General features: G+C 36.6%; 64 protein-coding genes and 1 pseudogene (1 of these 65 only partly in view). 39 read left to right on the top strand and 26 right to left on the bottom strand.

All coding sequences use genetic code 11. The annotated features are described in order from the left end of the window. The first annotated feature begins 432 nt into the window (after positions 1–432). Positions 433–981, top strand: a complete 549-nt coding sequence (locus tag ABDJ41_RS19465) for a fasciclin domain-containing protein (RefSeq protein ID WP_349787777.1) — start codon at positions 433–435, stop codon at positions 979–981. Between the two features lie 53 nt (positions 982–1,034). Here the strand turns inward: ABDJ41_RS19465 and ABDJ41_RS19460 are convergent, their stop codons facing one another. From ABDJ41_RS19460 to ABDJ41_RS19435, 6 genes and pseudogenes are all read right to left on the bottom strand, one after another. Next, entirely contained in the window at positions 1,035–2,366 is a 1,332-nt protein-coding gene (locus ABDJ41_RS19460) for a polysaccharide lyase 6 family protein (protein ID WP_349787775.1), read from the bottom strand. Between the two features lie 2 nt (positions 2,367–2,368). Further along, the gene (locus ABDJ41_RS19455; RefSeq protein WP_349787774.1) at positions 2,369–4,564 is read right to left on the bottom strand and encodes a hypothetical protein; all 2,196 of its coding nucleotides are present in this window, start codon (positions 4,562–4,564) and stop codon (positions 2,369–2,371) included. A 148-nt stretch (positions 4,565–4,712) separates the two neighbouring features. Then, positions 4,713–6,008: a cryptochrome/photolyase family protein gene (locus ABDJ41_RS19450; protein WP_349787772.1), complete on the bottom strand. Its 1,296-nt coding sequence runs from the start codon at positions 6,006–6,008 to the stop codon at positions 4,713–4,715. Next, on the bottom strand, positions 5,998–8,490 hold the full coding sequence (locus ABDJ41_RS19445; protein ID WP_349787771.1) for a mechanosensitive ion channel family protein: 2,493 nt from the start codon (positions 8,488–8,490) through the stop codon (positions 5,998–6,000). Before ABDJ41_RS19445 ends, ABDJ41_RS19450 begins: the two co-directional genes overlap by 11 nt. A gap of 1 nt (position 8,491) precedes the next feature. Continuing rightward, positions 8,492–9,010 carry a ClbS/DfsB family four-helix bundle protein gene (locus ABDJ41_RS19440; RefSeq protein WP_349787770.1) on the bottom strand — a complete coding sequence of 173 codons (519 nt, stop codon included), beginning with the start codon at positions 9,008–9,010 and terminating at the stop codon, positions 8,492–8,494. Positions 9,011–9,259: 249 nt separating this feature from the next. Then, a pseudogene (locus ABDJ41_RS19435) lies at positions 9,260–9,582 on the bottom strand (glycerophosphodiester phosphodiesterase family protein). A 76-nt stretch (positions 9,583–9,658) separates the two neighbouring features. Here ABDJ41_RS19435 and ABDJ41_RS19430 point away from each other — a divergent pair. The 8 genes from ABDJ41_RS19430 to ABDJ41_RS19405 all read left to right on the top strand — a co-directional run bounded on the left by ABDJ41_RS19430 (position 9,659) and on the right by ABDJ41_RS19405 (position 13,677). After that, positions 9,659–10,180 (top strand): Crp/Fnr family transcriptional regulator, encoded by a 522-nt coding sequence (locus ABDJ41_RS19430; RefSeq protein ID WP_349787769.1) that lies wholly within the window; start codon positions 9,659–9,661, stop codon positions 10,178–10,180. 73 nt (positions 10,181–10,253) lie between these two features. Next, positions 10,254–10,844 carry an NAD(P)H-dependent oxidoreductase gene (locus tag ABDJ41_RS19425; RefSeq protein ID WP_349787768.1) on the top strand — a complete coding sequence of 197 codons (591 nt, stop codon included), beginning with the start codon at positions 10,254–10,256 and terminating at the stop codon, positions 10,842–10,844. A 19-nt stretch (positions 10,845–10,863) separates the two neighbouring features. After that, positions 10,864–11,340 (top strand): DUF4405 domain-containing protein, encoded by a 477-nt coding sequence (locus tag ABDJ41_RS19420; RefSeq protein ID WP_349787767.1) that lies wholly within the window; start codon positions 10,864–10,866, stop codon positions 11,338–11,340. A gap of 6 nt (positions 11,341–11,346) precedes the next feature. Then, a complete protein-coding gene (locus ABDJ41_RS23040; RefSeq protein ID WP_502930352.1) occupies positions 11,347–11,562 on the top strand; it encodes an FAD-binding oxidoreductase in 216 nt (71 codons plus the stop codon). Next, a complete protein-coding gene (locus ABDJ41_RS23035) occupies positions 11,562–11,702 on the top strand; it encodes a hypothetical protein (RefSeq protein ID WP_502930351.1) in 141 nt (46 codons plus the stop codon). Before ABDJ41_RS23040 ends, ABDJ41_RS23035 begins: the two co-directional genes overlap by 1 nt. A 238-nt stretch (positions 11,703–11,940) precedes the next feature. Beyond that, positions 11,941–12,630 carry a helix-turn-helix transcriptional regulator gene (locus ABDJ41_RS19415; RefSeq protein ID WP_349787766.1) on the top strand — a complete coding sequence of 230 codons (690 nt, stop codon included), beginning with the start codon at positions 11,941–11,943 and terminating at the stop codon, positions 12,628–12,630. A 79-nt stretch (positions 12,631–12,709) separates the two neighbouring features. Continuing rightward, positions 12,710–13,102 (top strand): RidA family protein, encoded by a 393-nt coding sequence (locus ABDJ41_RS19410; RefSeq protein ID WP_349787765.1) that lies wholly within the window; start codon positions 12,710–12,712, stop codon positions 13,100–13,102. 2 nt (positions 13,103–13,104) lie between these two features. After that, a complete protein-coding gene (locus tag ABDJ41_RS19405; protein WP_349787764.1) occupies positions 13,105–13,677 on the top strand; it encodes a YdeI/OmpD-associated family protein in 573 nt (190 codons plus the stop codon). Positions 13,678–13,990: 313 nt separating this feature from the next. On the opposite strand, the gene ABDJ41_RS23030 is transcribed toward ABDJ41_RS19405, so the two are convergent. From ABDJ41_RS23030 to ABDJ41_RS19390, 4 genes are read right to left on the bottom strand one after another with little or no spacing between them, the layout of a single operon-like run. Next, on the bottom strand, positions 13,991–14,155 hold the full coding sequence (locus tag ABDJ41_RS23030) for a relaxase/mobilization nuclease domain-containing protein (RefSeq protein ID WP_502930350.1): 165 nt from the start codon (positions 14,153–14,155) through the stop codon (positions 13,991–13,993). Positions 14,156–14,158: 3 nt separating this feature from the next. Continuing rightward, on the bottom strand, positions 14,159–14,410 hold the full coding sequence (locus tag ABDJ41_RS19400; protein WP_349787763.1) for a hypothetical protein: 252 nt from the start codon (positions 14,408–14,410) through the stop codon (positions 14,159–14,161). Next, complete coding sequence (gene mobC / locus ABDJ41_RS19395) at positions 14,395–14,604, bottom strand: plasmid mobilization relaxosome protein MobC (RefSeq protein WP_349787762.1); 210 nt, start codon at positions 14,602–14,604, stop codon at positions 14,395–14,397. The genes ABDJ41_RS19400 and mobC overlap by 16 nt, the downstream gene beginning before the upstream one ends. A gap of 8 nt (positions 14,605–14,612) precedes the next feature. Further along, positions 14,613–14,801 (bottom strand): hypothetical protein, encoded by a 189-nt coding sequence (locus ABDJ41_RS19390; protein ID WP_349787761.1) that lies wholly within the window; start codon positions 14,799–14,801, stop codon positions 14,613–14,615. Between the two features lie 922 nt (positions 14,802–15,723). On the opposite strand from ABDJ41_RS19390, the gene ABDJ41_RS19385 reads away from it, so the two are divergent. The 6 genes from ABDJ41_RS19385 to ABDJ41_RS19360 all read left to right on the top strand — a co-directional run bounded on the left by ABDJ41_RS19385 (position 15,724) and on the right by ABDJ41_RS19360 (position 18,896). Continuing rightward, the gene (locus ABDJ41_RS19385) at positions 15,724–15,921 is read left to right on the top strand and encodes a hypothetical protein (protein ID WP_349787760.1); all 198 of its coding nucleotides are present in this window, start codon (positions 15,724–15,726) and stop codon (positions 15,919–15,921) included. 116 nt (positions 15,922–16,037) lie between these two features. After that, the gene (locus ABDJ41_RS19380) at positions 16,038–16,388 is read left to right on the top strand and encodes a hypothetical protein (RefSeq protein WP_349787759.1); all 351 of its coding nucleotides are present in this window, start codon (positions 16,038–16,040) and stop codon (positions 16,386–16,388) included. Between the two features lie 36 nt (positions 16,389–16,424). Further along, positions 16,425–16,778 carry an immunity 51 family protein gene (locus ABDJ41_RS19375; RefSeq protein WP_349787758.1) on the top strand — a complete coding sequence of 118 codons (354 nt, stop codon included), beginning with the start codon at positions 16,425–16,427 and terminating at the stop codon, positions 16,776–16,778. A gap of 67 nt (positions 16,779–16,845) precedes the next feature. Then, positions 16,846–17,871: a hypothetical protein gene (locus tag ABDJ41_RS19370; protein WP_349787757.1), complete on the top strand. Its 1,026-nt coding sequence runs from the start codon at positions 16,846–16,848 to the stop codon at positions 17,869–17,871. Positions 17,872–17,899: 28 nt separating this feature from the next. Further along, on the top strand, positions 17,900–18,310 hold the full coding sequence (locus tag ABDJ41_RS19365) for a hypothetical protein (protein WP_349787756.1): 411 nt from the start codon (positions 17,900–17,902) through the stop codon (positions 18,308–18,310). A gap of 10 nt (positions 18,311–18,320) precedes the next feature. Next, positions 18,321–18,896: a hypothetical protein gene (locus ABDJ41_RS19360; RefSeq protein ID WP_349787755.1), complete on the top strand. Its 576-nt coding sequence runs from the start codon at positions 18,321–18,323 to the stop codon at positions 18,894–18,896. Between the two features lie 227 nt (positions 18,897–19,123). Here the strand turns inward: ABDJ41_RS19360 and ABDJ41_RS19355 are convergent, their stop codons facing one another. The 8 genes from ABDJ41_RS19355 to ABDJ41_RS19320 all read right to left on the bottom strand — a co-directional run bounded on the left by ABDJ41_RS19355 (position 19,124) and on the right by ABDJ41_RS19320 (position 23,727). Further along, positions 19,124–19,465, bottom strand: a complete 342-nt coding sequence (locus ABDJ41_RS19355) for a phosphoribosyltransferase family protein (protein ID WP_349787847.1) — start codon at positions 19,463–19,465, stop codon at positions 19,124–19,126. Between the two features lie 20 nt (positions 19,466–19,485). Further along, entirely contained in the window at positions 19,486–19,614 is a 129-nt protein-coding gene (locus ABDJ41_RS19350; RefSeq protein ID WP_349787754.1) for a hypothetical protein, read from the bottom strand. A 10-nt stretch (positions 19,615–19,624) separates the two neighbouring features. Next, positions 19,625–19,900 carry a hypothetical protein gene (locus tag ABDJ41_RS19345; protein WP_349787752.1) on the bottom strand — a complete coding sequence of 92 codons (276 nt, stop codon included), beginning with the start codon at positions 19,898–19,900 and terminating at the stop codon, positions 19,625–19,627. A gap of 51 nt (positions 19,901–19,951) precedes the next feature. Next, complete coding sequence (locus ABDJ41_RS19340; RefSeq protein WP_349787751.1) at positions 19,952–20,470, bottom strand: YciE/YciF ferroxidase family protein; 519 nt, start codon at positions 20,468–20,470, stop codon at positions 19,952–19,954. A gap of 88 nt (positions 20,471–20,558) precedes the next feature. Beyond that, a complete protein-coding gene (locus ABDJ41_RS19335; RefSeq protein ID WP_349787750.1) occupies positions 20,559–20,987 on the bottom strand; it encodes an Hsp20/alpha crystallin family protein in 429 nt (142 codons plus the stop codon). Positions 20,988–21,086: 99 nt separating this feature from the next. After that, on the bottom strand, positions 21,087–22,397 hold the full coding sequence (locus ABDJ41_RS19330; RefSeq protein ID WP_349787749.1) for an erythromycin esterase family protein: 1,311 nt from the start codon (positions 22,395–22,397) through the stop codon (positions 21,087–21,089). 138 nt (positions 22,398–22,535) lie between these two features. Then, the gene (locus ABDJ41_RS19325) at positions 22,536–22,982 is read right to left on the bottom strand and encodes a pyridoxamine 5'-phosphate oxidase family protein (protein WP_349787748.1); all 447 of its coding nucleotides are present in this window, start codon (positions 22,980–22,982) and stop codon (positions 22,536–22,538) included. A gap of 70 nt (positions 22,983–23,052) precedes the next feature. After that, complete coding sequence (locus ABDJ41_RS19320; RefSeq protein WP_349787747.1) at positions 23,053–23,727, bottom strand: BON domain-containing protein; 675 nt, start codon at positions 23,725–23,727, stop codon at positions 23,053–23,055. A 264-nt stretch (positions 23,728–23,991) separates the two neighbouring features. Between ABDJ41_RS19320 and ABDJ41_RS19315 the strand changes: the two genes are divergently transcribed. Further along, the gene (locus ABDJ41_RS19315; protein ID WP_349787746.1) at positions 23,992–25,041 is read left to right on the top strand and encodes a response regulator; all 1,050 of its coding nucleotides are present in this window, start codon (positions 23,992–23,994) and stop codon (positions 25,039–25,041) included. A gap of 5 nt (positions 25,042–25,046) precedes the next feature. Here ABDJ41_RS19315 and ABDJ41_RS19310 read toward each other — a convergent pair whose 3' ends face one another. The 4 genes from ABDJ41_RS19310 to ABDJ41_RS19295 all read right to left on the bottom strand — a co-directional run bounded on the left by ABDJ41_RS19310 (position 25,047) and on the right by ABDJ41_RS19295 (position 30,191). Beyond that, positions 25,047–25,958 carry a universal stress protein gene (locus ABDJ41_RS19310; protein WP_349787745.1) on the bottom strand — a complete coding sequence of 304 codons (912 nt, stop codon included), beginning with the start codon at positions 25,956–25,958 and terminating at the stop codon, positions 25,047–25,049. 54 nt (positions 25,959–26,012) lie between these two features. Further along, complete coding sequence (gene mgtA / locus ABDJ41_RS19305; RefSeq protein ID WP_349787744.1) at positions 26,013–28,556, bottom strand: magnesium-translocating P-type ATPase; 2,544 nt, start codon at positions 28,554–28,556, stop codon at positions 26,013–26,015. A gap of 36 nt (positions 28,557–28,592) precedes the next feature. Next, positions 28,593–29,021, bottom strand: a complete 429-nt coding sequence (locus ABDJ41_RS19300; protein WP_349787743.1) for an Hsp20/alpha crystallin family protein — start codon at positions 29,019–29,021, stop codon at positions 28,593–28,595. A 75-nt stretch (positions 29,022–29,096) separates the two neighbouring features. Next, complete coding sequence (locus tag ABDJ41_RS19295) at positions 29,097–30,191, bottom strand: baeRF3 domain-containing protein (RefSeq protein WP_349787742.1); 1,095 nt, start codon at positions 30,189–30,191, stop codon at positions 29,097–29,099. Between the two features lie 263 nt (positions 30,192–30,454). Between ABDJ41_RS19295 and ABDJ41_RS19290 the strand changes: the two genes are divergently transcribed. After that, positions 30,455–30,781, top strand: coding sequence for a DUF6799 domain-containing protein (locus tag ABDJ41_RS19290; RefSeq protein WP_349787741.1), 327 nt, complete (start codon positions 30,455–30,457; stop codon positions 30,779–30,781). Between the two features lie 61 nt (positions 30,782–30,842). Continuing rightward, positions 30,843–31,517, top strand: a complete 675-nt coding sequence (locus tag ABDJ41_RS19285; protein ID WP_349787740.1) for a BON domain-containing protein — start codon at positions 30,843–30,845, stop codon at positions 31,515–31,517. A gap of 474 nt (positions 31,518–31,991) precedes the next feature. Here ABDJ41_RS19285 and ABDJ41_RS19280 read toward each other — a convergent pair whose 3' ends face one another. From ABDJ41_RS19280 to ABDJ41_RS19270, 3 genes are read right to left on the bottom strand one after another with little or no spacing between them, the layout of a single operon-like run. Further along, a complete protein-coding gene (locus ABDJ41_RS19280; RefSeq protein ID WP_349787739.1) occupies positions 31,992–32,681 on the bottom strand; it encodes a hypothetical protein in 690 nt (229 codons plus the stop codon). A 22-nt stretch (positions 32,682–32,703) separates the two neighbouring features. Further along, positions 32,704–33,237 carry a hypothetical protein gene (locus ABDJ41_RS19275; RefSeq protein ID WP_349787738.1) on the bottom strand — a complete coding sequence of 178 codons (534 nt, stop codon included), beginning with the start codon at positions 33,235–33,237 and terminating at the stop codon, positions 32,704–32,706. Between the two features lie 4 nt (positions 33,238–33,241). Further along, positions 33,242–34,243 (bottom strand): OmpA family protein, encoded by a 1,002-nt coding sequence (locus ABDJ41_RS19270; RefSeq protein ID WP_349787737.1) that lies wholly within the window; start codon positions 34,241–34,243, stop codon positions 33,242–33,244. A gap of 221 nt (positions 34,244–34,464) precedes the next feature. Between ABDJ41_RS19270 and ABDJ41_RS19265 the strand changes: the two genes are divergently transcribed. The 21 genes from ABDJ41_RS19265 to trxA all read left to right on the top strand — a co-directional run bounded on the left by ABDJ41_RS19265 (position 34,465) and on the right by trxA (position 55,466). Continuing rightward, positions 34,465–35,814 carry a sensor histidine kinase gene (locus tag ABDJ41_RS19265; protein WP_349787736.1) on the top strand — a complete coding sequence of 450 codons (1,350 nt, stop codon included), beginning with the start codon at positions 34,465–34,467 and terminating at the stop codon, positions 35,812–35,814. 13 nt (positions 35,815–35,827) lie between these two features. Beyond that, positions 35,828–36,463, top strand: a complete 636-nt coding sequence (locus ABDJ41_RS19260) for a response regulator (RefSeq protein WP_349787735.1) — start codon at positions 35,828–35,830, stop codon at positions 36,461–36,463. Next, positions 36,460–38,280, top strand: a complete 1,821-nt coding sequence (locus ABDJ41_RS19255) for a sensor histidine kinase (RefSeq protein WP_349787734.1) — start codon at positions 36,460–36,462, stop codon at positions 38,278–38,280. Before ABDJ41_RS19260 ends, ABDJ41_RS19255 begins: the two co-directional genes overlap by 4 nt. A 183-nt stretch (positions 38,281–38,463) precedes the next feature. After that, positions 38,464–38,604, top strand: a complete 141-nt coding sequence (locus ABDJ41_RS19250) for a hypothetical protein (protein WP_349787733.1) — start codon at positions 38,464–38,466, stop codon at positions 38,602–38,604. A gap of 36 nt (positions 38,605–38,640) precedes the next feature. Further along, a complete protein-coding gene (locus tag ABDJ41_RS19245; RefSeq protein WP_349787732.1) occupies positions 38,641–39,186 on the top strand; it encodes an amidohydrolase family protein in 546 nt (181 codons plus the stop codon). 341 nt (positions 39,187–39,527) lie between these two features. Further along, positions 39,528–39,902 carry a hypothetical protein gene (locus tag ABDJ41_RS19240; RefSeq protein ID WP_349787731.1) on the top strand — a complete coding sequence of 125 codons (375 nt, stop codon included), beginning with the start codon at positions 39,528–39,530 and terminating at the stop codon, positions 39,900–39,902. Positions 39,903–40,033: 131 nt separating this feature from the next. Beyond that, a complete protein-coding gene (locus tag ABDJ41_RS19235; RefSeq protein WP_349787730.1) occupies positions 40,034–40,420 on the top strand; it encodes a hypothetical protein in 387 nt (128 codons plus the stop codon). A gap of 98 nt (positions 40,421–40,518) precedes the next feature. Then, on the top strand, positions 40,519–44,868 hold the full coding sequence (locus ABDJ41_RS19230) for a CusA/CzcA family heavy metal efflux RND transporter (protein WP_349787728.1): 4,350 nt from the start codon (positions 40,519–40,521) through the stop codon (positions 44,866–44,868). 10 nt (positions 44,869–44,878) lie between these two features. Further along, complete coding sequence (locus tag ABDJ41_RS19225; RefSeq protein WP_349787727.1) at positions 44,879–46,009, top strand: efflux RND transporter periplasmic adaptor subunit; 1,131 nt, start codon at positions 44,879–44,881, stop codon at positions 46,007–46,009. A gap of 221 nt (positions 46,010–46,230) precedes the next feature. Then, a complete protein-coding gene (locus ABDJ41_RS19220) occupies positions 46,231–47,493 on the top strand; it encodes an NAD(P)/FAD-dependent oxidoreductase (protein ID WP_349787726.1) in 1,263 nt (420 codons plus the stop codon). An 80-nt stretch (positions 47,494–47,573) separates the two neighbouring features. Beyond that, entirely contained in the window at positions 47,574–48,131 is a 558-nt protein-coding gene (locus tag ABDJ41_RS19215; RefSeq protein ID WP_349787725.1) for a YeeE/YedE family protein, read from the top strand. 5 nt (positions 48,132–48,136) lie between these two features. After that, a complete protein-coding gene (locus ABDJ41_RS19210; protein WP_349787724.1) occupies positions 48,137–49,492 on the top strand; it encodes a hypothetical protein in 1,356 nt (451 codons plus the stop codon). A 5-nt stretch (positions 49,493–49,497) separates the two neighbouring features. Next, a complete protein-coding gene (locus tag ABDJ41_RS19205; protein WP_349787723.1) occupies positions 49,498–49,911 on the top strand; it encodes a DUF6691 family protein in 414 nt (137 codons plus the stop codon). Between the two features lie 12 nt (positions 49,912–49,923). Then, positions 49,924–50,553 (top strand): Crp/Fnr family transcriptional regulator, encoded by a 630-nt coding sequence (locus ABDJ41_RS19200; protein WP_349787722.1) that lies wholly within the window; start codon positions 49,924–49,926, stop codon positions 50,551–50,553. Positions 50,554–50,681: 128 nt separating this feature from the next. Further along, the gene (locus ABDJ41_RS19195; RefSeq protein ID WP_349787721.1) at positions 50,682–51,935 is read left to right on the top strand and encodes an MFS transporter; all 1,254 of its coding nucleotides are present in this window, start codon (positions 50,682–50,684) and stop codon (positions 51,933–51,935) included. A 197-nt stretch (positions 51,936–52,132) separates the two neighbouring features. After that, the gene (locus ABDJ41_RS19190) at positions 52,133–52,936 is read left to right on the top strand and encodes a sulfite exporter TauE/SafE family protein (protein ID WP_349787720.1); all 804 of its coding nucleotides are present in this window, start codon (positions 52,133–52,135) and stop codon (positions 52,934–52,936) included. A gap of 84 nt (positions 52,937–53,020) precedes the next feature. Then, a complete protein-coding gene (locus ABDJ41_RS19185; RefSeq protein WP_349787719.1) occupies positions 53,021–54,403 on the top strand; it encodes an MBL fold metallo-hydrolase in 1,383 nt (460 codons plus the stop codon). A gap of 6 nt (positions 54,404–54,409) precedes the next feature. Then, a complete protein-coding gene (locus tag ABDJ41_RS19180) occupies positions 54,410–54,709 on the top strand; it encodes a rhodanese-like domain-containing protein (RefSeq protein ID WP_349787718.1) in 300 nt (99 codons plus the stop codon). 15 nt (positions 54,710–54,724) lie between these two features. Continuing rightward, positions 54,725–54,967: a hypothetical protein gene (locus ABDJ41_RS19175; protein WP_349787717.1), complete on the top strand. Its 243-nt coding sequence runs from the start codon at positions 54,725–54,727 to the stop codon at positions 54,965–54,967. A 2-nt stretch (positions 54,968–54,969) separates the two neighbouring features. Then, positions 54,970–55,176, top strand: a complete 207-nt coding sequence (locus ABDJ41_RS19170) for a DUF6132 family protein (RefSeq protein WP_349787716.1) — start codon at positions 54,970–54,972, stop codon at positions 55,174–55,176. Next, complete coding sequence (gene trxA, locus ABDJ41_RS19165; RefSeq protein ID WP_349787715.1) at positions 55,173–55,466, top strand: thioredoxin; 294 nt, start codon at positions 55,173–55,175, stop codon at positions 55,464–55,466. Before ABDJ41_RS19170 ends, trxA begins: the two co-directional genes overlap by 4 nt. A gap of 386 nt (positions 55,467–55,852) precedes the next feature. On the opposite strand, the gene ABDJ41_RS19160 is transcribed toward trxA, so the two are convergent. Continuing rightward, on the bottom strand, positions 55,853–56,732 hold the end of the coding sequence (locus ABDJ41_RS19160; RefSeq protein ID WP_349787714.1) for a hypothetical protein. 1,364 nt of this gene lie beyond the right edge of the window; 880 of the gene's 2,244 nt are visible here — the last part of the coding sequence; its start codon lies beyond the right edge, outside the window; the stop codon is at positions 55,853–55,855.

The raw sequence follows: 56,732 nt of genomic DNA, 5'->3' as shown, positions 1-56,732 counted from the left end.
TTCAGTAAGTGATTGGCGTTGCATACTGATTGCCGGAATAAAGGCAGGATTTTATCCTGTCTTTATTGTTTATATCTTTTTTTTGGGAGATATTATTGCATGGGACTGCAACAACAATACTGATGAATGGTGGATCTGGTACTTAGAGAGGTTAAGATTCCCGCTTGAAATTGTAGTTGTTTTTTCATCTTTTCAACTTGTTATTTGTTTGTTATTCAGCAAATATAAATGCAATTTCTATAAAAACAAATTAAATCTACCTATTTACTAGACTATTATTAAAAAAGGCTATTAACCTCTCCTATTGCAGTTATTTTTCTTTTAATTAATTGACTCGGCTGAACCTGATCTGAAATTTTTCCTAAATAATATTTTCTAATAAATCTGTGCGATAGAAAAATCCGTAAGTGTTCTAAATAAAAAATAAGAACTATGAAAAGATTAATCTTATCTGCAATTGCCTTGGTAGCCTTGGCATTTACAACCCAGGCTTATGCCCAAAAGAATCCTATGGTGGGAGGTGCTGCAATGTACGCCAATAAGGATATTATTGACAATGCGGTTAATTCGAAAGACCACACTACATTGGTTGCTGCAGTGAAAGCTGCTGATTTGGTTAGTACTTTAAAAGGTACTGGTCCTTTTACTGTATTTGCGCCAACAAATGCAGCATTCGATAAACTTCCTGCTGGCACTGTAGCTACGTTAGTGAAACCTGAAAATAAAGAAAAGCTGACTAAAATTCTTACTTATCACGTTGTAGCTGGAAAAATGGATAGTAAAACTATTGCTGCAGCGATTAAAAAAGGAAATGGAAAAGCAGAATTAACTACTGTAAACGGGGCCAAATTAACCGGATGGATGAAAAATGGCAAACTGATTTTAAAAGATGTAAACGGTGGTATGAGTACCGTAACTATTGCAGATGTGATGCAAAAAAATGGAGTGATCCATGTTGTGGATACTGTATTAATGCCTTAATATCAATTAATCTTCCGCTGATCCCTTTTCTTTAAAAGAGATCAGCGGATTTTTTATAGATTCCATACTGGCCCTACCTCTTGCTTTTTTAAAGGACGTCCAATAATGTTCTTTTCAAGTGTTTTATCCTTTGGGTAATAAACCCCATCTTTATTTTGGAAAATCGCGGCTTCATATACGATATTCTTTTGATCTGTCATGTTAATGGGTTCATCACGAATAAGGATTAGTGGTTTTTCTTTACCTTTCCCCAGAAGTACATTGTCTCTTAAAACGGCATTTTCAACTTTCATAGTTTGTTTCTTTGCGGGGTTATAGAGGTCACCAATTACGATATTTACATCGTTATCTTTCAAAGTATTTCCAATAACTTGTAAATTCTTAACTTGTAAGTAGCCATGTATTGGAGAGTTTTCAATCCCTTCAATAATAGAAATTGCTGCCCTACTCCCCTTTAATCCCTGGATATAATTATTCCTTACGATGTGATTTTCACCCATCACTCTAATGCCTCCGGTATTACTCTCCGATTCTCCAAAAATATAATTTCCGAATACCTCGTTGTAATTTCCGTGTCGGAGGCTGATACTTCCTTTTGATTTAATTACCGTATTGTATCGTATGATATTCCGTCCTGATTTAACTGAAATCAATTCCCCTTCGCCATTACTATTTTCGAAGAGATTAAACTCAATAATGGTATGCGAATCAGATAATGAATTTTCACTTGTTCCTACACGAATTGCTTCTGCTCCATTTTCACCCAGCGGAGGAATATCTCTGAAATAGTTATGATCAATCTGGTGATAATCTGGAGAGGTTCCAGATCTCCAGACCGTAACAATCGGACTTTTACTAGTCTTTTGTTCAAATAGGGAATGATCTATGCGATTATTTGTACCAAATAATCCGACCCAAACATCTTTATCAGGAGAATTACATGGTTTACTAAATCCTGAAACCAGGATATTGGTTATGCGACTGTAAGATGCGGGTACACTACCAGCTCGAAATTCAATCAGGTGCGATTTATTGGAGGATGCTCCATTTTTAAAATAAAGACCATCAACTATTAGATACTTACCGGACAATTGTAAACATGACGATCCTGATATCATAACCTTACCCGGTGTTTGCGCTTTGAGGGTTATTGGCTTCTTCTCTTCTCCTTTTGCTTTAAAAACAATATCAATGTCGCGCCAAATACCTTCGGCCATGATAATAACATTACCTGGAATAGCCTCTTTAATAGCGGCATTAAGCTCTTGGGCTGTCTTTACCAAGCGTTCATTGGGCTTATCTTTTTCAAAAGCACTGGAATAGAGTGGTAAGAATAATATTAAAAACTGAATTAAAGTTCTGTGATTTATTAGTTTATTTACCATTTCTACTGTTTTTTTATAAAGTCGTAATATACCTGGCCATACAATTTAGAACCATCGTCATTATCACGTACATGGCAGCCATCTCCGCTCCATTTTTTGCTTGAATATTTAATTGAAATAGTTCCTGAGGTGGGTGCATTTTTAAGAAACACTATACGAGGAATCCTGTTAATCTTTTGATTGGTTTGAATCCCATCATTGGAATTATCCATATTAAGACCTGCCCCGGTTTTAGATGGATCAATTCCATAACTATATCCGTTATAAACGACAGCATCTTTTCCATAAACATTCTTACCATTTACCAAAACTTCAAAATTCAGGCAATTTCTACCTGCAGGAATCTTCAAATCAGCTTCCTGGAATCCAGAAACAGGATCTGTTTTAAGTAAAGATGCATCTAAGGTCAGCGCTTGATCTCTTATCTGCGAATACTGATAATCATAAAAGGACGACACCCTTAAATTCTCTACCTGAGTTTCTCCTGCTATCTTATCTATTACATCCCAATACCCCCAAAGCTCTCTGGCACTTACAACTGGCAAAGGATTACTGATGACAGATATTTTAGCTGAAGGCTGTTCGCTTCTTATGTTCGAAATAAACTGTCTTAATTCATTTTCAAAGATTTCGAACGACCTTACTCGTACCTCTAATCCAACTAAAGACTTCAAATCATCATAAATAAAATCTGCTGTAGAAATCGGTCGGTCGAATGTAATTTCACGGGTTTTATCATTGTAACTGCTCACTCTCCTCACCGCGTACTCTTTATTATTTGAGAAATAGCCTCCAATAAATACATAGTCGCCCTTTACAGGTTTCGCAGCGATTCCATATTTATCACCAGCAGAAATTGTTATACCTCTTTCCTGAACTGCTTCTATTTTACCAGCCCATTTTTGAAATTTATACTTCCCTGTTTTTTCATTAAATGTGATGTTTTTTGCTGGTAATGTACGCATGGACTGTAATTCCTGAATTGAGAGATCTTTGTACTCGGTATATACCTTGTGTCCCTTTACAGTCCAATCGTCATTTGGTGTAGTTTCAAGCATTACAATATCAGGCGCAAATTCAACTACTTTTTTATAGCTTCTATGGAACTCTTCAGGATCGTTCAGAAATTTAAGTTTCCATCCTCCAATTCCTGCATTTTGAAAATGAAAAAATCTATTTGTCGCGAAGTTAAAAATGAAGTACGGAGTACCTGAGGCTCCGATATAATTACCTTTAATCTTTAGCCTAACTGTACGTTTCTTGTTTGTAGCAAATCTGTATTTTTTAACTGCACGTTCATCTGTTTGTCTAAAATCTAATCCACTCGATATGCGTGCTGGTTTTGTTAAATCGAACGAAACATCACCATCGCCAAAAGGGCTTTCAAGTACCCCCTTCCCTGTTTTTCCTATAGTAGTTTTTTCATAACTGATCTCTTCTCCATAATCATAGCCGGCAACAATATCTTCACCATTTTTCGGTATGACTTTAAAATATACCCAATGGTGTACTTCGGGGTTTCCGTACCTGTCTTTTCCGTATTTCCTTACGATCATATAATCATCAGATGCTGGAACTATACCACCACTATATCCCCCAAGGTTATGAGATCCCTTTTTTAAAGCAGATGAAACAGTTACATTATGATTGTAGGTAAAAGCCCTTCCTAAATTGAACATACTTGTCTTGCCATCGCCTTTGAAGCTCTTGGTTTCCTTGCCTACAGGTGATGTATTCCAATTATTAAAGGTATCATAAAGAACATCGTCAATATAAACTTCGATTTCAGCTGCGTTAGTATTAGATCTTTCAATACCCTGAACAATGGACACTTCATTTCCTTCCAAAGAAAAACTTATTTCTGAATTGACTCCGGTTATACGAGTTGCAACTCCATCAAAAAACTTGCGATCGTTTGGAGTGTTTAACAACGAATTGGCACCTTTAATTACAACATCCCTTGGTCCAACAACATCTGCCATGTGTTTTTGAGTGTTTAAAATGGTTTCTTTAACCAAGCCCGACTGTAAAAAGCCGTCACTCCATGTTACTGAAGAGCCCACAAAACTCATACGTAGATTAACCGCGGGAATATTACTATTACTAGTTCGCTGTCCAAAACAAATATTTGGTAGCAGGAAAGTAATTGTAAGAGAAAGAATAAATAGTGATCTTCTAAGAGCTGGGAATAAATTCATGTTGGTTTAAGTCTTTTTTAATCATTGAGTAAAAAATAGGTTCAGATAATCAACGAAATATAAAAAATAACCTTTAATAACTTTCTAAAAAGTTTAAAGTTTTTATTTTTTATAAGTCGTCAATAGTAATTCGCTATTTAATCAATGATTAGTTCAAAGCTTTTTTATAAACCCTTAAAACTCTTTCCCTTGCAAAGGAATGCTCGACCATGGGTGTTGGATATTCAGGAGATTGATATTCAGGCACCCATTGCTCAATGTATTTATGTTCTTTGTCAAACTTTTCTGTTTGTAGCGCAGGGTTAAATACCCTGAAATAAGGTGCAGCATCACAACCACATCCAGCTGCCCATTGCCAGTTTCCATTGTTAGCAGATAAATCATAATCGTTGAGTTTAGATGCAAAATAAGCTTCTCCCCAACGCCAATCAATAAGTAGATGTTTACAAAGAAAACTTGCCACAATCATACGAACACGATTGTGCATAAAGCCAGTTTCATTTAACTGGCGCATGCCTGCATCTACTATTGGATAACCTGTTTTACCTTCACACCAAAGTTTAAATTCATTCTCATCATTTCTCCACTCGATCTGATCGTATTGCTTTTTAAAAGATTGATGTACGACATGTGGAAAATGATAAAGAATCTGCATAAAAAATTCTCTCCATATCAATTCTGAAAGCCATGTTTGATTGTGATGAAGGGCAAAATCTACACATTTGCGAATGCTTATGGTTCCAAATCGCAATGCAATACCTAATTGTGTTGTGCGCTGTAACGCAGGGAAATCCCTGTATTTATCATATTCTTTTATGATGGTAGCATCCAGTATCGGCTTTTCAAATTTAACATCAGTTTTCTCAAAACCTATTTCTTCTAAAGCAGGGATTTCTAAGAACTCTTGTTGAAGCAAATTATCCAGGTTCATTTCAACAGGAGTAAAATGCCTGGTATTTAAAGTTTCCTTCCACTTTTTTGCATAAGGTGTATATACTGTATAAGGTGTACCATCATTCTTTAGAATATTGGATTTGTCAAAAATAACCTGATCTTTATAGGCCTTAAAAGGAATTTGCAATGACTCAAAATAATTAAGCATTTCCCTATCCCGAGCAATAGCTTGTGGTTCATAATCCCGATTACAATACGCCGCTTGTATATCGTATTCTTTCGCAAGTGTGGGGAATATTTCAATGGGCTTACCTATAAGTACAGTTAAGGTAGAGTTGTATTGCTTTAATTTTGAATTGATGTTTGTTAAAGCCTGATGAATGTAATCTACCCTCCTATCTTTCTTGTTTTCTAGCTGTTCTAAAATATTGGTATCAAAAATAAAGATAGGAAGTACTGAGAACTCTCCACTTAAAGCATGGCTCAGACCAACATTATCCTCAATACGCAAATCACGTCTGAACCAAAATACTGCAACTTTACTCTTCATAGTTCGATGGCTTTTTCTTTTTCTCTGGGCTATCACTATTGTGGATATAGACATCTTGCTGTGGGAAAGGCATAATGATCTTGTTCAACCTAAACGCTTCAGTAATAGAAATGATCAGATCACTTTTAATCCTGCCACTTTCTCCAAATTCCTTGGTCCAGAAGAATACTTTGAGGCCGATTGCGCTATCGCCAAACCCTTCATACTGTAATGATGGCGCAGGACTTTTCATAATATGCTCAGTTTTTTCTAACACCTTAATCAACACCTGCTTTGCCAGTTCAAGATCTGTATCGTAGGACAAACTTATGGCAATTGTCATCCGCTTCCTGCGACCTCCTAATGACCAATTTGTCAGATGCGCATTCAGCAGATCTCCATTAGGCATTATCACATCTGCCCCCTCCCAGGTTGATATCACACTACTTCTAAAACCTATAGATTTCATTGTTCCGCTTTTGCCGTCGATTTCTATCACGTCACCTACATTAACTGGCTTTTCAAAGGCTAGAATTAATCCACTTACCAGGTTATTGACCAAGGTCTGCAAGCCGAATCCGATACCTACCCCTAAGGCACCTAATACTATAGTAATCCTATCAATTGGAATTCCCGTTGCTGCTATAGCCAGAAAAAGCCCCAGACTTAAAATAAAGATTCTGATTAGTAAGAGCCAGCTTCCAAGCCCTTGTTTTTCTTTTTGATGATCTTTATCTGTTCTAAAGTTTCTATCAGAAGCGAAGAAGGAAACAATTTTAGAGATCGCCACAGAGATGCCCATGATCACAACAAAGAGCAACAAACTATTGATACTAAATGTATAATCTCCGAGCTTACGGTCGTTCGAGAGAAATTCCTGCACTGGCTCCGCAATATAATCAAAGCCTGCAAAGTTCCTTCCAAACAAAATGAACCAGCCAAATACCAACAGCATATAAAAAAAAGAAGGAACCTTTTTACCTACCTTATCAAAGTTTAAATAAAAAAGCTTTGCATCCTGTCCGGTATAAATATTGAACGCCAAATGTAGTCCTTCATTGATCAATCTGATGGTCCATAAAAAAAGTATAGCGATTACTACATTTAGAAATCCACTGATCAAAAGAGCTTTAGATAAATTGTACCTACCGAACAAATTGGCCAGCACAGCACAAAATTCAATGACGACCATTAATTTAATGGCAATCAGGATCAGCTGTTCACGGAGTTCCTGCCTGCGACCATAGATTGCGATCATTAATCCAGATAAAGCCCCTGCAAGAGATATAAACAACATAAACCAACGTTCAATATGGGAGGCTTGTAAAATCAGATTATCTAAAGAAGCAATCAGAAAAAATCCGACCATTAATAACCAGACTTTCATCCAATAAGAATTAACATAACCGCGAAAGATAAAACTGAGACTAAAGCTGGCAATTGTCCATAAGATCACATTTAAAAGAAAGGGCGGAGAAAAGAAGATAAACTGGAATAAGCTAATTACAATCAGCACTGCCGATGCGATTGGATATCTGAGTACAAGTTGTCCTTCATAATTATCCGTAAGCAGCTTCTCACGCTGATAAATAGATTTTAAAGACCGGAGATAAAAAGAGGAAATTACGATCAGAATAAGGAGACTTATTACCTTAGCAAGATTGTTCTGCAAATAAAACAACAAGTTAAGCCGACCTTTTGCAACGGCCTGACTGAGTATTTCATTCAAAGGCCTGGAATCACTATGTGGTTCCCATAAATTATTAACTTCAGGGCTAAACATTCCAAAAGCCATATTTTTCTGATACATTTCAATTTCCTCAAAGCCAGACTGGAGGTTTAGCACTTCAAGATTCACCTGATCCAACAAATGTTGTACATTCAGGGCGGTTACTTTAAGTGTGCTATCGACCGGATGGGTTTCATAAGACACCATTCTGATTTGCTGAATGTATTCCACTAATACCGCAGAATCTTTAGGAAATTTAAACAGTTCCGGCAAGCTCAACAAAGAATCCAACTGATAACGAAAGCTACTCAATCCCTGTCGGTATTGGTCGAGCTTTGTTTTCCTGGCACTAGCTTTTTTGAGCAATTCACTTAAAACCTTCTCCGTTGAAGTGAGGTTTCTGAATGTCTGTGACGTTCCTTTCGACGTCAGAACCCCATCTCCGGCAATGAGAAAGTCTTTTCTGATTTGAGCAAGTTCTGTTTTAATTCCAGAAGTATCCACCCCTGTTTTCAGATAAATCTTTGCTTTCTGCATAGTCCTTTTAACCTGCTCAAAGATGCTTAACTGAGCCATTGCTGCTTTATCAGCCTCAAATTCTAATTTGCTTTCCTTAGCAGAACGTAAGGCAAACTGTTGCATTATATCCACAAATCCATGTCGGGTACTGTCAACCCTACTAACCACATTACCTATGGTTGTCTGGGCTTTGAGAAATGGACAGTGTCCAAAGAAAATAAGTACAAGCAAACTGAGACTGAGGAGTAATTTCATATTAGGTAGATAGTATATTTGACGACTTCATCCATTTCCTTATTCTTCCCCTGGCATTATTATATGGTGAGGAAGTGTTAAACTGTATCATTCGGCCTCTTGTCCATTTTTCATACCAAGGAACTTCATACAGTTCGCTATTTGTCTTCTGATCTAAAATTAACAAAATATCTGTTACTGTCTGATCTAACTTTTCAAGCAAAACAGGATAATCGTCATGCTCATAATCTTTATAAAACTTTTGGGCCAGTTTACCGAGCTCATTCCATTTATATCCAGTATCAGGAAAATCAACCTGCTCATTATTATCTTTCATTCGATTCCATTTCAGAACCAGTTCTCCCCATCCTATCAGGTAAGAAATAAGGTTATTAATGCTCATTAATGTCCCTTTTGAATGGCCTTCCAGATTTTTAGCCCGAGTTAATTCATAAGGGATTGTCAAAAGCTCCTTTCTTAATTTGCTGTAATTTGTCTGAATTGCATGCTGTAATTCTTCTTTGTTTGCTGGAACAGCCATATTTTTCTTTATAAGATGCACAATTTTAATATTTATAATTTTGACTTTCAATTTTATCTTATTAAACACTTTATTATTTGTTTCAAATACTATTCTTTTTACCTTACATCTCTGGATTAATAAGAAGGAAAAACTTAAATAACGCTATTTAATGAATGCAAATGAATACTCAATAAGAAGGTCAAGAATTGAGCCTAATGTATTTGGGCATATTTTGAGTGAGCTGACTATTTCGGTTGATCCTTTTTATCAGGGTAAAGGTTTGGGGAGAAAACTATTTCCAAACAAGTGTAAATGCCCTTTCACAAGCAATAATGCTTCTTCTAGAGTTGGTATTCGGAAAATAGTGGGTCTTCCTAACCCGTTCTTCAAAGAAAGTTTTTTTAACGAGTCCAGCGTGTAACTGCTTACCAGGCCTCTGCCGTTGGTCTCCCGGTCAACCGTAATATCATGCATCAGCACCAATATGCCGTCGCAGGTTACTGCACATCAATTTCTACCATATCTACTTCCATATCGATAGAAGAGCGCATAGCTTCCAAAGAGTTTTCGGGATATTGCCGCCAGTCAATGATACATCAACGAGAATAGTTGAGAGTTTTTTGTAAATTTGTAGAATTTTAGCTTAGCTATTTAAATCGATTTTTAATGGAAAATGCGTTAGATAAATTCAAACATCTTTTTAAACGGCAAGAAGTTCCTGCTAAAACAATTCTTTTACAAGAGGGTAAAATTTCAAGAACTATGTTCTTTATTGAAAAGGGGTGTTTGCGGACTTCGGTAAATGTTAATGGTAAAGACATTACTACTCAATTCTTTTTTGAGGAAGATAAAATTTCATCTATTGAAAGTTTCAGAACAAACCAACCGAGTTTATACAGCATAGAAAGTATAGAGCCTTGTGTTTTACAGACAATTTCGCAAAATGATTTTCAGAGCATTTTAGAAAATTCGCCTGAAATGAAAGAAGAAATACAAGAACATTTATTTAGGCGACTTATACAAAGTCAAAAACTTTTCTTTTCATTTCTAAAAAATACGCCTCAACAACGCTATCAAGAGCTGGTAAAAAAACAACCCCAAATAATTCAGCGTATTCCCCAGCATTATATTGCATCATATTTAGGCATTACCTCTGTTTCACTAAGTAGAATACGGAACAGGCGATAATTACATTTCTTTACAATTGTTATCGTCAGTGGGTCAATCTAATCTCAATTTTGTACTGTATAACAGAAACAAGATGAGAACAGCAATAGTATTTAACCATCCTTATGAGGCAAGTTACTGCAATGCCATCCTTAATGCCGTAACAAAAGGACTTAAAAACGCCAATCACGAAGTTGACCTGATGCACCTTGACAATGACGGATTTAATCCCGTAATGTCAAGTGCAGACTTAAAAGCTTTTGTGGAACACAAACCTATTGACCCGCAAGTCATAGATTATAATCAACGGTTGGAGAAGGCAGACCATCTGATTTTTATTTTCCCGATTTGGTGGGATCAGATGCCTGCAATGACCAAAGGATTTATTGACCGGGCTCTATGTCCGGGAGTCGTATATGACCATCATCCAAGAGGTTTTGGGTTGGTACCACTTTTAAAAAAGCTGAAAGGAGTAACCATCATAACTACGATGAATAAACCCAAGATAATGTATTCCCTATTCAATGGAAGCTTAATCAAGAAAGCAATGCTACGTAGTGTCTTTAAAACTATGGGATATAAAAACCTCAATTGGTTAAGTTTCACATCGGTAAAATCAGTAAGCCAAAAGAAAAGAGAAAATTGGCTCATAAATCTTGAAAAAAGGTTTTCAAAATTTAACTAAATAAAGTATATATAGTACTATGAAACTTAATAGAAATTATATCACACCTTTTATCTCATTAGTATTTCTTGTTGTTGGACTTTCAGGAATGCTTATGTTTTTCCATTTATTTGACGGCTATACAGAAGTCGTACACGAGTATTTGGGTGTTTTCTTCATTATATGTGCTGTTTTTCATATTATACTCAATTGGAAAGCCTTAAAAATTCATTTCAAAAGAGGTGTGTTCATTCCTGCCGGATTAGCGGTAGCAGTCATATCCATACTATTTATCATTCAGCAACAATACAATCCTAAAGTTGATACAATGCTTTTAGACAAAATAATAAAGGCACCTATTAATGATGTTTTTAAAGCATTGGAAGTTGATTCTTCCAAAGCAGTTAAAAGATTAGAAACAAACGGAATATCAATTGATGGAGCAACGAACTTGAAGGATATTTGGATTAACAATAACGCCGACCCTGAAGAAGTATTTGATTTGATTATGGAGTAATTAACTATACCAAACTTTGCTCAACCACAACAACAATTAAACTACCTGTCAGGTCAATTTCTAACTCTGATTTGCGAAATTGAAGGAAAAGAAGAGAGGCGAGCATATTCGCTTAATTCTTCACCTTGTATAGATGAGGGACTGTTTGTAACAGTAAAAAGTGGAAAAATGTCAAATTATCTTAGTGATAATATCAAAGTTGGGGATGGGATAGCTGTCTAATAGGAGGCGGAAGTGGAATTATCCCTTTGTTTTCTATTATCAAGTCTGTTCTTATAAATGAGCCGATCTCAAAATTATCACTTATATATGTGAACTCAAACAGGGAAAGCACAATATTTTATGAACAATTAGAGCATTGACGAAAAATAAACCGAACTAAATTCCTTCACAGCCTATGTGATGCTCTAAACAGAAAAATGGATGAAAAGGAAGAAAGGTTATAAACTTTCTTACAATACGCCTCGAGGTAAATGAATACCTTTTGTCCGTACAATAATGGACGAAAAATTAAGACAGCACGGCAGGGTTTGGCTCGAAAATAGAAGTTGAGGATAAAGAATTTGTATTTTTGCAATTTATTTTAATATCAATTGACGAATGAATGACAACGACACCAGACGACTTTCACGGCTGACAGCAATCCTAACACAGTTGCAAACCATACGACTTTTGACAGCAACGCAGCTTGCAGAAAAATTTTCTGTAAGTGTCCGAACCATTTACAGGGACATAAGAGCATTGGAACAGGCAGGCGTTCCTATCTTGACAGAGGAAGGGAAAGGCTATACGCTAATGGAGGGTTACAGAGTACCACCTATAATGTTTACCGAAGCACAAGCCAATGCTTTGATTCTGGCAGAACAGTTAGTACTCAAAAATAAAGATGCTTCGTTTGTTAAAGACTATTTGGAAGCTATTGAAAAAATCAAAGCGGTTTTGAAATACAGCGTAAAAGATAAAGCCAACCTACTTGCCGAAAGAACTCGATTTGACCAAAACATAAACCGGAAAAGGAACAGTAACAATTTATCTGACTTGCAGTTTGCTTTAACAAACTACTGCCTCACAAAAATTGATTACACTAACGAGCAAAACAAATCAACAACACGACTGATTGAACCATTTGCATTACTTAGTACAGAAAATTGGCTATTGGTGGCGTATTGTCGTTTGCGAAAAGAATTTCGATTTTTCCGATTAGACAGAATAAAAAAGTTGGAAATCCTTCCCGAAAAGTTTGAACCACACGCAATGACTTTACAAGAGTACTTTGACAAGTATCACTAATTTTTCACACCCCTGACATAAGGCTGTCATTATCCTATTTTAATTTTGTAATACAGTTAAAAAGTAAAACAATTTTAAAATGGAAAAAAGAACAATTGACCCTTGGAAATGGGGCGAACAAACAAACTCTGCACAAGCTGTAGAGGTAAAAAACATTACAGGAACGCTTTACTGTTCTGGACAAGTAGCTATTAACAGTAACGGTGTACCAAGCAATGCTGATATACGCTCACAACTTATCCAAACCATTCAGAACCTTGAACAATTGATAAGTGAAGCTGGTTACGAATGTAAAAATATTGTAAGGCTAAATGTTTACACCACATCATCACAAGATTTTTTCACAACTTGTATGGACATTTATGTGCCGTTCATTCAAAAGTATGGGATTAAACAAGCTACTACATTGCTTGAAGTGAAAGGACTTTTTGCTACATTAAACGTAGAATTGGAAGCAACGGTTGTAAAGTAATAATGCAGGAAACAAAGATATTTTATCCGACAAGCCTTACAGAGTGGAGAAAGTGGTTAGAAAATAATCATCTTTCAAAACAATCCGTATGGATTGTTTTCTATGTCAAAGACTCAAAAAAGAATTCAATAAGTTGGAGCGATGCGGTTGATGTTGCCCTTTGTTTTGCTTGGATAGACAGCAAGAAAATCAAAATAGACGAAGAAACATCACATCAATATTTCAGCAAACGAAAAGCCCAAAGCACTTGGTCAAAAATCAACAAAGAAAAAGTTCAACGATTGATTGACAATAGATTGATGACAAAAGCAGGTTACGAAAGCATCGAAGTAGCCAAACAAAACGGTTCGTGGACAATCTTAGATGAAGTTGAAGAATTGATAATCCCAAACGACTTAGAAAAAGCGTTTAGAAAATATAAAGGTGCAAATGACTATTTTTTAAGTTTAAGTAAAACAGTTAGAAAAATGATGTTGCAATGGATTGTCCTTGCCAAACGACCTGACACCCGACAAAAACGTATAGACGAAATTGCCGAATTTGCAGGTCTGAAAAAGAAACCCAGACAATTCTAATTAGAAAAACAGCTAAATTGAATCACCCTGCTTTGTTTTTTACATATTTGAAAACATTTAGTATGAAACAATAAACCCTCCGAATTTGGAGGGTTTATTGTTTATTTAATATTTTGAGCATCCTACCAACTTCAATATCCATTCTCGAAAAGGCAAACCATTTTTTGCCCAGGTCTTTCAGTGATGCTCCGACATAATGCGTATGGCCCATACCGGTCTCTGGATACTGTTTTTATTTCCGGATGTTTCTTTAGCCATTTGGCAAGAGTACCCGCCTCACGGTCTAGTAGCAGATCGCCTATGCGCAAGAATTTTAGCTTTCGGATGAACTGTTAATCATTCTTTGCCGATATCTGCTTTTTAAGATACTTTCGATAATCCCTCGCTTATGGACATGCATGTGTGCAGCATCATCGTGACGGTACATCAGAAAAGGCTGATCCCCATAACCGATCTTTTCCATATAATGGTTTGCGATCTGCTATAAGGTGAAATTGTCCAGCTGCTCACTGGAATGGAAATTCAGGGAAATGTGCAGGGTGTTTGTACCCACCTCAGGCCTTAGTTCCAATAGGCGTTTAAAACGGTTCAGTTTCTGGTTAAAATCCATCTGCTGGATTTCTCCTGCAAAACCACTGGCCAAAATCAAACTGGCCTCTCCTGCATCCACCTTATTCTCATAGTAGTGCAATGCACCCCTGATGGTCTTACCTGGTATTATTCTTGCAACCATTTGCCAGCGAGTTTGGAAATGATGATTAACAATTCGTCTACTTTTGCATCAATCTTTTGATATTGATCAGCTGCTTTTAATGTATAAAATGCGCGCTTGGTATTAGATCTATCCTGATTAAAACTGCGCGTGATCTGGTTGATGTTGACCCCTATCGCCCTTAATTCTTTCCGGATCAAAGCCAACTCTTCCATTGCTGTATTTAGGTCATGTCCTTATAAAAGAGCGTGATCTTCTCCTGGCTAAGGATCTTTCTCGCCACTCCACCAACAGAATGACAATCGCTATTCCGACTGATCTTATCTAGTCTTAGATAGACTTTTTCAGTTACCCTTGTTCTGACAAAGTGGGTCAAAATGGTTTCAGGGTTGATTGATTTCTTTCTGGGCATAATCGGTTTTTAACAAGATAAAAGAGGCAAGTTCCGCAGCCTGTAAAAGGTTTTCGTGGACGAAAATATATCTTTGCTTAGACCACATGGACTACAATAAGCTCCTTGCAACAGTACTTTTAAACTCTTGTTTGTGATAGAACTAGGATGTATGGATTGGCTATTAATTACCGGACTGACTGTTCAGATTTTCGAGGTGGTTTGAACTGTTCCAGGGGAATAAAGCTCCTTAGGAGTTGCCGGATTTTGACACGTGGATCGGCCTTGACTTGCTTTAATTTCAGGTAAGGCCTGCCTTTATATTTTCTGCCCTTCAGATTCGGGTCTTTGGTTTTCCTGGACTGCACTCTAGTTTCTTCGAGTTGTGCTTTCAAAATTACTGTTTTGTTCATGGCTATAAAATTTGATAGCCAAAGGTGGAAAGGGAGAAAATGTGTTGGTCACTAGTAGAGATAAATAATTATATAAAATGGTAGCGTAAGATTCAGTTATTTATGGAGGGGAGCAATTGTTACTGGGTTACCGATTTCAAATTGAGTGTTACAATAAATGTACTCCCTTCATTCTTTAGTTAATCTGACAAGCTATCTGCAGGGAATTGTGGTGATTTCTTACTATGGGCTGCAACCATCCCCACCATTATAAAAAACTAAAAGATCAGGCTCCCTGGTTCAGCATTTTTTCAAACCGCATCCAACAGGTGAGCAGAACCTGAGCAAAAAATGGCTCGCGTTTTGATTGCTGGAAAACGGTAGCTGTAGCTGGATTCTGTTTTTGAACGGAAAACAATCAGCTACAAAAGGAACCAAAATAAACCGGGCACTACATTTAAATGATAAAAAGCAGGTAATTGTGCCCATTGTAAGTAAAAGTCCCGGAGGATAAAGAAAGTAAACTCTGGGGGTAACAAATTGTACAATCGATGGATATAAAAAAGAACGGATATTTTAAATTGGATAGAAGTCCGGATTGGCTGGGAAGGTTAATATTTATCAAGGATGGCTATCAAACCGACACCATTGCAAGTGTCTGGCACCAGGCAGGTGAAACAACTGAATACAACTTTATTGAAAAAGACACAACTATCGTCAGGTTAAAATTGCTTGGAATGACGAATTAAAACAATCGGATAATGTGGAGTAATCTTAGATCGGGGGAAGATGAACCAAATTGAAACGAAAAAGCTCACCGTTAAGAGATTAACAAATTCATGATGGTAAAGAAAAGAAGAATAATATGAAAATATACAACGCGTTACCTGAAGGCAACGAAATGGCTAGCTTAGAACCAGCAAGGTACTTTAATCTTGGCATAGAACAAGTGGAACAGATTCTAGATTGGATGAAAGATGCAAAGGGAGCGACACAACCATTGTTGATTCATTTGGACATACTATTATTATTGTCTGAAAAGTACCCATCTATCGCAGAGGATAGAATATATAAACTAGATTTAGAACATATCAAGACCATTTTTTTAGCCTGGCACCAACGGAACAGCGCCAAAATACCCGTTAAATACAGGGAAGATATAAAGGAATCGGGCATAAAGATTATTGAGGGATTAAAAAAATATTGGAAACCCTAATAATGACCACAACCTTTTGGGATAATAAAACAACGGATGATGTCAATCAACAATTTTAAAGAGAAAATTACTCCCTTCTTCTGGGTAGAAAATGGGAATAACGTGTCTGTTTGCCTGAATGTTGGTAAATATAAAACTGAAATTTTCCAAACAAGGGAAGATGAAGGCTTTGAGGGAAATGGCTATGATTGGGCTTCCCTGGCAAAAGTATTTATAGAGGAACTAAAGCCCGAATTAATAAAGACCGTTAAGTTCGATCCCGAAGCCGGAATGTTCTGTGCTTACTCATCAAGTAGCGATGCTTTAAAAACCTTTATCATCGCATTTAAAGAAGCCTGCGAAAATGAAACCTTGCTAAATGACTTATTTTCCAGGGCAGAATTGGATTAAAAGCCCTTGAGGTATGAAGCAAGCCGCACGAACTAGATCTAAAGTAAATGTGAAATACCTGCCTAACATGAAACGAGCAAAAGAAATAAAATCAACCATCACCGAAACCCATGAAGTTAAGGATCGTAACTCCTATTATATGCCAAGAATTTTAGTCTTTTTTATGGTACTGGTGTTGCTTTCATGCCAGAGACCTTCAGGTCATAAATCGCAAGCAACCAGTACATCCGACACAACAAAAACAGCTATGACCAGGGATGCTCAAGAAATTTCCTGCGACCAATTCCTGTCAGCCATTGTAAAATCCAGCAATGCAGTTGCCCTGAAACACTTTAGTGACACCCTTGTAAAAGTCCGCCTTGAATACCTTACAGCTGAAATAGCAAGGATTAAACTATTTGTGATCAATGATATTTCGGAAGATCTGGCTAATAAAAAGCTAACAGAAAATGCCGTAGGCTGGTTAGAATTCCACAGGCAAACCAAGCGGTTGACAGACATAACCAATGACCCCAATAAACCATTAGTTTTACAATATGATACCACCCTTTTGCAAAAGCATGATCTCTATAAATTATGTAACGCTGAAACAGCAATTGCCAAACCCGGAACCGGTTATGAACAAAGAGATGTGATGCAGGAAGCAGATATAAGATTTAATGGTAAGCTGAAACGGTTTTTTACCATGGCTGAGTTTGAAAAAATATTTGGCAAGCCCGACAGCATACAGTTGCTGAAAGATGAAACGCCATGTGTTACCATCTTTGGCACCGAAGCCCCAGATGATAAATACCTGTACAAAGATGGTTCCTGCTTTGAAACCAGTAAGGACAGTGTGGCTGTTGCTGAATTTCGGTTTCAAAGCGGAAATTTCATCACCTATAAAGGTATCCGGATAGATGCCAATACTACAATGAATGATATCAAACAATTGTTTCCGACCGCTGTAAGCGGAAGGCTAGGTATGGATAAGGAAGGAAAACTCTGGGTAATTAAGTTAAAAGAAGATTATGAAGGGGTTTCTGACGGACATATCAAACTGTTTTTTAAGAATGGAAAAGTAGCCTTTATGCACTGGTGGCTTCCATGTTAGCATAATTACCTCTGATAAGATTGATAGAATGATGAGACAGATAGCTTTTGTTTTCATGGTACTGGTAGCCAAAGTAGTTGCCGCACAGTCAAGCCCAATACCTAAAAATATCAGGTCAGCCTTTGAAGGAACCTGGCAGATTAAAGAAAAATATTACACCAATACCATCAAAATACACTTTGAGCCGGAGAAAGATTATGCCTTGTTTACCGATATTGGTACAGGGGTAGCTCCTTCCAGAACATTTAAAGTAGCATTAAAGAACAACCTGCTTGTCTTATCAGCAGTCAGGAACCAAAATGATGATATAGAAATGGAGATCATCAAAGGAAAGCTGTATTTCAGGTCGATACCTGCCCAATGGGATAAAAACGGAAACAGGATAAGACCAGTAAATGCCCAGCAGGAACAAAGGGTTTTTAAGCGTGTAAAAAAGTAAAACAACAAATATGACCATTCCGGAATTTAAAGAAAAGCTAGAAACCATACGCCAGACACTCTTCCCCGAAGAGCTAATTGATAACAATAGCATTGAACAAAACTATTTTGAGGTACTCTCCCCATTTATAGCAACTTCTAATGACAATGCATATCCATTTTTCGCCTTCAGGGAGGAAACCGGATCAACAATCGAATTCATCATCAACAACCGGGTGTCAGATTTATTTATGGTAAGCAAAGATGATATGTACAGCAACGATCCTATGGTATACATCAAAATCAAAGAAGAATGGCAATCGTTCGAGTTTAGTGTGTCCACTTTATTGCTCACCGAATACGTGGATTGGATAGCGGAAAAAACCAGCAACAAACTGGAATTTCGCCTTGAGGGTTACGCAATGTATGTTCCTATCAAAAAGCACTGGACCCAGTTTTTTAACCCTTTCTCCTATCCTAATAAAATATGGATAGGAAAAGAATTGAAATCAATCATCCTGATCCAAAATGAGATCAGTACTCTGAAATGCATGGCAATGGATGCTGAGACTTTACAAATAGCTCAAAAGTTGTTGGAAGAACCTTAGTAAATCATGAAAACTCAATTGATAACAAACTTATGGAAAAGGGGTAATTAACAATTCCAGTTTTTTATGCTCATACTATTGGTGCCGGAATAGATGCAGGATACAACAAAAAAGAATGGGATTTGAGACATTTATTGACAAAATAACCTTTACCACTATCTTGAAACCTAGATCAGTCTTGACTTTCTTTAGTTTCAGCTAAGGCCTTCCTTTATATTTTCTGCCCTTCAAATTCGGGTCTTTGGAACTACAACAATGATCTTTTTTGGCATACTTTTCTTTATAATTTGAATTGTGCCCAGAAGGGTACTCCCACTTGCCATACCGTCATCAATTACAATTACAGTTTTGTCTGTAAGTTGCCGGGGTTGTTTTCGACCAAGAAATATATCATACATGTGTTTCAGTTTCGAGCGAATAGATTTGAGTTCTTTTTCCAGATAATCTTTCGAGATTTCTATTACCGGTCTAATAAAATAATCCGTAAGTGTTGCTGCTCCTATAGCATATTCTTTATTTAAAGGATGGCCAATCTTTTTTGTCAAAAGAATTTCTACTGGATAACCGATTCTTTTTGCAACTTCATAAGCTACAGGAATCCCTCCTCTAGGTACAGCAAGTATGAACCTAACTCGTCCTTATATTTTAAGAGTTTATCTGCCAGTAACCTTCCTGCCTGTTCCCTGTCTTCAAAAATATCGTGCAGTAATCCTTCCATACTTATCCATTTAAGCAACTAGATGAGTAAGCAATTGATTATTGATCAATAAATCACCCTGATAATCCGTGTAGAGAAAAATTGATTGCACCGAGGTGATAGTAGATATGGTACCCAACAATGACAAGGCAAGCCATAATACTCCTTTAGCATACTGTTGGACTGCTAGTAATAAGGGGATACATCCAAATAAAACATGTATCCTGGAACTTGAACTTTGAACAATTACGATTCCTGACAGTTCATCCAGTCTTTCATTAAGTAAAACTTCTACGAGCAATTCCAAGTTCCTTAACTGCTAATCCAATATTTAATTAAAGTTGAAAGGGTGCAGGTATTATTTTGGTAAAGCAATTGGTGATTTCGCCTTAACATTTATCTCATATTTTGCCAGCTGGGATAACCGATCGTCTATATGCTTTTCATTAATTTCTGCTTCATGAAAGATAGTCGCGTATTTTCCTAATTCAAGCAAATTAGCAAAAGCCGTGGCTGTTCCATAGATAGAAATTTTATAGTGATTGATGTTTTGAATACATGCTAGTAAACAGGCATCCTTGATATCTGCATTAGTACAATAAGATAAGTATTCATCAGTTTGATTTATAAAAGCTCCCATGCTCGGGTCACTAACACTAACTGATGATATTTGTTCGTCAATTATAAAGTCCCCTATTGATTTAATATGTTCGTCTACAAACTCAATATATTTCTGCAGTATAGTTTTTAACTGTATGGAGTTAGCATCACCAACCCACTTTTGCAAACTATTTTTCAATTTAACTTCCGAACTTAATAAGTTAGTAATTTGGTAATCTATTAAATTATGAATTGTGTTGATTGCATTATTTTTCATGATTTTTGAATTTTGAAGTTGACCATATTTAAACTGGTTATTTAGAGCGCTGCTCAAAAAGCATCTTGATTTTTGAGCAGCGCTTAATTCAATCAATGCTTATTTCTTTTTTGTTGTGTAAAGCTTTGAAGGATTTCTTTAGGCTAAGCTTAAGTAATCCGTTTTTATAACTAGCTTTCACATCTTCTTCTTCAATATTGTCGGGAAGGCTAAAGCTCCGGGAAAAAGAAGAACTGGCAAACTCTTTTCTGGTATAGTTTTTCTTTTCCTCTCTATGCTCACTGCTTGTTTCTGCACTAATTGTTAGCAGCCCATCTTCCGAAGTAATTTTAAAATCTTCCTTGTTAAAACCTGGGGCAGACATTTCGAGTTCGTAACTATTTTCTTCATCCCTAATATTAACGGCAGGGAGAGACTCAGTGTCCATAAAGGGCTTGTTAAAAAAATCGGAGTTGAAAAAATCTTCCATCGCTGACCGCAACGTCGGAAATCCATTTGATTTTACTAAAGTTTTCATTTTCTTATATTTTAGTTTAAAATTGATTCTGGTTAGTGAAGAGATATCTACACACATCATGACATTCCATAAAGATGAGCCTAGCGATTATATAATATTTCAAAAATTAAATGGATAAGTTTCCGGAACCTGGTGTCCGTCGGGTTTCAAGTGCAGTGGATGAAGTTCTGTTGTCTGATCCAGATACATGAAGGCATCGTATCTTGAACTTAATACAGAAAGCTGATAATTTCTTCTATTCTCGTGTTCAGGGTTATAAACCACACCAATAGCCCTATGTGGCATGATTAAATCAAAACGCTGTTTTTCTGTTTTATCAAATATCAGCAACCGGTCCTCCTCTGACTCTTTGTGCAGAAGATCTTCAACACTACCTACTCTAGCTGGGGGTACTTTCATAACCTTCATAGGCGACTCCCATTCTTCTCCAGCGATCACACTTCCCTGATAGGTACCAAACCCAACTATAACCACGTCCTGACTATCCATTTCTTCTCTGATTAGCTGACCAACGTTGATCAAGCCATCATTGTACATACTTGTATATCTTGCATCACCGATATGACTGTTATGCTCCCATACAATACCTTTACTCTCAGATCCGTGAAATTTAAACAAACGTTGTAAGGTCTCCATCATATGGGTATCTCTCAGGTTCCAGCTATTTTGATTAAAACCTGTCATGTTCCGGTAATACTCCTCTGCATTTAACAGTATATGAGCATTCTGTTCTGCATTTAATGCTGCTTCAGGGTCATGATCATAATGAAGACTGTTCTTTCTAACCGCTGCAAGCAACTGAGTCAGCGGTTCTCTGCAGGAGTCTGAGAGAAGATGATTTTGTTTCGCATATCTGAACTCATCTTTTTCAAAAGGTTCAAAACATTGCGCAGCTTTTTTTGCAATGGCAGCAGCATGCAGGTCGTTTCTTTTTAGATATTCTATAATGGTGTCCATAGACTCCCACAAGCTATAAACATCCAGCCCATAAAAACCGGTTTTATCAACTGGGTATATTTCGTCATTGCGGTTTTTAAGCCAGGTAATCAGGGCGGCAACTTCCCAATTGGCCCACATCCAGGTGGGCCACCTCCTAAAAGTATTCAGCAGACCTGAAAGAGATTTATGGTGACTACGTCCTTTTACATAGTTATTCAGTTTATAGCAGTCCGGCCAATCACCTTCTACTGCTATAAAATTAAACCCTTTTTCTTCAATCAATCTTTTGGATATCGCTGTTCTCCAGGTATAATACTCGTGTGTACCATGGGAAGCTTCACCCAACAATACGCAGCGTGCAGCACCTATCCGTTCCATTAGTGGATCCAAACTATGAATCCCCTCAAGAATATAGCTTTTCTCTTTAGTGAGATCTACAGCAAATGCTTCATCTTTAATATAGTTCCCCATGTTTTTAATTCTAATTATTATATAAAATTAGATCAGAATATTAAGCAATCCGGTGACGTACATCATGATTATGAATGATTTAAACACAGTCTATACTTGATTTTTGCTTTTGAACGTTTCGGACTATTTCTACAATGTTTAAATAATTTCCTCGTGTGATTCGAAACGGCCTGTTGCCTCTCGCATATCGATTCGATAAACGATCAGGTTGTCCTGAAGTGCCAGACTTATGGCATGAGAAAGATCACGATCAGGATTATCAGTTGTTGAAATGATACGCTGGATTAAGCCTTGCATGACTTGTTGACGCTCCTGTCCTTTCAATTCCTGAAAAGTTCCCCATAGAATGACGCTTTTCCATTTGAACATGTTATCAATTTCATCAACCTGAAAACATACCTGTGGATTTGCTCGAAGCATTTCTATTTTTTTTCCTTCACCTGAATGTGCGTAGATCGCATTATTTTGATATATATAGTTAATAGGCACGATGTAAGTTTCACCATCTAAATGACATCCTAAACGCCCCATAAACTTGCTTTCTAAAAATTCTATGATCTCTTTTTTATTTAGTTCTCCAAGCATGACCATTAATTTATCCTCAATACATATGTCTCATCTACTTCTGATGTTTACCATATGAGCACTAAATATATCATTCATAAAAAGCGTACTCAGGTGCATCTATTTCGAGTTTACTATCTACATGCAACACTCCAGGTGCTGCCCAGGCAGCATTCTCAGCATCATCTTTTTCAGTAAAGGAGCGCACCGTTCCCGTTAGAATCACCTTATTTCCATTAACATTTACATTTATTTTTTTAGCGTCAATAGATGCATTTCTTTGAAAAGCTTCACTTATTTTCTGTTCGATATTGGATACAACAAGGTTTGGCTTAACCCTAATTAAGTTATTGACGGCAATCACACCATTTAAATTCTCGATTGCAGCCTTCGCATTTTTCCTTTGATATTCCCATTCGACTTCTCCCTCTAGTCGTACAATTCTATCTTCGACTTTTATTTTAATTTTATCCTCCTGTACCGCAGTGTGCCATTTTAATGCATTTAATACTGCTGTGGCAATATCTGCATCAGAACGTTGGTAGGATGGAGAAACTCCGATTTGTATATCTTCGGCAATTGCCTTAACACCTTTTATTCTTTTTACTGCTGCTTCTGCAGTTTGTTTTTTATAAAAGGAGTCTACCTGTCCAGAAAGTGTTACTACTCCATTTTTTACAGAAACACCAATTTCTGAGGGATTTAAAGATGGTTCCCAACCTATCTCATCAATCACGTTTTTTTGAATTTCCAAATCACTTTTCATAGTTTAAAGTTTAAAAGATAAACAATTTATAATAAGCTAATTTCTACACTTCATTCCTCACTTCAAATGATAGCTGTCAGCGAGCGCCATGATGCTCATCATCGTATTTTAATATTAAATAACGATAAAAGAATGTTACTTTAAAAAAAACATATTTAACAACTTAAAACATTAACAAGTTTTAAGTTGTTACAATTACAATCTCTATGTTTCAATCGTTTTCCTATTGATTTCAGTAAAAAAAAAGCAAATAAATGAATTGAAATGAAAACTATTCTTATCATTGAAAATGATATTGACATTCGAGAGAGTTGCGTTGAAATACTTGAACTTTCTGGATATTCGGTTCTTCAAGCTGACAATGGAAAATCGGGTCTAGACATTGCAATAGAACAACAACCAGACCTGATTTTATGCGACATTATGATTCCACAAATAGATGGATATGGTGTCTTATATTTATTAAATAAAAATGATATTACCGCTGATATCCCATTTATTTTTCTGACTGCGAAAACAGATATAATAAATTTTCGCAAAGGAATGGATATGGGCGCCGATGATTACCTAATGAAACCATTTGATGATATGAACTTGCTGCATGCGATAGAAACGAGGATTAATAAGCACGTGAGACAAAAATCTTTTCATGGGACCCCGGCAGAAAATCTTGAAACACTTGTTGCAGGGCCAGGCAAAGGGATCCTGGAATTAAATGAACTTGTGGCGAATCGGAAACTTAAACTGATCAAAAGAAAGCAAATTTTATACTATGAAGGTGATACTCCTATGGGTTTATATCAGGTAGTAAAAGGAAGTATTAAAACAATAAAAATAGCAGATGACGGGCGGCAACTCATCACAGGTTTTTACAAAAAAAATGATTATATAGGAATTCACGCGCTTTTAATTGATGAGGATTTTAGTGAGACAGCCGAGGCTGTTGAAAATACTTCAGTATATCTTTTACCTAAAGATCAAGTTATTAACCTAATAAATAGATACCCGGAAATAAGTGCCAATTTTATCAGAATCTTATCCAATCATATTCACGAAAAAGAAGAACAAATGCTCGAACTAGCCTATCATTCTGTTCGAAAACGCATGGCCAGAGTTTTATTACGTTTGAGTAAAAAATCAACAGAGTTAGATGAAATTACTATATCAAGAGAAGAACTTGCGGCAATAGCAGGGGTAGCAGTTGAAACAGTCAGCAGAACATTATCTGACTTTAAATGTGAAGGAATTCTTGAAAAAAATGGGGATTTGATTAAACTGCTAAATCCTGAAAGACTTGCAAAAATGAAAAATTGATTCTTTTATAAAAAAACAGAGCCTACAGTATTTTTTTCATTACCTTTTTGTTGCACGCTAGGCTTAGCCGAATGGAAAACCAATATCGGGATTTTCTGTTGACCAATAGACATCTTTACTGTTCCTTCTTTTAATATACGCATAACAAAAGAATGATGTTGATAGCTAAGCGCGAGTATGTCAGTTTCTCTTTCCTGACAATGTTTAATTAATCTTGGCAACAGGCGCTTACCCCTTATGTCTCTGAACAATACTGCCGGGTATTTTTTTTCACTTAAACTATTAATATAACCCCGAACACTTTCATTTTTCAAACCAGGTTTATCTCCATAAAGACTCACATGAACAATTTCCAACTGATATTGTAATAGCTTACCAAGTTTAAAGAGATAATTAATTACATGAACATCGGTCTCATTAAAATTGGTTGCAAATATGACCCTATCTAGCTTTCTGAAATTATAATTCTGAGGAATAATCAGCACTGGACATTCCGTATGTTCAATTAATGCATTAGTATCACTACCAAATAAAATATGATCGAATTTAGAACCTGACCGGGCTCCAATAATAATTAGTTCAATAATTTTTTCTTTGACTATCTCCTTAACATTTGCCTGCAAATCACCTGTCATCAGCCGAACATGAATACTAAGCTTGTGATGTGGAACCACATTCAGATTAGCAAAAGATTCAAGATGTGCAACCAGCTTATCCATTTGTTCATTTTTCATGCTTTCCCAACTAATATTCTCAGTAATCACTGGCATGCCTTTATAATAAGGAATCATAGGAATACTATTGTCTGAATGCATGACCAGTAAATTCGCATGGATTTCTCCAGCCAATATTACAGCGGCTTCTGCGGCTCTAAGTGCATTATTTGAAAAATCGGTTAACACAAGTATCGTTTTCATAATATGTTAGATTTAATCTATTAATTCAAATTTAAACATGGATTAAAGTGTTACTCATGACGACGGTCGCCATACATTTTTTTTATAAAACCATCTTTTTATTAGTTCTGCAAAAACGATATAAGCAACAATTATTGTCAGAATATAGGGGTAAAAAGAAAGCGGCAAACGAACAAATCCGAACCAAGTTACAGCGGGAGTTAGTGGTAAAACTAAAACGATCAGCAAGATAACTCCGGTGGCTACTGAAAGTAGTTTACCGGGCATACTCTTAAAAAAGGGCTGGCGTGTACGCACCACCAATACAATCAGTGTCGCAGAAATCACAGACTCTGTAAACCAACCTGTCTGGAAAACCTTTTCATCAGCGTGTAGTATTCCCAGTAATACATAAAAGGTTAAAAAATCAAATGCAGAACTTAACAATCCAAAAATAATCATGAAGTGTTTAATAAAATCCAAATCCCACCGCTGTGGTTTCTGAATATTAACTTCATCAACCTTATCAGTTGCAATGGCCATTTCAGGAAAATCGGTAAGCAAGTTCGTTAATAAGATCTGTTTAGGTAATAAAGGCAAAAAGGGTAAGAAAAGAGACGCACCGGCCATACTGAACATATTTCCAAAATTAGCACTTGTTGCCATAAATATATATTTCATGGTGTTTGTAAAAGTCCTTCTTCCTTCCACAACCCCATTTATCAGCACATCTAAACCATGTCCCAATAAAACTATATCGGCAGCTTGTTTGGCAACATCTACTGCTGTATCCACTGATATGCCAACATCTGCAATGTGAAGAGCAGGAGCATCATTAATCCCATCGCCAATAAATCCGACAACATGCCCAGCTTTTTTTAACGCGAGGATAATTCTTTCTTTCTGATTTGGTTCTACTTCAGCAAAGATATTGGTTAACACCGCCTTGTGCACCAATGCAGCGTTACTCATTTTCTGTATTTCTTGACCTGTGAGAATCACAGGTTGCTTTAATCCAACCTGAATAGCGAGGCTCCGTGCAACCAACAAATTATCACCAGTGATAAGTTTCAGACTTACCCCAAGCTGACTAAGTTGGGCAATCGTCGCTCCGACATTGGCTTTAGGTGGATCAAATAATGTTATAAAACCTAAAAATATCATTTCCTTTTCATCCATCCGCCTGAAGTCATGAGCAGCATTTCCTTTTTTATAAGCAAGCCCTAGCGTTCGAAACCCCGAATTACTGAACTGTTCATATAAGCTAATCAGCTCTGACCTGTGGAGCTCTATACTCTCCAAATTCCCATTGGCTAGTTCGACAGATGTACAAACCGACAAAATACTATTTAATGCTCCTTTGGAGATCACCAGATTCTCTGTATCCACATTGACTTGTACAGTCAACCTTTTACGGATAAAATCATAAGGCACTTCAGACTGAACCTTAAATTTACCAATTTCGCCTTTGTAACTCAAACAGATGGCTTGGTCTATAGGGTTGTGAAAGCCTTTTTGCAAAGAAGCATTAAGCCAGGCATACTGCATAACTTTTTCACTATGCATACCATTTGCATTCAGAGTTCCCTTTAGATTTACCTTTCCGTCGGTGATTGTCCCAGTTTTATCGGAACATAAAATGTTCATACTACCTAGGTTTTCAATAGAAGATAACCGTTTCACAATTACCTTTTGAATAGCCATGCGCTTAGCCCCATTAGCAAGATTCACACTCACAATAGCTGGTAATAATTGAGGGGTCAAACCGACAGCCAAAGCAAGGGAAAACAGAAAAGAGTCCAGAACAGGCTTATGGAGTAAAACATTAGCAGCAAAGATAATAAACACCAATAAGAGTGTAATTTCCATCAGCATATAGCCAAATTTACGGATTCCTCTTTCGAAATCGGTTTCAGGAATCCGTATTTGGAGTTGTGTAGAGATCTTACCAAACTCTGTTTGTTTCGCCGTATGAATAATCAATGCAGTTGCCTTACCACTAATAATATGCGATCCCATAAAAAGTGAATTGCTCCTTTTTGATAATGGGGTATTGATTGGTAAAACTCCACAAGACTTTTCTACCGGATAGGTTTCACCAGTAAATGCGGCCTCATCGACAAACAGTTCCTGTGATTCAATTAATAAAGCATCTCCAGGGACAATATCGCCAGCAGTAATCATCACCAAGTCTCCGGGCACAATCGATTCAACAGGCAATTCGACAGCTTTTCCTGATCTGATTACCATACTGCGAAGCTGAACCATGTTCAGTAATTCCTTAACCGCATTTGCGGCGCCTCTCTCCTGCCAGAATCCTAAAACACTACTAATCATCACAATCATTAAAATAATCAAAGTATCTAGCCGATCACCTAAAAAGGCGGACAATACTGCGGCTCCTATCAACAATAAGGTAATCGGGCTTTTAAATTGTCGGAAAAACAATAAAATCCCCGAATTATTGTTCTTATTCTTCAAAGTATTTAGCCCATATTGTTTAATACGAGAGGCAGCCTCATTAGAATCTAAACCTTTCAAATTTCCAGAAACCTGAACCAAAACCTGATCCTGATTTAAGTTCCAATAGTTTTGAACAGTTGGCAGAGGCTTTTTCATAACAACTTTTTATGGAGAAAAAAACAAAAACAACATTTATTCAATACTGATTTCTTTTCTATTGGGCAATGTCTTAAGCTTCTTTTTAAGGCTAAGTCTTAGGATTCCATCTTTATAATGTGCTTTAACATTATCTTCTATAATGTTATCTGGAAGACTAAAACTCCGGGAAAGTGAAGAACTGGAAAACTCCTTTCTGGTATAATTTTTCTTCTCCTCTTTATGTTCAGTACTTGTTTCAGCACTAATATTCAGCAGGCCGTCTTCCGAAGTAATCTTAAAGTCTTCCTTTTTAAAGCCAGGTGCTGACAATTCGAGTTCATAGCTATTTTCTTCGTCGCGAATATTAACAGCAGGGAGAAATTCACTGGCGACATAGGGCCTATTAAAAAAGTCTGTGTTGAAAAAATCATCCATTGCTGAACGAAATGATGGAAAACCATTCGATTTTAATAAAGTTGTCATATTATTTATAATTTAAGTTTAACATTCAAATTAACCAGGAACGTTGGAATATAAAATAGATGTATTAATCCAAAATCAATATGTTACTAATGCAATGTGTTCATAATTCTTTAAGACATCAGAATCTACAAAATCAACATCTCCTCCATTTAGAAGTACTTTTTCAATAATATCATCGACAGCATCCCTGATGTAAGAAAACTTATTGTAAGGTTGTTCCAGGTCTTCTATCAAGTTTAATGTACCTCCTCTTTGAGCCGAAAAAACAAAATTACTTTCAACAAAGATCCTATTGCCAATATTTTCCATTGCCGCCTCCCATACCGGTTTTATTCCCTTAATTAGTTTATTTTTCCCTTCGGCAATATTCAAGATTTCAACTACGGTTTTATCTTTTTCATTCCGCCATTGCTCCAAATGTTCTTTCAATATTTTCTCCAGCTTTGCGAAACTTACCTTATCATAATTACCACTTATGTAACCTGCAACGGCCTTCTGGTGTTTACTTATTTTTTTAAAATGCCCTAATATTTTTTTCACACCCATTACAAAAACAGGTAATTCATAGTTTCTTATGATTCGACCTAAATCTGTATCAATATGCTGTAAAAATTTTTGAATAATAACCTGTCTACGATCGTTTGAATCTGTAAAATTTGCAACCTTTTCCGGCCATTCATTTATATATGCATTTATGGATTCCGGAATACTCGTTTCAATCTTAGTCAACTGATTCAAGCTGCCTAAATACACACCAAACTGTTTTGCGCTTAATAAAAGCAACAGATATTTGGGGCATTTTTTTTTGCTATAAAGCATGTCTCTGATTTCAAATGATTCATCAATTATAATCCGCTCCTTAACAAGGACATCCAGATATACTATTTTCTCAAATACAGGAGAAACGTAAATTGCTACTCCATTTTTTGGGACATTTAAATCTACTTTGTCAATCGCAATTTTCAATTTCTTCACCATTAGTTTGGAAATATCTTCAGGATAATTGTCTTTAAGCTCCCGTTCAATCTCATCCAACTTAACTTTAAATGATTGCTTCAATTCTGTCTCTAAGTTAATTTTAGCTAGAAAAGGCATTATAATGGAAATGGACGGCCAATAATGAACAGCTTCCATAATTTCTTTAATGTCGGATATTGATATATTACTCATGGCTTCTATCTTTATTGGTTACCGCTAATTTCTCTACTAAACGGTAATTTTTCGATGACCACTATCAGCAAACACCATGACAGTCATCACTACAATAAAACTATCAACAGGACTGCTAAAAATCGCGATGAAGTCAATTGACATTTGGCTCATGATGACAATCATCGCCCCGAATGACCTCCATCATCCCATTCAACTAATATTGTATCGATCTTTATTTAAGCCCAGGTAAAGTCCTGGAATTTATACACTAAAAAAATGTTATGAAAAAGTTATTAATTATTCTAGTGGCTGTTGTTTTCGCCACAGCATCGGTAAATGCACAAGTCAATAAACCGGAACAAAAAAAAACAAATCATAGTAAAAGCATGAGCTGCTATATGATGAAAGATGGGAAAATGTATCATTCCATGGCGGGTAAAGAAACCTTAATGGAAAAAGAGGTTATCTTAAAAAATGGGGAGAAAATCATGCCTGATGGCACTTACAAATTGAAAAATGGCAAAGAAATGATGCTTAAAAATGACGAATGTATTGACGCCATGGGTGAGTTTCACAAATCACACAAGGATCATCATAAAAAAGCATAAGCAACTATGTGTAGCCAGCTAAATAAAAAGTGATTACGTCAAGTACCAAAAATCTAATAAAATGAAAAATGATTCAAAAATTCAGAAAGATGTGATGGATGAATTGAAATGGGAGCCCCTATTGAATCCGTCTGAAATTGGCGTTTCTGTAAAAAATGGGATAGTAACCCTTTCAGGAGAGGTAGATTCATATGTTAAAAAAATTGCCGCTGAAAGTGCAACCAAGAGGGTTTTAGGAGTTAAAGCTGTTGCAGAAGATATTCAGGTGATATTATCTCCATCTCTAAAAAAAACAGATGCAGATATTGCTGCAGCGGTATTGAATGCATTAAAGTGGAACAGCGTGGTGCAGGAAGATAAAATTAAAATAAAAGTCGAAGATGGGATTGTAAAACTTGAAGGTGAGGTTGAATGGGAATTTCAGCGCAAGAATATTAAGCGATCAATTGAATTCCTATCGGGCGTCAGGATGGTCATCAATTTAATTAAGGTTAAGCCTATAATTTATTCTTCAGAGATAAAACAAAAGATTACTTCAGCTTTTCAGCGTAGTGCAAATTTAGATTCAAAGGCAATTGAGGTAACCGTAACCGATAATAAAGTGACCTTATATGGTAAAGTCAGATCTTTTACAGAAAAACAAGATGCTGAAGATGCAGCCTGGGCAGCACCTGGAGTCTTGCATGTAGATAACAAACTTGAAATTGAAGAGCCAGAATACATTTTTTATGAATAAGACTTGTTATTGACTTAATCATAGCGATTTGAATTGCTATGATTAAGTTATTCTTAGATAAATCACCCGCAAACCGTATATTTGCACTAAAAACTCCTTAAAATCAAGTCTGGATCTTATGCCTAAAGAAAAAAAATTCCCTGCGAACCTCGACCCACTCCCGGTGTCCTTAAAAAAATGTTGATGATTTTTGCCGTTTGCCGTAAAAATAAAAAGCTTGCAATCATTTGATTTGCAAGCTTTTATACGTTTTAGATACTATTCTCTGTGATCCCGCTGGGATTCAAATCTTTACGAAAAAACCGCCTCTACAGTAGTAATATCATTGTTTTCAAAAACTAGGTAACTGATTGGGTAACCATTTATTTTGAGCTTGTTTGCAATATTTTAATGTACTTTTTTCTATGATCAAAGATAACATTCCTTTTTCAATCTTTAAATCCATTTGAAGTCAACTATAATAGCTGACTGTTTTTATTTTACACTATAACTTAACAAACTGTACTCTTTTATATCCAATTCACCATATTTGGTTTTTTCATAGATCAGACCAATTCCTTTGGCAAGCCATCTTTCGTAAGTAATTATAACGGTGTTACCTGTGATACTATTAATTGCTGTATGCTTAACTTCAATTTTTATAACATCCAGATACTTTTTTCCATTGATTGTTGCGCTTGGAGCTTTCTCCAATATCTTACTTTCGTTAATGTGTTTGATGGTACCTGATGCCAAACCAGATACAGTCAGCGTTACTTCGTCTTTAAAAACTTCTCCTACTTTCAGATTAGTGTTAACTTCAATAACGGTTCCTGCCGACGTATTTGTGCCCATACGTGATGTAGCACCATATAATGAAATGAATACTCCATTATCTTCACGGAAGCCATCTGTCAATTCGAAGCCCTCAATTGCCCCTACTGGCTTGAACTGATAGTAAGTTTTGCCGTTGTATGTTAGTTCCTTGTGAATAATTAAGTCGGATTTATCGTTTGGATCTTCAGTATTGACCAAATACCAAGTGTTATTGACAGTGTAAGGCCAATAGGTGCCACTCACATAGCCCCCACCGCCTTTTCCCGGTTCCTCGGGATTATTTGATTTACTGCAAGAAGTAAATACGCAAAACAGTACTGCAAATGAGTAATAAATATTTTTTTTCATGGTGATTTTTCTATATAAAACACTACAACTTGATTGCGACACCTACATTTAAAGTAGAAATACCATGCCCCAACTCGGCAAATGCTCCAATTTTTTCGGTAAAAAACCAACGTCCTCCTACAAAAGCATAGAGTCCTAGCCCACTACCATAACTATTTGGGCCACTATAATTATCAGCTGAATAATTCACAAGGTTATAGGACAACATTAGTCCTCCATAAACATCCAGGTCTGGTACATTTTTGAAACCGTTATAATGGTAAGCACCACGAGCACCTATAATAGTATAATTCCATTTTTGAGTGTAGCCAACATTCTTGTATGAATAACCTGTATTGCCGATATAGCCACCAATACTTATAACCCCCGGACCGCCAATATCCCATTTTCCATGTTCAAAAGAAGCACTTATAGCTGGTCTGGAATCCCCAAGCCCGCCCAAATTACCTCCTAATCCGATTCCGGCATTTATGATGTTAGTACCTTTTTGAAAAGTTTGGGCAAATGCTAAATTTGCGAACAAGATGAGTGTAAAAAGAATGATTGTTTTTTTCATATTATTAATTTATTTTAAGCAATTCTACTCTACGATTTTTGGCTTTATTGTCTTCAGAATCGTTAGCAAGCAATGGTCGCTCTGCTCCGAATCCTGAGGCAGACAACCTAGATTTGTCAATATTTTGATTGATCAAGTCAAACATTACCGCATGGGCGCGGTCATTTGAAAGTTTTTTATTGTAGGCAGCATCCCCCGTATTATCAGTATGTCCCTCAATAGCAATTTTCAGAGAATTATCTTTTGTTAAAGCTTTTGCTATTTGATTAACGATGTTTTTCCCATCAGTGCTGATGTCGGACTTATCTACATCAAAGTTGATATACAAAATCGCCTTCCCTTTTTGAGTCAGGTCTTTTAGAATGTCATCTGCAGTAATCTTAGTAATGGTTTGCTGGAAATCTTCTTCTTGAAGGACATTCAATTTACCACTTATATTATCAGCCGAAAACTGAACATAAATATTCCCTTTATCTTTAGACCGGATGACATAAAATTTTATATGTTCATCAAAATAACCTATATCACCCTGACCACCTCTCCTTTGAAATTGCTTGTTATAACGATCATATTCTTTCCTTGAAATTTCACCATCATATATTTTCACCCCACCTATAGAGCTTAGATAAGTTTCCATACTTTTTTCGAAATAGTGTTTTGAAAACTGCTCACCCTGCTCACTAACAACATCGACCCTGTAAAGCTTTCCTTCGAAAGGAGTCATTACGCTATCAATCGGGAAAAAGCATACATCGAATCTATTTATTAATGGTTTTGCACGTTCTTTTAATCCATTTGGAAAGGTAAAAAATGGAAAATTACCTAAATCATGATCGGAATATGCAATATCTTCTATATTAAAAAGAGCTTTATCCTTAATTTTTTCGTGCTTAGAAACCTGTTCTATTGGTGTTGATAAATCTTCTGTGCGCTGTTCCTCTGCTGGTTTTTGATTACATGAGGTAATTATTGCAGACATTGCAATCAAAAATATTATTCCCTTCATTGCTAATAATTTAAATTGTGACTAACTATTTCATAGGTAGATGTCATGTATTACTCTAAATAAAATTGTTGGCACAAAGGTAGTTTTAGTAGCAACACGCATAAATAGGCAGCATTAATCATATTTATGGGTAGTAATGCCTATTTCCTAATGCATTATCTTATTTATATTTGACCATGTTTTTAAATGGGTTACTTTACATGCCTTTATGCTTAAATGCTATGGCAACGACCGGTATAAAATCAGTAAAAACGATTTATGAGCAGGAACATTTCATTAATTTATTAAATGGCTTCATGTTCGGTGCTTTACTGGCACTGATGATTTATAACCTTTACGTTTACATTGCTATTAAAGATAGATCTTACCTACATTACACAGGTTACATTGGTTCCGGCCTTGCATTTTTAATAACTTGGATCGGATATTTCAACGATTGGTTTTCAGTTTCGAACCTAAGCCTGTTAACTGTTACATTTTGTGCAACATTGATTTTTGGTGTACTCTTCACCAATGGTTACCTCCATACAGCTCAATACGCTCCAAGACTTTTCAAGATTCATAGATGGTTAATTATTGGGTTACTTATTCCTTTTGGGATTGATCTGATAGGTTTTGGTGAATTGGCTTTCGAGTTACTTCCAATCATGTCGTTCATCACTATTTGGTATTGGTTGATTGCAGCGTACATTAGTTTCAGAAATAAATTTAAACCCTCACATTATTATATCATCGCTTTAACCTTCCTCTTGATAGGTTATCTCCTTTACGAAAAACTTCAGTTAGTGATGTTTCTCCAAGCAGGACTCTGCCTAGAAGCACTAACTTTATCATTTGCTTTGGCTGTCAATCTAAACAATTTAAAAAAGGAGACGACACTCCTAAAGAAAAATGTTGTTACTCAGACTGAAGGTTTCGCTCAAGAACTCATCATTGGTCAGGAGAGTGAAAAAGAGAATATAGCTAATGAGCTAAACAAGTCCATAGGTCAACAATTGGTCCATTTGAAAAATGAAGTATTCATACTTAAGAAGGTATGCCAAAATCATCAGCAAGAATTAATGATTGAAATTGCGACCGATATAGGAAAAGCAATTGAAGAGGTCAGTAGCGTATCTTTTTCCCTGCGACCGTATCAAATGAATATCCTTGGCTTAAAAAGCTCAGTTCAAAATCTCGTTGAAGATATTCGTGATCACACAGAGACAAACATCTACTTGGAAATAGATGATATAGATCAGTTATTAAAGAAAAATATGGAAATGCACATTTACCGAGTGATACAAGAGTTACTAAATAACCTGATCAAGCATGCTGAGGCATCAGATTGCTGGATAAACATCAAACATATACAAGATGAATTGAGATTTTCCTATCGGGATAATGGTATAGGATTCAATAAAGATGGTCTGACAACGGGCTTAGGACTATTAGGAATCAGAGAAAGGTGTGACGTAATACATGCCAAAATCACCGTTCGGAGCCAACAATCATTGGGAACTGAAGTCAATATCAAAATCCCTTTATGCTTTAATAACAACTTAATTTTAAAAAAAACGATCAGCAAATAACAACCCGAACTACATGAAAATATTAATAGCAGATGATCATCCTATATTTCTTAAAGGTCTTAAAGAAGTTATAGAATCAGAACCTAAATATGAGGTTATCTTTGAGGCTAAAAATGGTATAGAAGCATTGGAAAATGCTTGTAAACTTCATCCTAACGTTACGATATTAGATATAGATATGCCAGAGATGAATGGTTTAATAGCTGCTAAAGAATTAATTAAAATTAACCCAGATGCTAATGTGATACTACTTACTATGCATAAAGCTAAGGATGCATTTCTACATGCGCTTGATATTGGCGTTGCGGGCTATGTTTTGAAAGAGAATGCGGTTGTCGATATCATTCATGCCATCGAAGCGGTAACAAGCGGAAACTCCTACATCAGCCCCGAGATGAGCTCCTTTTTGCTTAGTCAACGGAGATCTCATCGTACTGAAGTTTTAACTGAATTGCTAAATACCTTAACCCCTTCAGAGATGAAAATATTAAAATTGGTAGGCAGTTACAAAAGCACTAGGGATATTGCAGACGAACTCTATATTAGTGAAAAAACAGTATCAAATCACAGAATGAACATCTTAAAAAAGCTTAATCTTTCGGGTAAAAATAGTTTGCTGCGTTTTGCAATCGAACAAAAACAGGAATGAAAAAAAGAAGATTTAAACTTTTTGTAATCCTCCTGAGTGCATTCCTGTTATATAATATTAACATGGCCAATGCGCAAAATGTAATACTTAAAGACATTGAGAAAACTTATAAAATCAATTATCCCTTGTTTTTGGTTGATGATCAAAAAGACTTTAAGCCTAATGATGTACTTCAAAACCCAAACTTCAATTCAACCACGTTTCCGGTTTTGTCTTTAGGTGCCACTAGTGCAGCAGTTTGGGTTAAAACTACTGTTTCAAACCGAACCGACATGGCTGATTGGTATTTCCAGATTGATAACCCACCTGTTCTACAATCTATTGACATTTACCAAAAACAGGCAGGACATCTGGTTAAAATATTCACTACATTTGCCGGCAAAACCGATGATACTGACCGCATAAAGATCAACAACACGCTTATCCCTATTTCAATACCTAAAAATAAAGAGGTTGAATATTATATCAGGGCAACCAGTAATAATATATTACGGTTACCCATAAAGGTGGTAACACTGCAAACATCGCTTGAAGAAAGCCGTCTGCCCGATCTACTAAATGGCATTACCTTCGGCATGTTGATGGCTTTTGTCATTTACAACTTTTTTGTTTACTTACTCACCAAAGAACAAGCTTACCTCTATTACCTAGGTTATATCTTTTTTTGGAGTTTAAACGTTTTTTTTTTCAACGGTTTTTTACCCAATATTTCCGCTTCAGCAACCTGGCTGAATAGCGCTGCTACCCTACTTTCCACTGCGAGTATTTTAAGTATTTTATTTACAAATTCTTTTCTAAAAACCAAAATAAACAGCCCCTTTTTCTACAAAATCAGCTGGTTGATGACTTTCTTTTCCATAGCCATTTTATTTGTAGATATTTATTGGAAAGGCCCTTATGGTTTTATTGCGATACAATACCTGATGTATCCTTTTTTTCTATATTGGTTTGGTGCCGGACTTCATTGCCTCAAAAAAGGATACAAACCTGCACTTTATTTCATACTTGGATTTGGTTGTCTGATGTCTGGAAATGCAATATACAATTTAAAAGATCTTGACATTTTACCCGATAATATATTTACGCGTACATCCATGCATTGGGGCGCATTGGCGGATGCCTTGATTTTATCACTTGCTCTTGCAAATCGGCTCAATTTCTATCAGAAAGAAAAGGAAAAGATTGCTGTAAAATTATTAAATGAAAAAAGAGGTTTCCTAAAAGAATTATTGCAACGTCAGGAGCAAGAGAAGAAACGAGTAGCCATGGAATTGCATGACAATATAGGGCAGCAACTAATTTTAATCAAAAATAAGTTTTGGAGATTGCAGCGACAAAGTGAGGGTGAGTCAGCAAATCCTATAAACCAGTCAATTGATCATGTTGGAAAGATCATGGCTGAGATCCGAAGCATACTTCACCGACTGAGGCCTTATCAAATGGATTTACTAGGCTTAACTGAAAGCATCAATGGAATGATCGTTGATACTTTCACTAAGCATGAGATTGAAATCAGACAGGTGGATGATATAAACCTACTTTTCAATCCCAATGAATCTATACATGTTTTCAGAATTATTCAGTTGTTAACTGATGCTGTCCGGGATATTGATGAGTACGAAAAAATCAGTTATTCGATAATAAGCCTTCCACAACATGTCAATTTCGAATTTGAAATCGGTATGGCTCAAATTTCTTTAAATTCATTAAATGATATCAACAATAGGCTTGAACTACTCAAGGGGAGTATTGTAGTTCATTCTAACCAATCAAATACATTGATAAATGTAAACATACCCACACTTGTCTCGTTATAGTTCCACGGAGTTCACTCGGGTAAAAAAGTAAACACCAATAAGAATGCGCTTATCATCAACCAGTATGTTCTTAACCTTATCATCTGTCTCTTTTTAGGAGTATCAGATATAGGATATGTTAACCTTGTTGCAGCAGATGCAGCCAGGAAACAACTACTCCGTGGATTCACTTCAACCCGGGATATGGGAGCAGCCTCATTTAGCCTTAAAAAAGCGATAGATCAGAGAATAGTTAATGGACCTCGTATTTATCCAAGCGGTGCTACCATTTCTCAAACCGGTGGTCATGGCGACTTTGGAATACCAACAGATGTACCCAAGTAGACAGGCGCACCATTAAACTATATGGAAAAATCCGGCATGACGATCATCGCTGATGGTGCCGACCAAGTGTTGATGCGGACAAGAGAACAATTACGCTTGGGTGCCACTCAAATCAAAGTGATGGCTGGAGGTGGCGTAGCCTCTAACTATGATCCTTTGGACGTGTCCCAATTTACAGAAGCAGAAATTAAGGCAGCAGTGGATGCGGCAGACAATTGGGGAACCTATGTAGCGGTGCATGCATACACGCAAAAAGCAATTACAGCCGCAGTACATGCAGGTGTAAAATGTATAGAGCATGCCCAGTTGATGAACGCACAGCTCACTAAACTTGTACGCTGGTACAAACCCTACGAAATTTTGAGAATGGCTACATCGGCCAATGCAGATTTGCTTACTCTAAGTGGTAAGCGCAACCCCTATTCAGAAGGAAAACTTGGTGTTATTGAACAGGAGGCTTATGCAGACTTGCTGCTAGTGGATGAAAGTCCTTTTAAAAATATCAAATTAATAGAAGACCCTGAAAAGAATTTCATCATCATTATTAAAGATGGGGTTATTTATAAGAATATTTATAGCTAGCTGTCTCTATCAGTTCAATGACTAACGCTTACATTTCCTGAGTGGATTTGGCAGGAAAAATAAGGAATGGAACTTCACATTTTTCAAATGCAGAGCCTAAAAAACCCATCTTTAGCATTTGCAAAAAGCAGCCATGATGATTGTAGCAAAAATTACTCGTTCTATATTTTTTACCAAAGCTACTGGATTGTTGTACAAATATTCAATTATTCTTACCGACTTGTGGGAAAATGTGATGAATCATCGTATACTTTTGTGTGACACCTATCATCCAAAAGACTGATAACCGTCATAGTAACAATAAGATATTATCAGAACCTTTGTATATCAATCATAAAATTATGACTACGACAATAGAAGACAATGCATTGAGCACAGAATTACAGGAATTATACCTTATCGCAAAACAATGGTTAGCCGATCTAAAATTCATTAATGATGAATCCAATATTCTCAAAAATATAAGTAAGAAACCTCTGGAACCGGAAATTAACACGAAACTCGATATCCTATTCAATTCATTAGAACAGCAGGTCTCAGAACTAAAACAAAAAGTTAATCATTTGCTGAAAAAACTGGAACCATTAACTTATGGTCCAATTAAAGAAATTAAAATGAGTTTGATTGAAGAACAACAGCTTGTAAAGAACCAGATGGAGGAAATACTGTTAAACTTTCAAACAACTAAAAATGAATTGCTGAATTATCAATCTTGATTCCCATTCCCTACCTGCATCAGGCATAGAATAGCCAATCTGAGAAATTTGACCTTTAGAAAAACGTCATTTAACAGCAAATTATCCTAACTAGTATAGCTATTTTATAAATTCTAATTAACTTCATCACCTTGAAAAGGTTAGCCGCAATATTGTTTCTCACTATTCATTTGTTTTCTACAAATGAGGTTTCTCAATTAATGAAATTGCCGGTTTTCTTTGATCATTATACCGAACATAAAATACTAGATCCGAGTATTTCATTTATTGAATTTCTGACATCACATTATATCAATGACAGTGCAAATGATTTTGATCACGAAAGAGACATGCAGTTGCCATTTAAAACGGCTGATCATTTTTCAGCACCAATTGTTCCAGCCTTTATTCCAGATTCAATAGCACTGTTCAATATCAATTCTTCGCAAATTATATTGTCAAAAATCTATATTTCAGACGAGTCCTTTATTCCATCTGATTTCCTGTCTGGCATATGGCAGCCACCAAAATTCTGTTAAATAGTTTTCAATTTATTGATGATTTATATCTGGTGAGATAGCTCTAAGAGAAGTTTCGCTGCATTTTTCAATTTACTAATTTTAACATTTTTTTGGTTATGCTGAATAAAATTATTGCTTTTTCCATTAGAAATAAGCTCATTATTGCACTTTTTATCTTTGCCCTGATCGGCTATGGTAGTTATGAAGTGACTAAACTGCCAATAGATGCTGTCCCAGACATCACTGACAACCAAGTGCAGGTAATTACTATTGCACCTTCATTCGGCGCCACAGATATTGAACGTTTGGTGACCTACCCTATTGAACAGGCCAACAGCAACCTATCAGGTCTCAAAGAAATCCGAAGCTTTTCCAGATTTGGTTTATCGCTGGTGACTATTGTTTTTGACGATGCTACCGATATCTATTGGGCACGTCAACAGATTGCCGAACGTTTACAACAGGTACAATCGCAGATTCCAGCTGGTATCGGCGTACCGGAACTTGGCCCTGTCAGCACTGGCTTGGGCGAGATTTATCAATATGTAATAAAACCAAAACCAGGCTACGCTAACAAATACAATGAAACAGATCTAAGAACCATACAGGATTGGATTGTACGCCGTCAATTACTTGGTGTAAAAGGAATTGCTGAGGTAAGTAGCTTTGGTGGTAAACTCAAGCAATATTCCATTGAAGTAAAGCCAAATGAACTATTATCACACGGCATTAGCATTACCGACGTATTCAATGCACTTGAAAAGAACAACCAAAATACGGGAGGTGCCTACATTGAAAAAGGGCCAACTGTCTTGTATATCAGGAGTCAGGGACTTTTTAAAAGTACAAGTGATATTGAAAATACATTGATTAAAACTATTGGTGGAGGTAGTCCTCTTTTCATAAAAGATGTTGCCGAAGTTAAAACGGGTTATGCAACACGATATGGAGCGATGTGTTATAATGATGAAGGTGAAGTCGCAGGAGCCGTAGTTATGATGCTCAAGGGAGCCAACAGCAGTGAGGTTATCAAAAATGTTAAAGATCGCATAATGCAGATCCAGAAAACTTTGCCTGAAGGTGTAGTCATCGAACCCTTTTTAGACCGCACTAAAATGGTCAACAATGCCATTAGTACCGTGTCTAAAAATTTACTTGAAGGTGCGCTTATTGTAGTCTTTGTACTGGTGTTATTCTTAGGTAACTTCAGAGCGGGTATTTTAGTTGCCTCAGTTATTCCTCTGGCTATGTTGTTTGCCATCATCATGATGAACCTTTTTGGGGTTAGCGGCAATTTGATGAGTTTGGGGGCACTAGATTTCGGTTTGATTGTAGATGGTGCTGTGATTATTGTTGAGGCGGTCATGCATAGGCTAACTCATGGTAAATTTAACAGATCCAATGATCGGCTTAGCCAACAAGAGATGGACATAGAGGTAAATAGCTCTGCTAGTAAAATGATGAACAGTGCCGTATTCGGACAAATCATCATTCTAGTAGTCTACCTTCCTATATTCGCTCTTGAGGGAATTGAGGGAAAAATGTTTAAACCAATGGCACAAACTGTTGCCTTCGCCCTATTGGGTGCTTTTATTCTTTCGCTAACTTATATTCCTATGATGAGTTCAGTTTTTCTGAGCAAAAAAACAAAACACAAACCCAACATCTCTGATCGGATCATGGCAGCCGTAGAACGAAAATACCAGGCAGCATTAAATTATATCATAAACTTCCCAAAAACGGTTATGCTATGCGTTGGCAGTTTGTTTATCATCTCTATATTCCTGCTAAGCAACCTAGGTGGAGAATTTATTCCTGCTTTGGAAGAAGGTGACTTTGCCGTTGATACCAGAGTATTGCCTGGTAGCAGCATCACCACAACAATAGAAAATACACAAAAGGCAGCCCATATCTTAAAGAGTCAATTTCCGGAAGTAGAAAAGATAGTCACCAAAATAGGAAGTGGCGAAGTACCAACAGATCCAATGCCTATGGAAGCAAGTGATATGATGGTGATTCTGAAGCCTAAACACGAATGGACTTCTGCAAAAACATTTAATGAGTTAGCTGAAAAAATGGGAATGGCCTTACAGGATGTACCAGGAATTACTGCTGGTTTTCAATTTCCCGTTCAAATGAGATTCAATGAATTGATGACTGGGGCAAGACAGGATGTGGTATGTAAAATATTTGGTGAAGACTTAGATACCCTATCCCATTATGCCAATCAACTGGGTAAGATCATCAATACCGTTGATGGCGCAAAAAACCTTTATGTAGAAACCGTAGCTGGTATGCCTCAGATCATCATTGATTACAATCGCAATGCGCTGGCTCAGTACGACCTAAACATCAATGATGTGAACAGAATTATAAATACGGCTCTCGCCGGACAAAGTACAGGAATGTTGTTTGAAGGTGAGAAACGGTTTGAAGTTGTAGTGAAAATTAGTGGATCGGAAAAAAAAGACCTTAAGGATATTCAAAATCTATTGATATCAACACCTAAGGGTACACAGGTCCCCTTATATCAGCTAGCGAATGTTCAGATCAAAGATGGTCCCAATCAAATACAACGAGAGGATGCAAAAAGAAGAATTGTAGTGGGCTTTAACGTTCGCGACAGAGACATTCAAAGTATTGTCAACGAACTTCAGCAAAAAGTAAATCAGCAGATGAAACTTCCAACAGGCTATTATGTAAACTATGGGGGGGCTTTTGAAAATCTAAATGCAGCTAAAGATCGCTTAATGATAGCTGTTCCGGTTTCGTTATTATTGATCTTTTTACTCCTTTATTTTGCTTTTGGCTCTCTAAAACAGGGCTTACTGATTTATTCTGCAATTCCGTTATCGGCTATTGGCGGTATCTTATTTTTGGCAATGAGAGAAATGCCATTTAGCATCAGTGCCGGCGTAGGTTTTATAGCACTTTTTGGGGTCGCCGTACTAAATGGTATTGTATTGATTTCAGAATTTAATCAACTCAAACAGAAAGGAATTACAGACCTGAAACGCATTGTACTGAAGGGCACGAAAGTAAGATTAAGACCAGTATTGATGACTGCCTTTGTAGCTTCATTAGGTTTTTTGCCGATGGCATTAAGCAATGGAGCAGGTGCTGAAGTTCAAAGACCATTGGCAACTGTGGTTATAGGAGGCTTGCTGATTGCTACCTTTCTCACCCTATTTGTTTTACCAATTTTATACATCATGTTTGAAACAGGCTTTAAAATGGGAATTAAAAAATCAACTATTCCTGGCACAACCATTTTGTTATTAATGGGAATAACCTCAGTTGTCCACGCACAAACGCCTATAACCCTTCAGGCTGCGATAGACACAGCGATAAAAAACAACCTAACAATAAAAAATGAAAAACTGAAGACCCGGTACCAACAAGCACTAATTAAAACTTCTGCAAATATTCCTCAAACAAATGTTTCTGCAGAAGTTGGTCAAATCAATAGCAGTTATACCGATACAAAATTTGGAATCAATCAATCCTTTAGCTTTCCAACCGTTTACTCAAGGCAAAACAAGTTGTTGCGTGAAGATTGGAAGAGCGGTATGTTGACCCTAGCGCTCAAAGAGGCCGACTTAAAGAAAGAAGTGAGTCAGATATTTTATTTTATAGTTTACCTACAGCAAAAAAAGAAGCTGCTATTACAATCCGACAGTCTTTATACAGGATTCTACAAAAAAGCCGAACTCCGACTGTTAAAGGGTGAAAGTAATATACTTGAAAAAACAAGTGCAGAAACATTATTGGCACAAATTAAGATGCAACTCAGACAAGTAGAAGCAGATGAAGAGGTTTCGCAACTGCATTTTCTGATATTATTAAATTCTACCAACCGTTTTAAACCAATAATTGAAACAAAGCCTATAGCTCGCCTTGAGCTGGTTCGCTTTGATCTTGACGAACATCCGGCCATTAAAGTTGCTTTACAAGATCAAGAAATAGCCAAAGCAACTATCGCAGTCGAAAAAAGTAAATTACTACCAGAACTGTCATTGGGATACAACAATGGAAGCTTTAAAGGAACTGGTCCTGATGAAAAATTATATACCAGATCAAACCGGTTTAGCACTGTACAACTGGGATTGGGTATTCCCATTTTCACCCAATATGTAAAAGCTAAAATCAACAGTGCAAAGATCAATATGCTATTAGCAAAAAGCAATTATGACCTTAATTTTCAAAAGCTATCTGCAGAATATCAATCCATGCTGGGTCAATATCAAAACCACCTACAAACGGTTGCATATTTTGAAGCTAAATCAGTGAAGAACGCCGATTTGATCATGAAAACAGCAAATCAACAGCTGAATAGTGGAAATATCAACTACCTGGATTGGGTGCAATTGATCAATCAGGCTACAGCTGTAAAAAGCGATTATCTGGAAGCAGTTAAAAACCTTAACGAAACGCTAGTGCTACTTAATTATCTAACTCGTCCTTAATTTATCAACCATGAGACTCCTAACCTATTTGTCTGCAACGCTCCTGTTCATGTCAGGCTGTGGACAACAAAACAATACAACGCCCGAAGAAGTGGCAATAGATTCGAACATCGTGACGCTAACGGAGGCCCAATTTAAAAATGCAGCCATCACTACTGGTAAAGTTGAACAAAAGCAGATTTCAACCAGCTTAAAACTCAACGGAAAAATAGATGTTCCACCACAAAATATGATATCAGTAAGTGTGCCACTTGGAGGATATTTAAAATCAACCAATCTATTGCCAGGAATGCACATTAAAAAGGGCCAGGTAATTGGTACTGTCGAAGACCAGCAATACGTCCAGTTACAACAAGATTACCTCACAGCGAAAACGAAGATCAACTATCTGGAGAATGAATATAACAGACAAAAAGACTTAAATAAAAGTCAGGCCAGCAGTGATAAGATTTTTCAACAATCCGAAGCAGATTATCGGAGCCAACTTGTACTGATCTCAGCTTTAAAACAAAAGCTAGCAATTGCTGGTATTAATGTCAACAGCATCAGTGAAACTAAAATTATTAAAAGTGTAAACATTTACTCACCCATTAGCGGCTACGTTTCAAAAGTAAATGTAAATATTGGAAAATATGTAACACCTACAGAAGTCCTCTTTGAATTGATTGATCCTTCGAATATCCATTTGGCATTAAAGGTGTTTGAACGTGATCTGGATAAGCTATATGTTGGCCAATTCTTATTAGCTTATATGAATAATGAACAGGGAAAGAAACATAAGTGTAAGATTATGATGATTGGAAAGGATCTGTCCGAAGACAGAAATACCGATGTATTATGTTATTTTGAAAACTACGACCAGCGGCTCATTCCAGGCACCTATATGAATGCTGAAATCCAGGTTAAAAATACACCGGCAACGGCAATTCCTTCTGAAGCAATTGTAGAATACGAAGGAAAGCAATTTACATTTATTAGCAAAGGAAAAAACACATTCGAGATGGTTGGAGTGAACACAGGCGAGAATGACAATGGCTATACAGCAATTACCTTTGTAAATAACAGTAATATTGAAAACCAGGAATTTGTGTTTAAGGGAGCTTATTCCCTACTGATGATGATTAAAAATAAAGAAGAATAAGCTGGTTTTCGTCAATTTTGTTGAATTTTCGCTTATTGATAAAAGGATGTTTTTAATGTACCTCATAATACCTTCAATTTTAAATGATTAAATACTTTATTATAACTACTACAGCCACTTAGCCTTATATTATTCTTCATAAATATGCCTTTCAGTAACATTTGTTACAGACATTCTTTTATTCGGAATATACTTTTACGAATAATTTAAATAATGAGGATATGAAAGCACATTATCAAATAGTCATAATTGGAGCTGGCACAGCAGGAATCATGACAGCAGCTCAGCTTTTAAAAAAGGAGAAGTCACTTGACATTGTCATCATTGATCCGGCAGAGATGCACTATTATCAACCAGCCTGGACATTGGTCGGAGCAGGAACTTATGATTTCGACAAAACAAAAAAAACTATAAGGGAGTTAATCCCACATCAAGCAGAGTGGATTCAGGATTCTGTGACAGAATTCTTTCCCGAGGAAGCCAAAATAAAAACACAACAAGGTCAGGTAATTAGCTACAATTATCTCATTGTTTCTCCTGGATTAGTAAATGATCTTTCCCTAATAGAAGGGTTGGAAGAAGCAGTAAAAAAGGGAGTTGTATGCAGTAACTATATAGATCCGAAATATACCTGGGAATGCCTAAAGAATTTCAAAGGTGGAAATGCGGTTTTCACGCAACCAACAACACCTATAAAATGTGGTGGAGCTCCGCAGAAAATCATGTATCTGGCTGCAGACTACTTTCGCAGGAATGGATTAGACAAAAAATCAAATGTAGTTTTTGCAACTCCCAGTACTGTCATCTTTGGGGTGAAGCGAATTGCAGATACATTAATGAAAGTGATCCATAGATACAATGTACATTTTAAACCTTTTTATGCTCCCGTTAAAATAGACGCCGACAAAAAAATAGTCTATTTCAAAAGTGTTGCTACTGATGATAACAACTGTATCGTAAAGGAAGGTAATGTTTTGGGAGAAAAACAACAAGGTGATTCATTGATTGAAATGCCTTTCGATTTGTTACATTTAGCTCCGCCACAAACAGCTCCAAAGTTTGTGAAAGAATCTGTATTAGTGAATGAAGCAGGTTGGTTAGATGTTGATATCAATAGTCTTCGACACAAAAAATATCCAAATATTTTCGGAATTGGAGACGTAGCTGCATTGCCAACTGCAAAAACCGGAGCAGCCATACGTAAACAGGCTCCTGTAGTGGTCGATAATATCCTTAAACTGCTAAAAGGAAAAGCTGCCGACAACAAATCATATCAAGGATATTCATCTTGTCCGTTAGTAACCGGATACGGAAAAATGGTTTTAGCCGAATTTAATTACAAAAATGAATTCACGCCCGATCCAAAACTTAAAATGATGCTTATCAGCGACAGCTCAAAAGAACACTGGCGTTTGTGGCTTTTAAAAAAATATATGCTCCCTTATTTGTATTGGCATAAAATGATGAAAGGTGAAGATGTTTAGTCTTGTGTAACCTATGTAACAGACTATCTCTTTTTATAGGCTGAAATTTGCAACAATAATAAATAATGACAATATAATTTATGGAATGGATTTTAGAACCTTGGCCGTGGTATGTTAGCGGACCATTGATTGCATTGACGATGTTTGTCTTACTCTACGTAGGTAAAAATTTTGGAATGTCGTCCAATTTAAGAACATTATGCACCATATGCGGCGCCGACAAAACTTGTGACTTTTTCTGTTTTGATTGGAAAGCACAACGCTGGAATTTATTGGTAATGACGGGAGCTGTCATCGGTGGTTTTGTAGCTTCAAATTATCTGTCTGATAATCAAATACCAGATTTAAATCCGAAAACGATTGAGCACTTAAAGGAAAAAGGTTTTGAAAGTGCAGGGAAAGCGTATGTACCCACAGAACTTTTTGGACCGGAAGCGTTTTCAGATCCTAAAACATTGGCTATACTTTTGATTGGAGGCATATTGGTTGGTTTTGGAGCACGTTACGCAGGTGGTTGCACATCTGGACACGCTATATCAGGTATCAGTAATTTACAGTTACCGTCGTTGATTGCTACTATTGGATTTTTCATTGGAGGATTGATTATGGTACATCTTATTTTTCCTTTAATTTTTTAACACGAATGAAAAGGCTGGTGGTAATACTGGTTGCAACTATACTTTCTCAACCAATAATGGCACAGGAAAATCACACAAAAGATACCCTTGAAAATAAAACATTGGTTTCTTATCTTAAAGAAGGTGAAATCAGCGGCCATATCCGTAACTATTTTATGGCAACAGAGAACAATCATGGAAACGATTATTATGCTAATGCCATTGGAGGTGTATTAAGCTATGAAACCAAATCGTACAAGGGTTTTCAACTAGGTGTTTCGGGAGTATTTACCTACAAACTGTTTTCATCTGATTTGAATAAACCTTACAATCAAACCAGTAAATCATCACGATGGGAACAGGAACTTTTTGATGTAAACCATAAGGACAATTTTAAAGCTCTGGACAGATTGGAGGAACTGTATATCAAATATCATTGGAAAAATTCGTACGTAACCTACGGGAAAATACCGGTAGAATATACGCCCTTATTGAATAAAAGTGATGGAAGAATGAAGCCTTTTGCCTTTCAGGGAGGTTGGCTGCATCACAAAGATGAAAAATTTCAGGCTGATGTAGCCTGGATTCACAGCGTTTCTCCAAGATCGATGACCGAATGGTTTCCAATGGAAGAAGCAATAGGACTTACCGATAACGGTTATTTACCGAACGGCGAAAAAGCAGCATACGAAGGAACAACCAATTCCCAAGGATTGGCAATTGTTCATTTAGGGAAAGAATTCAAAAATTTTAACGCAAATTTCTGGAATCTTCATTTGGATAAATTTATCAATACCTCTTGGTTGCAATTGGAGTATTCAAAACAGTATTGGCAGATAGGCATGATTTATTCATATCAGATACCTAACTCCTATCAAAAGACACTTGATTACGAAAACCGATATGTACAGCCAAACGAAAACGGACAGATTGCCAGTTTTATGCTGAAATGCAAAAAAGGATCTTCCCAAATCAAAGCAGCCTTTTCAACATCTTTTAAGTCCGGTAGGTATTTATTCCCAAAAGAATTGGGACGGGATCAGTTTTATACCTCCATGCCCAGAAGCCGTATCGAAGGACTGGGAGGAGTTGATGTCTTTGCTATTGGGTATCAGTACAATTGGAAACATCTATTTCTGAATATCGATGCAACCACTACTCATGGAGCAGTAATAGAAGATTATGTGTTAAACAAATACAATATCGATGATCATTACCAGGTTAATACACGACTGCATTATGAGTTCATCGATTTCTTAAAAGGTCTTCATATCGAGTTATTATATGTTTGGAAACAAAATAAAAACGACCATAACACACAATTGGTTTCACAAAAAAGCGATTACAACCAATTAAATCTAATAACAAATTTTAATTTTTAAAAGCAATGAAAAACATAGTTTATCTTATTATAGGAACATTTTTCGGGATTGTTATGTACAAATCCGAAGCCGCATCTTGGTTCAGAATTTATGAAATGTTCCAGTTCCAATCCTTTCACATGTATGGATTAATGGGAACAGCTTTAGCTGTGGGGGTTATTATTGTTCAGTACATCAAAAGAAGCAAAGTAAAAGACGTAAATGGGAATCCTATTGTTATAGCAGATAAAGACAAAAGTATTCCACGTTATTTAATCGGTGGTGTTCTTTTTGGTTTAGGTTGGGCATTGGCAGGCGCTTGTCCCGGACCGATGTTTGTATTGACCGGAGCAGGATACTTCCCAATTTTAGTTGTAATTTTAGGAGCGGTATTAGGTACTTGGTTTTATGGTCTGATAAAAAACAAGTTACCTCATTAAATCAAAATAAATATGGAAGAATTAATTCGTGAAACCTATCGGGGAATATTCGAAAAAGAGTTGATTGACGAAATCGTTTCTGTCGCTAAAATTGTCGAATTTAAAGAAGGTGATGTATTGATAGATATTGGAAAGTACATAAAAACGATGCCTTTGCTGATCAGCGGAGCCATTAAAATCATGCGGGAAGATTTTGATACCGGCGAGCTTCTGTTATACTTCATCGAAAAAGGAGATACCTGTTCCATGACACTTACCTGCTGTATGGGTGATAAGAAAAGTGAAATTCGTGCCGTGGCAGAAAATAACGGTTTGGTAGCCATGATTCCAGTAGGTAAAATGGAAGAATGGCTCGGGAAATATAAAAGCTGGCGCGCCTTTGTTTTTGAAAGTTACAACAACCGTTTTAATGAAATGCTGGCCGCAATAGACAATATTGCCTTTATGCACATGGACGAACGCCTTTACAACTATCTCTTGGAAAAAAGCAAGATCAACGATTCGAGTATTATCACCAAAACTCATCAGGAGATTGCTTACGAATTAAACAGTTCACGAGTGGTTATTTCACGATTACTGAAAGCTTTGGAAAATGAAGGAAAAATAAAGCTGAACCGCAATAACATAGAACTATTAAACTAACGCCATAGAAGAAATCCATCATATCCGGTTTGCTATTGGTTGTCCGTATCTATTTCCAATAACTATAAGAAAATTAAACAAGTTAGAATCCATATTGTCGATTATAAGCTGATAGATGGAGAAATAGAATGGTTAAAAGAAAGAAAAATATAAACTTAGGATTGATAGAAAACTGGCAACAGTTTTCTATTTTGGTATTAGTCAATATGATGGTGGGCGGTATGGTCGGTTTGGAAAGGACGGTGGTTCCTCTGATTGGTACAGAAGAATTTCATATCCAATCGGATATTGTTGTGTTTTCATTCATCATTGCTTTTGGTGTAGTCAAGGCGTTTACCAACCTGATTTCGGGTGTTTTGGCAGACAAATATACCCGTAAGAAAGTCTTGATCTGGGGTTGGTTAGTTGGTTTACCCATTCCATTTCTTTTAGCTTTTGCACCGTCTTGGAATTGGATTTTATTTGCCAATGTATTGCTTGGAATAAGTCAGGGATTAGCTTGGTCTATGACCGTCAATATGAAAATAGATTTAGTGGGTAAGAAAAGTAGAGGTTTAGCAATGGGACTAAACGAAGCCGCAGGTTATGGAGCGGTCGGGTTGACCGCATTGCTGACAGGTTATTTAGCATCGTATTACGGACTAAGACCACAGCCTTTTTATATCGGAATCGCTTATACCATTGTTGGATTATTGCTTTCCATTTTTGTGGTTCGAGATACCCGAAAATTTGCCCAATTAGAAGCCATACAAATAGCATCAAATGAAATGGCTCATAAACCAAACTTGTGGTGGGTGTTTAAAGAGACTTCATTCAAAAACAAAAACCTGTTTTCTATTTCGCAAGCAGGACTGATAAACAATCTGAATGACGGAATGTCTTGGGGTGTATTTCCTTTACTTTTTATGTCTATGGGAGTAGGTTTGGAAGGTGTTGGTTGGATTAAAGCTTTTTATCCTGTGGTTTGGGGCGTAGGACAAATTGTTACCGGACCATTAGCCGACCGAATAGGCAGAAAGCCTTTGATTGTTTGGGGAATGTTCGTGCAGGTTTTGGGACACGTTGTTATTGGCTTTGAATGGTTTGAACCTTTAACCTCTGGTTTGATTGGTTCGGTACTTTTGGGTATTGGTACAGCTATGGTGTATCCTGCTTTGCTGGCCGCAGTAAGCGATACCGCTCACCCAACCTGGCGGGCATCCTCCTTAGGGGTTTATCGTTTTTGGCGAGATATGGGCTACGCTATCGGTGCATTGATGGCAGGAATAGTCGGTAGCTTCTTCGGATTGGAATGGGCTGTTCACATCGCTGGAATAATTACGTTTATTTCCGGTCTTATCGTCTGGATAAGGATGAAAGAAACAATAGCTCAACAGATGTGATTTGAAGAAAGGCTGCTTATAAGCTGATAAAAAAGTAGATAGCAAACCCTAATTTCTGATTTTACTGTGAGTTTAAAATATTATAAGCTCACAGTTTTCTTTCAGTATAATCTTTTTTCTTTTAAGCTCTGTAACAATTGTTACTGCCTGTGTTATAGCGGCATGCTAATTTTGCTGTATCATTTAACTAGATAATTATGGCAACAGATCTTATAGGCTATGTATTAGCCGTTTTAGTAGGTGTTTCATTAGGACTTATAGGTAGCGGAGGCTCCATACTTACCGTTCCTATTTTGGTTTATGTAATGGGTGTTAATCCCATATTAGCCACAGCTTATTCCTTATTTGTAGTGGGGACTACTTCCTTGGTAGGTGGAGTTCAGAATGCCCTCCAGAAAAAAGTAGATTTTAAAACTGTTTTTATTTTCGGTGCTCCGTCTATTGTTGCGGTGTATTTAACTCGGGCATATCTGATGCCTTTAATTCCTGATGTACTTTTTTCTCTTGGAGATTTTCAGTTTACCAAACCCATTGCTTTGATGGTACTGTTTGCCATCGTAATGATTTTTGCCTCTATTTCTATGATACGCCCTTGCCCGCATTGTAAAGACGATGAAAAATCCGAGATAAAATACAACTATCCCATCATTCTTTTGGAAGGAGCATTGGTTGGTACACTTACGGGATTGGTTGGTGCAGGTGGCGGATTTCTAATTATTCCTGCATTGGTTTTATTGGCAAAAATGCCAATGAAATTAGCTGTGGGAACATCGTTGTTTATCATTGCTGCTAAATCCCTTTTAGGGTTTACGGGTGATTTGCAAGGAAGTGAAACTATTGACTGGACTTTACTTTCCACATTTACTGGACTATCCGGTGTCGGAATTTTCATCGGAATTTTTCTATCTAAAAAAATAGAAGGCAACAAACTCAAATCTGCTTTCGGTTGGTTTGTACTCGTTATGGGAATCTACATCCTTATCAAAGAATTATTCTTATAAAAAAATAGTCTTGTAACTTATGTTACTGTATAGGTTATAAGCAGGTTGTAATTTTGTAATGTAAAATTTAAAATCTTAAAAATTATGTTTTTTCAACACGTATATGATAAAAGTTTAGCTCAAGCGAGTTACTTTTTAGGTTGCCAGGCAAAGGGCGAAGCCATTGTAATTGATGCACAGCGTGATATTGATGTGTATTTGGAAATTGCAAAGCAAAACAATATGAAAATCACGCATATTACCGAAACGCACATTCATGCTGATTTTCTGTGTGGTTCACGCGAGTTGGCTGCAGTGACTGGAGCACAGATGTATCTTTCAGATGAAGGCGGCAAAGACTGGAAATACCAGTTTCCGCATCATGCCAAGTTAAAACACGGAGATAAAATTACTGTTGGAAACCTTACCCTTGAAGTATTGCACACACCTGGGCACACACCGGAAAGCATCAGCTTTTTGTTGACAGACCATCCGGCCACAGATAAGCCTGTGATGGTATTCACGGGAGATTTTGTCTTTGTAGGCGATATTGGTCGTCCTGATTTATTGGAAAAAGCGGCAGGTTTGGTTGGCACACAAGAAAAAGGAGCCAAACAAATGTATGAATCTATCCAGCGATTTGCCGAATTACCTGAATACGTGCAGGTATGGCCAGCACACGGAGCTGGTTCTGCTTGCGGAAAAGCTTTGGGTGCGGTTCCAAGCTCTACAGTTGGGTACGAAAAAATTCGCAACTGGGCATTTCAATACGAAGATGACGAAGCCGGATTTATAAAATACCTGTTGGAAGGTCAGCCAGAACCGCCGAAGTATTTTGCGATGATGAAGCATTTAAATAAGGTCAACAGAACCTTGTTAGTGGAAGTGCCAAAGCATCCAAAATTGTCAAAGGAGCAATTCTTAAACGCATACAATAACGGCTTGAAAGTAATCGATACCCGAAATAAGGCAGATTTCGCTAAAGGTTTTATTCCAGGAAGTATCAATATCCAGGGCAATAATTCTTTCTCTACATGGGCAGGTTGGTTATTGAATTATCAGGAGCAATTTATTTTGGTTGCAGGTGATGACCAAATGGAAGATTTGACCAGAAAACTGATGCGTATAGGCTTGGATAATATTTACGGGTATATTTCAGATGTGAGTGATTTGGGATTAGAATTAGAAACGGAAACTATTATCAATATGGAAGAATTCAAATCTTATATCCTAAATCCGAATGTTCAAATCGTCGATGTAAGAGGATTGACAGAATACCAAACCTATCACGTAGATGGAGCAGATCACGTGTTTGTAGGAACATTGCCGGATAATTTAGACAAATTCGATAAAGACAAACAGATCGTTATCCATTGTCAAAGTGGAGACAGAGCGACAATTGCACAATCATTGTTGGCTAACCATGGTTTCAAAAACGTAAAAAACTATTCTGCCGGAATGAAAGAATGGATGGAAGTAAACAGCTAAAAAATCATGTTAGAATTATTAAATAATCTTTCTAAAGATAAATTTTCAGATAAAAAATATCTTTTTTTGGTGGATGTTCGTACTGAAGAGGAATTTGCACAAGGAAGCGTTGAAGGAGCTGTGAACATTCCGTTGGATAAAATATCGGGACAACTTGCCAAATTCAAAGGGAAGAAAAATATAGTGGTATTTTGCAGAAGCGGAAACCGGAGTAGTCAGGCAAAGACTATTTTACAAAAAAATGGATTAAACAATGTAACCAACGGTGGTACCTGGCAAAATGTTAACTCGGCAATTTCTAAATAATTAAAATGAAGTAACATGAAAAACTATTTAAGTAACTGGAATTTGATGCGATTTATTCGTTTGGTTTTGGGAGTTATTGTGAGTGTTCAAGGGTTTCAGGCACACCAATGGATGCTTGTTGCATTAGGTGGTTTATTTACATTGATGCCTGTATTCAACATAGGCTGTTGTAGTACAGCTGGCTGTAAGACCACTTATTCTTCAAGAAAAACGACAGCCACAGAAGACATTACCTACGAAGAAGTAAAATCAAAATAGCTATGGATACATTTATAAGAAAAAACCTTTTTACCATCATCGGAATACCATTAGGTGCTCTGGCCGGATTTCTCTACTGGAAATTTGTAGGATGCAATTCGGGTACTTGTGCCATCACATCCAGTCCAATCAATAGCACGTTGTATGGCTCGGTAATGGGAGGTTTATTATTCTCTATGTTTAAAAAAGATAAAAAAGCAAAGCAATGACATTTCAAGAAATCATTAATCAGAATAAACCCGTGTTGGTCGATTTTTTCGCTACGTGGTGCGGACCTTGCAAAATGCAGGCACCTATATTAGAAGAACTTAAACAACGTGTTGGAGAAAAGGCATTGATTGTTAAAATTGATGTGGATCAAAATCCGCAAGTTTCGGCACAATACCAAATACGCAGTGTTCCTACATTGGCTATTTTTAAGAATGGAGAGATAAAATGGCGGCAGTCAGGCGTTTTCCCTGCAAACGAATTAGAACGATTGATAAACGAAAATCTATAATATAATATTCAGATTATCTAAAATCTATGCTTAAATTTTCTTCCCCCCAAGAATTCCGCTTGATCCGAGATCAACGAAGTAACTCAACTTATCTACCACATCAACAACAAGTTACGATATAAAAAAACCGGAGTAAAATTTCTTGAAAAATTTTACTCCGGTAACGTGATCCCGCTGGGATTCGAACCTTGTTCAAATATCAGCGTTTAAATAGTATTTTATGCGGTTTTCGATTTTGACTCACCTAATCGCTCACCATTTTATTTGTACGTTTTTAGCTGCAATTGCTATACTTAAATATAAGATTTCTTTTTTAGAATTCACGTATATAAATACATTTATCGATTAACCACACATATATTAGCTTAGAAAAACTAATTACAGAACTAGAATGGTTTAGGAAAACTATTATGATATTCCTCTTCAAATTTGTCTGAATATGAATTTAGCAATTTACTCTTCCTTCTACTTATACCAAAAGTAGTCATCCATTTCAAGCCCTGAGCCATGCGCGTTTTGTCAACCACATAGGTGCGATATCCAAGTTCCCAAACACTTGCAACGCCTAAAATAATAACGATGATTACATACCATCGTTCGCTTAAATGTGAAGGCACCAAATACTCCTTTATAGGAAAATAAAATCTGCTGACAGCAAAAATGTAGGTTCCTAAAATTATCAATGAGAGAAATGGCCAAAAAGAATATCTAAAGTCAGTATTATATTCTTTTCGTTTATTTACTAAACCTTTATTAACATGCTCCATTTTATTATTCTCCCATTCCAACAGAGCTTTGTCAGATTGTTCTCTTTCCAAAATTGCCCTTATCTCACCAAGTTCACTCTTAAGTTTGTTAATTTCGTCGTTCTTCTTTGTGGCCTCTTTTTCAACTTCAATTTTTGATGTCTCAAGTGATTGGAATTCCTGAGATAATTTCTGAATCTCGATTTCAGCTTCTTGCTTACCCTTTGACAAAATCGAATTCTCAACTGCTATTCTATTTTCTATGAGTTCAATTTGCGCATCATGATTTGATTTAAGCCTATCAAATTTCTCAAGCAAAACCTGATCTCTTAATATATTGACTTTTGTTTCAAATGAAGTATCATGATAACTATCATTTAGAATCTGTAGCGTTTTAGACCGTGTGTTTGTATAATCAATCTCGAATGTCCGCAAGTCTGGGATACTAAAAGTGTCAATAAACTTTTTGTTAGCTTGATAGTCGTTTTGAATAAATGGTCTTATAAGCTGTAAAAATGTA

Source organism: Pedobacter sp. ASV1-7, from assembly GCF_040203335.1.
Taxonomy (GTDB): Bacteria; Bacteroidota; Bacteroidia; order Sphingobacteriales; family Sphingobacteriaceae; genus Pedobacter.
The sequence above is the reverse complement of the archived record's forward strand: the minus strand, read 5'-3'. Positions and strand labels throughout refer to the sequence as shown.

What these genes read in the sequence shown, in the direction of transcription:
- ABDJ41_RS19465 (WP_349787777.1), top strand. Translation starts at nt 433, where the DNA reads ATGAAAAGATTAATCTTATCTGCAATTGCCTTGGTAGCCTTGGCATTT.
- ABDJ41_RS19460 (WP_349787775.1), bottom strand. Translation starts at nt 2,366, where the DNA reads ATGGTAAATAAACTAATAAATCACAGAACTTTAATTCAGTTTTTAATA.
- ABDJ41_RS19455 (WP_349787774.1), bottom strand. Translation starts at nt 4,564, where the DNA reads ATGAATTTATTCCCAGCTCTTAGAAGATCACTATTTATTCTTTCTCTT.
- ABDJ41_RS19450 (WP_349787772.1), bottom strand. Translation starts at nt 6,008, where the DNA reads ATGAAGAGTAAAGTTGCAGTATTTTGGTTCAGACGTGATTTGCGTATT.
- ABDJ41_RS19445 (WP_349787771.1), bottom strand. Translation starts at nt 8,490, where the DNA reads ATGAAATTACTCCTCAGTCTCAGTTTGCTTGTACTTATTTTCTTTGGA.
- ABDJ41_RS19440 (WP_349787770.1), bottom strand. Translation starts at nt 9,010, where the DNA reads ATGGCTGTTCCAGCAAACAAAGAAGAATTACAGCATGCAATTCAGACA.
- ABDJ41_RS19430 (WP_349787769.1), top strand. Translation starts at nt 9,659, where the DNA reads ATGGAAAATGCGTTAGATAAATTCAAACATCTTTTTAAACGGCAAGAA.
- ABDJ41_RS19425 (WP_349787768.1), top strand. Translation starts at nt 10,254, where the DNA reads ATGAGAACAGCAATAGTATTTAACCATCCTTATGAGGCAAGTTACTGC.
- ABDJ41_RS19420 (WP_349787767.1), top strand. Translation starts at nt 10,864, where the DNA reads ATGAAACTTAATAGAAATTATATCACACCTTTTATCTCATTAGTATTT.
- ABDJ41_RS19415 (WP_349787766.1), top strand. Translation starts at nt 11,941, where the DNA reads ATGAATGACAACGACACCAGACGACTTTCACGGCTGACAGCAATCCTA.
- ABDJ41_RS19410 (WP_349787765.1), top strand. Translation starts at nt 12,710, where the DNA reads ATGGAAAAAAGAACAATTGACCCTTGGAAATGGGGCGAACAAACAAAC.
- ABDJ41_RS19405 (WP_349787764.1), top strand. Translation starts at nt 13,105, where the DNA reads ATGCAGGAAACAAAGATATTTTATCCGACAAGCCTTACAGAGTGGAGA.
- ABDJ41_RS19400 (WP_349787763.1), bottom strand. Translation starts at nt 14,410, where the DNA reads ATGGTTGCAAGAATAATACCAGGTAAGACCATCAGGGGTGCATTGCAC.
- mobC (WP_349787762.1), bottom strand. Translation starts at nt 14,604, where the DNA reads ATGGAAGAGTTGGCTTTGATCCGGAAAGAATTAAGGGCGATAGGGGTC.
- ABDJ41_RS19390 (WP_349787761.1), bottom strand. Translation starts at nt 14,801, where the DNA reads ATGCCCAGAAAGAAATCAATCAACCCTGAAACCATTTTGACCCACTTT.
- ABDJ41_RS19385 (WP_349787760.1), top strand. Translation starts at nt 15,724, where the DNA reads ATGGATATAAAAAAGAACGGATATTTTAAATTGGATAGAAGTCCGGAT.
- ABDJ41_RS19380 (WP_349787759.1), top strand. Translation starts at nt 16,038, where the DNA reads ATGAAAATATACAACGCGTTACCTGAAGGCAACGAAATGGCTAGCTTA.
- ABDJ41_RS19375 (WP_349787758.1), top strand. Translation starts at nt 16,425, where the DNA reads ATGATGTCAATCAACAATTTTAAAGAGAAAATTACTCCCTTCTTCTGG.
- ABDJ41_RS19370 (WP_349787757.1), top strand. Translation starts at nt 16,846, where the DNA reads ATGAAACGAGCAAAAGAAATAAAATCAACCATCACCGAAACCCATGAA.
- ABDJ41_RS19365 (WP_349787756.1), top strand. Translation starts at nt 17,900, where the DNA reads ATGATGAGACAGATAGCTTTTGTTTTCATGGTACTGGTAGCCAAAGTA.
- ABDJ41_RS19360 (WP_349787755.1), top strand. Translation starts at nt 18,321, where the DNA reads ATGACCATTCCGGAATTTAAAGAAAAGCTAGAAACCATACGCCAGACA.
- ABDJ41_RS19350 (WP_349787754.1), bottom strand. Translation starts at nt 19,614, where the DNA reads ATGGAAGGATTACTGCACGATATTTTTGAAGACAGGGAACAGGCAGGA.
- ABDJ41_RS19340 (WP_349787751.1), bottom strand. Translation starts at nt 20,470, where the DNA reads ATGAAAAATAATGCAATCAACACAATTCATAATTTAATAGATTACCAA.
- ABDJ41_RS19335 (WP_349787750.1), bottom strand. Translation starts at nt 20,987, where the DNA reads ATGAAAACTTTAGTAAAATCAAATGGATTTCCGACGTTGCGGTCAGCG.
- ABDJ41_RS19330 (WP_349787749.1), bottom strand. Translation starts at nt 22,397, where the DNA reads ATGGGGAACTATATTAAAGATGAAGCATTTGCTGTAGATCTCACTAAA.
- ABDJ41_RS19325 (WP_349787748.1), bottom strand. Translation starts at nt 22,982, where the DNA reads ATGCTTGGAGAACTAAATAAAAAAGAGATCATAGAATTTTTAGAAAGC.
- ABDJ41_RS19320 (WP_349787747.1), bottom strand. Translation starts at nt 23,727, where the DNA reads ATGAAAAGTGATTTGGAAATTCAAAAAAACGTGATTGATGAGATAGGT.
- ABDJ41_RS19315 (WP_349787746.1), top strand. Translation starts at nt 23,992, where the DNA reads ATGAAAACTATTCTTATCATTGAAAATGATATTGACATTCGAGAGAGT.
- ABDJ41_RS19310 (WP_349787745.1), bottom strand. Translation starts at nt 25,958, where the DNA reads ATGAAAACGATACTTGTGTTAACCGATTTTTCAAATAATGCACTTAGA.
- mgtA (WP_349787744.1), bottom strand. Translation starts at nt 28,556, where the DNA reads ATGAAAAAGCCTCTGCCAACTGTTCAAAACTATTGGAACTTAAATCAG.
- ABDJ41_RS19300 (WP_349787743.1), bottom strand. Translation starts at nt 29,021, where the DNA reads ATGACAACTTTATTAAAATCGAATGGTTTTCCATCATTTCGTTCAGCA.
- ABDJ41_RS19295 (WP_349787742.1), bottom strand. Translation starts at nt 30,191, where the DNA reads ATGAGTAATATATCAATATCCGACATTAAAGAAATTATGGAAGCTGTT.
- ABDJ41_RS19290 (WP_349787741.1), top strand. Translation starts at nt 30,455, where the DNA reads ATGAAAAAGTTATTAATTATTCTAGTGGCTGTTGTTTTCGCCACAGCA.
- ABDJ41_RS19285 (WP_349787740.1), top strand. Translation starts at nt 30,843, where the DNA reads ATGAAAAATGATTCAAAAATTCAGAAAGATGTGATGGATGAATTGAAA.
- ABDJ41_RS19280 (WP_349787739.1), bottom strand. Translation starts at nt 32,681, where the DNA reads ATGAAAAAAAATATTTATTACTCATTTGCAGTACTGTTTTGCGTATTT.
- ABDJ41_RS19275 (WP_349787738.1), bottom strand. Translation starts at nt 33,237, where the DNA reads ATGAAAAAAACAATCATTCTTTTTACACTCATCTTGTTCGCAAATTTA.
- ABDJ41_RS19270 (WP_349787737.1), bottom strand. Translation starts at nt 34,243, where the DNA reads ATGAAGGGAATAATATTTTTGATTGCAATGTCTGCAATAATTACCTCA.
- ABDJ41_RS19265 (WP_349787736.1), top strand. Translation starts at nt 34,465, where the DNA reads ATGGCAACGACCGGTATAAAATCAGTAAAAACGATTTATGAGCAGGAA.
- ABDJ41_RS19260 (WP_349787735.1), top strand. Translation starts at nt 35,828, where the DNA reads ATGAAAATATTAATAGCAGATGATCATCCTATATTTCTTAAAGGTCTT.
- ABDJ41_RS19255 (WP_349787734.1), top strand. Translation starts at nt 36,460, where the DNA reads ATGAAAAAAAGAAGATTTAAACTTTTTGTAATCCTCCTGAGTGCATTC.
- ABDJ41_RS19250 (WP_349787733.1), top strand. Translation starts at nt 38,464, where the DNA reads ATGGGAGCAGCCTCATTTAGCCTTAAAAAAGCGATAGATCAGAGAATA.
- ABDJ41_RS19245 (WP_349787732.1), top strand. Translation starts at nt 38,641, where the DNA reads ATGACGATCATCGCTGATGGTGCCGACCAAGTGTTGATGCGGACAAGA.
- ABDJ41_RS19240 (WP_349787731.1), top strand. Translation starts at nt 39,528, where the DNA reads ATGACTACGACAATAGAAGACAATGCATTGAGCACAGAATTACAGGAA.
- ABDJ41_RS19230 (WP_349787728.1), top strand. Translation starts at nt 40,519, where the DNA reads ATGCTGAATAAAATTATTGCTTTTTCCATTAGAAATAAGCTCATTATT.
- ABDJ41_RS19225 (WP_349787727.1), top strand. Translation starts at nt 44,879, where the DNA reads ATGAGACTCCTAACCTATTTGTCTGCAACGCTCCTGTTCATGTCAGGC.
- ABDJ41_RS19220 (WP_349787726.1), top strand. Translation starts at nt 46,231, where the DNA reads ATGAAAGCACATTATCAAATAGTCATAATTGGAGCTGGCACAGCAGGA.
- ABDJ41_RS19215 (WP_349787725.1), top strand. Translation starts at nt 47,574, where the DNA reads ATGGAATGGATTTTAGAACCTTGGCCGTGGTATGTTAGCGGACCATTG.
- ABDJ41_RS19210 (WP_349787724.1), top strand. Translation starts at nt 48,137, where the DNA reads ATGAAAAGGCTGGTGGTAATACTGGTTGCAACTATACTTTCTCAACCA.
- ABDJ41_RS19205 (WP_349787723.1), top strand. Translation starts at nt 49,498, where the DNA reads ATGAAAAACATAGTTTATCTTATTATAGGAACATTTTTCGGGATTGTT.
- ABDJ41_RS19200 (WP_349787722.1), top strand. Translation starts at nt 49,924, where the DNA reads ATGGAAGAATTAATTCGTGAAACCTATCGGGGAATATTCGAAAAAGAG.
- ABDJ41_RS19195 (WP_349787721.1), top strand. Translation starts at nt 50,682, where the DNA reads ATGGTTAAAAGAAAGAAAAATATAAACTTAGGATTGATAGAAAACTGG.
- ABDJ41_RS19190 (WP_349787720.1), top strand. Translation starts at nt 52,133, where the DNA reads ATGGCAACAGATCTTATAGGCTATGTATTAGCCGTTTTAGTAGGTGTT.
- ABDJ41_RS19185 (WP_349787719.1), top strand. Translation starts at nt 53,021, where the DNA reads ATGTTTTTTCAACACGTATATGATAAAAGTTTAGCTCAAGCGAGTTAC.
- ABDJ41_RS19180 (WP_349787718.1), top strand. Translation starts at nt 54,410, where the DNA reads ATGTTAGAATTATTAAATAATCTTTCTAAAGATAAATTTTCAGATAAA.
- ABDJ41_RS19175 (WP_349787717.1), top strand. Translation starts at nt 54,725, where the DNA reads ATGAAAAACTATTTAAGTAACTGGAATTTGATGCGATTTATTCGTTTG.
- ABDJ41_RS19170 (WP_349787716.1), top strand. Translation starts at nt 54,970, where the DNA reads ATGGATACATTTATAAGAAAAAACCTTTTTACCATCATCGGAATACCA.
- trxA (WP_349787715.1), top strand. Translation starts at nt 55,173, where the DNA reads ATGACATTTCAAGAAATCATTAATCAGAATAAACCCGTGTTGGTCGAT.